The 53575-nt window shown below is 68.3% G+C and carries 58 protein-coding genes, 3 tRNA genes and 1 pseudogene (2 of these 62 cut by a window edge); 37 read left to right on the plus strand and 25 right to left on the minus strand.

The window, feature by feature from the left end; all coding sequences use genetic code 11:
- Positions 1-295: the 3' portion of an SAM hydrolase/SAM-dependent halogenase family protein gene (locus UAJ10_RS12550; RefSeq protein ID WP_322915663.1), read on the plus strand. The gene continues 569 nt to the left of window position 1, outside the view; the window shows 295 of its 864 coding nt (coding positions 570-864); its start codon lies off the left edge, out of view; it ends in the stop codon at positions 293-295.
- 132 nt (positions 296-427) lie between these two features.
- Here the strand turns inward: UAJ10_RS12550 and UAJ10_RS12555 are convergent, their stop codons facing one another.
- Positions 428-1159 (minus strand): HAD-IB family phosphatase, encoded by a 732-nt coding sequence (locus UAJ10_RS12555; protein WP_322915664.1) that lies wholly within the window; start codon positions 1157-1159, stop codon positions 428-430.
- Between the two features lie 145 nt (positions 1160-1304).
- Between UAJ10_RS12555 and UAJ10_RS12560 the strand changes: the two genes are divergently transcribed.
- Both UAJ10_RS12560 and UAJ10_RS12565 read left to right on the plus strand, forming a co-directional pair.
- On the plus strand, positions 1305-2342 hold the full coding sequence (locus tag UAJ10_RS12560; protein ID WP_322915665.1) for a nucleoside hydrolase: 1038 nt from the start codon (positions 1305-1307) through the stop codon (positions 2340-2342).
- A 265-nt stretch (positions 2343-2607) separates the two neighbouring features.
- Positions 2608-3171 carry a hypothetical protein gene (locus UAJ10_RS12565; protein ID WP_322915666.1) on the plus strand — a complete coding sequence of 188 codons (564 nt, stop codon included), beginning with the start codon at positions 2608-2610 and terminating at the stop codon, positions 3169-3171.
- 33 nt (positions 3172-3204) lie between these two features.
- On the opposite strand, the gene UAJ10_RS12570 is transcribed toward UAJ10_RS12565, so the two are convergent.
- A complete protein-coding gene (locus tag UAJ10_RS12570) occupies positions 3205-3795 on the minus strand; it encodes a helix-turn-helix transcriptional regulator (RefSeq protein ID WP_322915667.1) in 591 nt (196 codons plus the stop codon).
- Between the two features lie 84 nt (positions 3796-3879).
- The gene (locus UAJ10_RS12575; protein WP_322915668.1) at positions 3880-4293 is read right to left on the minus strand and encodes a bactofilin family protein; all 414 of its coding nucleotides are present in this window, start codon (positions 4291-4293) and stop codon (positions 3880-3882) included.
- 403 nt (positions 4294-4696) lie between these two features.
- Between UAJ10_RS12575 and UAJ10_RS12580 the strand changes: the two genes are divergently transcribed.
- The 3 genes from UAJ10_RS12580 (at position 4697) to hslO (ending at position 7883) form a co-directional block, all read left to right on the plus strand.
- Positions 4697-5869 (plus strand): aspartate aminotransferase family protein, encoded by a 1173-nt coding sequence (locus UAJ10_RS12580; protein WP_322915669.1) that lies wholly within the window; start codon positions 4697-4699, stop codon positions 5867-5869.
- Positions 5870-5883: 14 nt separating this feature from the next.
- Positions 5884-6810 carry an ornithine carbamoyltransferase gene (gene argF, locus UAJ10_RS12585; protein WP_322915670.1) on the plus strand — a complete coding sequence of 309 codons (927 nt, stop codon included), beginning with the start codon at positions 5884-5886 and terminating at the stop codon, positions 6808-6810.
- 101 nt (positions 6811-6911) lie between these two features.
- Positions 6912-7883: an Hsp33 family molecular chaperone HslO gene (gene hslO / locus UAJ10_RS12590; protein WP_322915671.1), complete on the plus strand. Its 972-nt coding sequence runs from the start codon at positions 6912-6914 to the stop codon at positions 7881-7883.
- Here the strand turns inward: hslO and UAJ10_RS12595 are convergent.
- The gene (locus UAJ10_RS12595; protein WP_322915672.1) at positions 7865-8800 is read right to left on the minus strand and encodes a DMT family transporter; all 936 of its coding nucleotides are present in this window, start codon (positions 8798-8800) and stop codon (positions 7865-7867) included. The genes hslO and UAJ10_RS12595 overlap by 19 nt on opposite strands.
- Positions 8801-8933: 133 nt before the next feature.
- Here UAJ10_RS12595 and msrA point away from each other — a divergent pair, with 133 nt between their 5' ends.
- Positions 8934-9443 carry a peptide-methionine (S)-S-oxide reductase MsrA gene (gene msrA, locus UAJ10_RS12600; protein WP_322915673.1) on the plus strand — a complete coding sequence of 170 codons (510 nt, stop codon included), beginning with the start codon at positions 8934-8936 and terminating at the stop codon, positions 9441-9443.
- A gap of 64 nt (positions 9444-9507) precedes the next feature.
- Here the strand turns inward: msrA and UAJ10_RS12605 are convergent, their stop codons facing one another.
- A complete protein-coding gene (locus tag UAJ10_RS12605) occupies positions 9508-11376 on the minus strand; it encodes a M14 family metallopeptidase (RefSeq protein WP_322915674.1) in 1869 nt (622 codons plus the stop codon).
- Between the two features lie 264 nt (positions 11377-11640).
- Here UAJ10_RS12605 and UAJ10_RS12610 point away from each other — a divergent pair, with 264 nt between their 5' ends.
- A complete protein-coding gene (locus UAJ10_RS12610) occupies positions 11641-12621 on the plus strand; it encodes a hypothetical protein (RefSeq protein ID WP_322915675.1) in 981 nt (326 codons plus the stop codon).
- Complete coding sequence (locus tag UAJ10_RS12615) at positions 12599-12769, plus strand: hypothetical protein (RefSeq protein WP_322915676.1); 171 nt, start codon at positions 12599-12601, stop codon at positions 12767-12769. The genes UAJ10_RS12610 and UAJ10_RS12615 overlap by 23 nt, the downstream gene beginning before the upstream one ends.
- Before the next feature lie 13 nt (positions 12770-12782).
- On the opposite strand, the gene UAJ10_RS12620 is transcribed toward UAJ10_RS12615, so the two are convergent.
- Complete coding sequence (locus UAJ10_RS12620) at positions 12783-15065, minus strand: S8 family peptidase (RefSeq protein WP_322915677.1); 2283 nt, start codon at positions 15063-15065, stop codon at positions 12783-12785.
- Entirely contained in the window at positions 15062-16156 is a 1095-nt protein-coding gene (locus tag UAJ10_RS12625) for an AAA family ATPase (protein WP_322915678.1), read from the minus strand. Before UAJ10_RS12625 ends, UAJ10_RS12620 begins: the two co-directional genes overlap by 4 nt.
- Before the next feature lie 592 nt (positions 16157-16748).
- Between UAJ10_RS12625 and UAJ10_RS29880 the strand changes: the two are divergent.
- A pseudogene (locus UAJ10_RS29880) lies at positions 16749-16940 on the plus strand (helix-turn-helix domain-containing protein); the annotation flags it as partial.
- Positions 16941-16963: 23 nt separating this feature from the next.
- Entirely contained in the window at positions 16964-18076 is a 1113-nt protein-coding gene (locus tag UAJ10_RS12630; RefSeq protein WP_322915679.1) for a tyrosine-type recombinase/integrase, read from the plus strand.
- Between the two features lie 56 nt (positions 18077-18132).
- Here UAJ10_RS12630 and UAJ10_RS12635 read toward each other — a convergent pair.
- The 3 genes from UAJ10_RS12635 to UAJ10_RS12645 all read right to left on the minus strand — a co-directional run bounded on the left by UAJ10_RS12635 (position 18133) and on the right by UAJ10_RS12645 (position 19112).
- Positions 18133-18208, minus strand: a tRNA-Ala gene (locus UAJ10_RS12635).
- Between the two features lie 276 nt (positions 18209-18484).
- Positions 18485-18560: transfer RNA gene (locus UAJ10_RS12640), tRNA-Ala, on the minus strand.
- A gap of 147 nt (positions 18561-18707) precedes the next feature.
- Complete coding sequence (locus UAJ10_RS12645; protein WP_322915680.1) at positions 18708-19112, minus strand: TIGR02300 family protein; 405 nt, start codon at positions 19110-19112, stop codon at positions 18708-18710.
- Between the two features lie 275 nt (positions 19113-19387).
- On the opposite strand from UAJ10_RS12645, the gene UAJ10_RS12650 reads away from it, so the two are divergent.
- The 5 genes from UAJ10_RS12650 to UAJ10_RS12670 all read left to right on the plus strand — a co-directional run bounded on the left by UAJ10_RS12650 (position 19388) and on the right by UAJ10_RS12670 (position 24583).
- Positions 19388-20707: a 3-phosphoshikimate 1-carboxyvinyltransferase gene (locus UAJ10_RS12650; protein WP_322915681.1), complete on the plus strand. Its 1320-nt coding sequence runs from the start codon at positions 19388-19390 to the stop codon at positions 20705-20707.
- Positions 20708-20807: 100 nt separating this feature from the next.
- Positions 20808-21482, plus strand: a complete 675-nt coding sequence (cmk, locus tag UAJ10_RS12655; protein ID WP_322915682.1) for a (d)CMP kinase — start codon at positions 20808-20810, stop codon at positions 21480-21482.
- Between the two features lie 147 nt (positions 21483-21629).
- Positions 21630-23354, plus strand: a complete 1725-nt coding sequence (gene rpsA / locus UAJ10_RS12660; RefSeq protein WP_004272478.1) for a 30S ribosomal protein S1 — start codon at positions 21630-21632, stop codon at positions 23352-23354.
- Positions 23355-23809: 455 nt separating this feature from the next.
- Positions 23810-24091 (plus strand): integration host factor subunit beta, encoded by a 282-nt coding sequence (gene ihfB / locus UAJ10_RS12665; protein WP_040845205.1) that lies wholly within the window; start codon positions 23810-23812, stop codon positions 24089-24091.
- Between the two features lie 117 nt (positions 24092-24208).
- On the plus strand, positions 24209-24583 hold the full coding sequence (locus UAJ10_RS12670) for a LapA family protein (protein WP_322915683.1): 375 nt from the start codon (positions 24209-24211) through the stop codon (positions 24581-24583).
- A 148-nt stretch (positions 24584-24731) separates the two neighbouring features.
- Here the strand turns inward: UAJ10_RS12670 and bla are convergent, their stop codons facing one another.
- Together bla and UAJ10_RS12680 are read right to left on the minus strand one after the other, a co-directional pair.
- Positions 24732-25655 (minus strand): subclass B3 metallo-beta-lactamase, encoded by a 924-nt coding sequence (bla, locus tag UAJ10_RS12675; protein ID WP_322915684.1) that lies wholly within the window; start codon positions 25653-25655, stop codon positions 24732-24734.
- Positions 25656-25791: 136 nt separating this feature from the next.
- A complete protein-coding gene (locus UAJ10_RS12680) occupies positions 25792-26574 on the minus strand; it encodes a tRNA-uridine aminocarboxypropyltransferase (protein ID WP_322915685.1) in 783 nt (260 codons plus the stop codon).
- Positions 26575-26820: 246 nt separating this feature from the next.
- Between UAJ10_RS12680 and UAJ10_RS12685 the strand changes: the two genes are divergently transcribed.
- Both UAJ10_RS12685 and UAJ10_RS12690 read left to right on the plus strand, forming a co-directional pair.
- Positions 26821-27240 (plus strand): metallopeptidase family protein, encoded by a 420-nt coding sequence (locus UAJ10_RS12685; RefSeq protein ID WP_145611001.1) that lies wholly within the window; start codon positions 26821-26823, stop codon positions 27238-27240.
- Between the two features lie 93 nt (positions 27241-27333).
- Positions 27334-27732, plus strand: a complete 399-nt coding sequence (locus tag UAJ10_RS12690; protein WP_322915686.1) for an MAPEG family protein — start codon at positions 27334-27336, stop codon at positions 27730-27732.
- A 32-nt stretch (positions 27733-27764) separates the two neighbouring features.
- On the opposite strand, the gene UAJ10_RS12695 is transcribed toward UAJ10_RS12690, so the two are convergent.
- From UAJ10_RS12695 to UAJ10_RS12705, 3 genes are all read right to left on the minus strand, one after another.
- Positions 27765-28295 (minus strand): DUF3299 domain-containing protein, encoded by a 531-nt coding sequence (locus UAJ10_RS12695; RefSeq protein ID WP_322915687.1) that lies wholly within the window; start codon positions 28293-28295, stop codon positions 27765-27767.
- 100 nt (positions 28296-28395) lie between these two features.
- A complete protein-coding gene (locus UAJ10_RS12700; RefSeq protein WP_322915688.1) occupies positions 28396-29634 on the minus strand; it encodes an ABC transporter permease in 1239 nt (412 codons plus the stop codon).
- Entirely contained in the window at positions 29631-30314 is a 684-nt protein-coding gene (locus tag UAJ10_RS12705; RefSeq protein WP_322915689.1) for an ABC transporter ATP-binding protein, read from the minus strand. The genes UAJ10_RS12700 and UAJ10_RS12705 overlap by 4 nt, the downstream gene beginning before the upstream one ends.
- A 220-nt stretch (positions 30315-30534) precedes the next feature.
- On the opposite strand from UAJ10_RS12705, the gene UAJ10_RS12710 reads away from it, so the two are divergent.
- Entirely contained in the window at positions 30535-31026 is a 492-nt protein-coding gene (locus UAJ10_RS12710) for a low molecular weight protein-tyrosine-phosphatase (RefSeq protein ID WP_322915690.1), read from the plus strand.
- Positions 31027-31182: 156 nt separating this feature from the next.
- Positions 31183-33837 carry a DNA mismatch repair protein MutS gene (gene mutS, locus UAJ10_RS12715; RefSeq protein ID WP_322917317.1) on the plus strand — a complete coding sequence of 885 codons (2655 nt, stop codon included), beginning with the start codon at positions 31183-31185 and terminating at the stop codon, positions 33835-33837.
- A gap of 15 nt (positions 33838-33852) precedes the next feature.
- Here mutS and UAJ10_RS12720 read toward each other — a convergent pair whose 3' ends face one another.
- The gene (locus UAJ10_RS12720) at positions 33853-34338 is read right to left on the minus strand and encodes an FxsA family protein (protein ID WP_322915691.1); all 486 of its coding nucleotides are present in this window, start codon (positions 34336-34338) and stop codon (positions 33853-33855) included.
- 337 nt (positions 34339-34675) lie between these two features.
- Between UAJ10_RS12720 and UAJ10_RS12725 the strand changes: the two genes are divergently transcribed.
- From UAJ10_RS12725 to purB, 8 genes are all read left to right on the plus strand, one after another.
- Entirely contained in the window at positions 34676-35218 is a 543-nt protein-coding gene (locus tag UAJ10_RS12725; protein ID WP_322915692.1) for a Tim44/TimA family putative adaptor protein, read from the plus strand.
- Positions 35219-35356: 138 nt separating this feature from the next.
- On the plus strand, positions 35357-36583 hold the full coding sequence (gene mltA, locus UAJ10_RS12730; protein WP_322915693.1) for a murein transglycosylase A: 1227 nt from the start codon (positions 35357-35359) through the stop codon (positions 36581-36583).
- A complete protein-coding gene (locus tag UAJ10_RS12735; protein ID WP_322915694.1) occupies positions 36580-37158 on the plus strand; it encodes a Smr/MutS family protein in 579 nt (192 codons plus the stop codon). The genes mltA and UAJ10_RS12735 overlap by 4 nt, the downstream gene beginning before the upstream one ends.
- On the plus strand, positions 37155-37508 hold the full coding sequence (locus UAJ10_RS12740; RefSeq protein ID WP_004274464.1) for a helix-turn-helix domain-containing protein: 354 nt from the start codon (positions 37155-37157) through the stop codon (positions 37506-37508). The genes UAJ10_RS12735 and UAJ10_RS12740 overlap by 4 nt, the downstream gene beginning before the upstream one ends.
- Before the next feature lie 193 nt (positions 37509-37701).
- Positions 37702-38124: a Fur family transcriptional regulator gene (locus tag UAJ10_RS12745; protein ID WP_004274465.1), complete on the plus strand. Its 423-nt coding sequence runs from the start codon at positions 37702-37704 to the stop codon at positions 38122-38124.
- Between the two features lie 11 nt (positions 38125-38135).
- The gene (locus UAJ10_RS12750; protein ID WP_145611011.1) at positions 38136-38345 is read left to right on the plus strand and encodes a hypothetical protein; all 210 of its coding nucleotides are present in this window, start codon (positions 38136-38138) and stop codon (positions 38343-38345) included.
- A 28-nt stretch (positions 38346-38373) separates the two neighbouring features.
- A complete protein-coding gene (locus UAJ10_RS12755; protein ID WP_322915695.1) occupies positions 38374-38604 on the plus strand; it encodes a DUF6434 domain-containing protein in 231 nt (76 codons plus the stop codon).
- Positions 38605-38726: 122 nt separating this feature from the next.
- A complete protein-coding gene (gene purB / locus UAJ10_RS12760) occupies positions 38727-40022 on the plus strand; it encodes an adenylosuccinate lyase (protein ID WP_322915696.1) in 1296 nt (431 codons plus the stop codon).
- Positions 40023-40148: 126 nt separating this feature from the next.
- Here purB and UAJ10_RS12765 read toward each other — a convergent pair whose 3' ends face one another.
- Positions 40149-40469, minus strand: a complete 321-nt coding sequence (locus tag UAJ10_RS12765; protein WP_145611015.1) for a DUF1476 domain-containing protein — start codon at positions 40467-40469, stop codon at positions 40149-40151.
- A 156-nt stretch (positions 40470-40625) separates the two neighbouring features.
- On the opposite strand from UAJ10_RS12765, the gene UAJ10_RS12770 reads away from it, so the two are divergent.
- From UAJ10_RS12770 to purS, 3 genes are all read left to right on the plus strand, one after another.
- Positions 40626-41426 carry an NRDE family protein gene (locus tag UAJ10_RS12770; RefSeq protein WP_322915697.1) on the plus strand — a complete coding sequence of 267 codons (801 nt, stop codon included), beginning with the start codon at positions 40626-40628 and terminating at the stop codon, positions 41424-41426.
- 155 nt (positions 41427-41581) lie between these two features.
- On the plus strand, positions 41582-42340 hold the full coding sequence (gene purC, locus UAJ10_RS12775) for a phosphoribosylaminoimidazolesuccinocarboxamide synthase (RefSeq protein WP_145611017.1): 759 nt from the start codon (positions 41582-41584) through the stop codon (positions 42338-42340).
- An 81-nt stretch (positions 42341-42421) separates the two neighbouring features.
- Complete coding sequence (purS, locus tag UAJ10_RS12780) at positions 42422-42661, plus strand: phosphoribosylformylglycinamidine synthase subunit PurS (protein WP_044564138.1); 240 nt, start codon at positions 42422-42424, stop codon at positions 42659-42661.
- Between the two features lie 39 nt (positions 42662-42700).
- Here purS and UAJ10_RS12785 read toward each other — a convergent pair whose 3' ends face one another.
- The gene (locus UAJ10_RS12785) at positions 42701-43324 is read right to left on the minus strand and encodes a TetR/AcrR family transcriptional regulator C-terminal domain-containing protein (protein WP_322915698.1); all 624 of its coding nucleotides are present in this window, start codon (positions 43322-43324) and stop codon (positions 42701-42703) included.
- Positions 43325-43408: 84 nt separating this feature from the next.
- Between UAJ10_RS12785 and UAJ10_RS12790 the strand changes: the two genes are divergently transcribed.
- Positions 43409-44647 carry a TCR/Tet family MFS transporter gene (locus UAJ10_RS12790; protein WP_322915699.1) on the plus strand — a complete coding sequence of 413 codons (1239 nt, stop codon included), beginning with the start codon at positions 43409-43411 and terminating at the stop codon, positions 44645-44647.
- A 22-nt stretch (positions 44648-44669) separates the two neighbouring features.
- Here UAJ10_RS12790 and UAJ10_RS12795 read toward each other — a convergent pair whose 3' ends face one another.
- Complete coding sequence (locus UAJ10_RS12795; protein ID WP_322915700.1) at positions 44670-45194, minus strand: MarR family winged helix-turn-helix transcriptional regulator; 525 nt, start codon at positions 45192-45194, stop codon at positions 44670-44672.
- Positions 45195-45352: 158 nt separating this feature from the next.
- Here UAJ10_RS12795 and UAJ10_RS12800 point away from each other — a divergent pair, with 158 nt between their 5' ends.
- Positions 45353-47143 carry a redoxin family protein gene (locus UAJ10_RS12800; protein WP_322915701.1) on the plus strand — a complete coding sequence of 597 codons (1791 nt, stop codon included), beginning with the start codon at positions 45353-45355 and terminating at the stop codon, positions 47141-47143.
- A gap of 80 nt (positions 47144-47223) precedes the next feature.
- On the opposite strand, the gene radC is transcribed toward UAJ10_RS12800, so the two are convergent.
- A complete protein-coding gene (gene radC, locus UAJ10_RS12805; RefSeq protein WP_246172254.1) occupies positions 47224-47967 on the minus strand; it encodes a RadC family protein in 744 nt (247 codons plus the stop codon).
- A 291-nt stretch (positions 47968-48258) separates the two neighbouring features.
- Between radC and UAJ10_RS12810 the strand changes: the two genes are divergently transcribed.
- Positions 48259-48759, plus strand: a complete 501-nt coding sequence (locus tag UAJ10_RS12810; RefSeq protein ID WP_322915702.1) for a hypothetical protein — start codon at positions 48259-48261, stop codon at positions 48757-48759.
- 84 nt (positions 48760-48843) lie between these two features.
- Here UAJ10_RS12810 and map read toward each other — a convergent pair whose 3' ends face one another.
- Positions 48844-49689: a type I methionyl aminopeptidase gene (map, locus tag UAJ10_RS12815; RefSeq protein WP_322915703.1), complete on the minus strand. Its 846-nt coding sequence runs from the start codon at positions 49687-49689 to the stop codon at positions 48844-48846.
- A gap of 245 nt (positions 49690-49934) precedes the next feature.
- Between map and UAJ10_RS12820 the strand changes: the two genes are divergently transcribed.
- Together UAJ10_RS12820 and UAJ10_RS12825 are read left to right on the plus strand one after the other, a co-directional pair.
- A complete protein-coding gene (locus tag UAJ10_RS12820; RefSeq protein WP_322915704.1) occupies positions 49935-50705 on the plus strand; it encodes a competence/damage-inducible protein A in 771 nt (256 codons plus the stop codon).
- A 94-nt stretch (positions 50706-50799) separates the two neighbouring features.
- A tRNA-Leu gene (locus UAJ10_RS12825) sits at positions 50800-50886 on the plus strand.
- Positions 50887-50913: 27 nt separating this feature from the next.
- Here UAJ10_RS12825 and UAJ10_RS12830 read toward each other — a convergent pair.
- From UAJ10_RS12830 to UAJ10_RS12840, 3 genes are all read right to left on the minus strand, one after another.
- On the minus strand, positions 50914-51159 hold the full coding sequence (locus tag UAJ10_RS12830; protein WP_416235362.1) for a helix-turn-helix domain-containing protein: 246 nt from the start codon (positions 51157-51159) through the stop codon (positions 50914-50916).
- A gap of 11 nt (positions 51160-51170) precedes the next feature.
- Entirely contained in the window at positions 51171-51440 is a 270-nt protein-coding gene (locus UAJ10_RS12835; protein ID WP_322915705.1) for a BrnT family toxin, read from the minus strand.
- Between the two features lie 82 nt (positions 51441-51522).
- Complete coding sequence (locus UAJ10_RS12840; protein WP_040849837.1) at positions 51523-51783, minus strand: hypothetical protein; 261 nt, start codon at positions 51781-51783, stop codon at positions 51523-51525.
- Positions 51784-51954: 171 nt separating this feature from the next.
- On the opposite strand from UAJ10_RS12840, the gene UAJ10_RS12845 reads away from it, so the two are divergent.
- Positions 51955-53055, plus strand: coding sequence for a patatin-like phospholipase family protein (locus UAJ10_RS12845; RefSeq protein ID WP_322915706.1), 1101 nt, complete (start codon positions 51955-51957; stop codon positions 53053-53055).
- A 150-nt stretch (positions 53056-53205) separates the two neighbouring features.
- Here UAJ10_RS12845 and UAJ10_RS12850 read toward each other — a convergent pair whose 3' ends face one another.
- Positions 53206-53575, minus strand: partial view of a YccF domain-containing protein gene (locus tag UAJ10_RS12850; protein WP_322915707.1) — the 3' portion only. It continues 92 nt past the right edge of the window; only the last 370 of its 462 coding nucleotides appear in the window; its start codon lies beyond the right edge, outside the window — the gene reads right to left on this strand; its stop codon occupies positions 53206-53208.

The following is a 53575-nucleotide window of genomic DNA, read 5'->3' on the forward strand; positions in this document are numbered from 1 at the left end:
TGGCCGCATCCTCTACATCGACAGCTACGGCAACGGCTGGACCGGCCTGCGTCCCGCCGGGGTGCTGGACGGCACCGTCGCGTCCGATGCCCGGCTGTGGGTGGGCGGCCCCGGCGGCGGCCAGGCGGTGGGGCCCGCCCGCACCTTCGGCGCCGTGCCCCGGGGCACCGCTTTCTGGTACGTGAATTCCAGTGGCCTGGTGGAGATCGCCGTGAACCAGGGCCGCGCCGACGAGGCGCTGGGCTTCACCCTCGGCTCCCCCATCGGCGTGCGCGCGCCCTACATCAAGCTGTAGGCGCCCACATGCTGAGGCCGAATATAGGACGCGACCGCGTCCGCCGGAAATTTCCGGGGAGCCGCAGGCGGACTGGAAATTGAGGACAAGCCAAGGACCGGATGGTCCGCCGGCGTTTGAGGGACATAAACCTCAGTGCGCCGTGGGCACCACCGTCGCCTCATCCATCAGCGCCAGGAAGGGCAGGTCGCTGGGCTGGTTGCCATAACCCCAGCGGCGCCCATAGGGGCCCGTCTCCTCCATCCACAGGGCCAGGCGCCGCGCCTTCTCCGCGCGCACGCAGTTGCCGGCCACCATCTCGCCCGTCAGCAGGCCGTCATCGCCCACCGCCATCTCGGTGCCCAGCAGGTCATGCACCGGCAGGTCGGCCAGCAGGGCCGGCATGTACAGGGTGAGCGCGCCGGTGGCCACCAGGATGCGGTGGCCTTGGTCGGCGTGGCGCATCAGGGTATCGCGCAGGGGAGTATGCCAGCGGACCCAGGCCCCCATCTCCGCCGCCGCTTCGCGCGCCCGCTCCAGCGGCACGCCGGCCAGGCAGCGGCGCAGCAGCCGGCGTTTGAACGCCGTCTTGAAATCATCATCCGCGTCGTTGGCATGGCCGCCCTTCACCAGGGCTTCCCGAGGGGGGAGGCGGCTGGCCAGGGGGCGAACCGGCAGCCGGCGCGACGCGGCACCGGCCACGCTGCCGGCCAGGTGGCGGCGCAGGGTCTCGCCCCCCGCCACCCGCGCCAGGAAGGGCAGCAGGCTGTCGCCCCGCGCCAGGGTGCCGTCGAAGTCGAACACCGCCAGGCCCGGCAAGTCGCTCTCCGGCGGGATATCGCCCGGGCTGGCGGCGACGGTCAGGGCGGCGGTGGATTGGGACATGGACGGCATTAGGCTCTGGGGCAGGCGGATGGGGCCAGGCGGATGGGGCGGGTAGATAGGGTGGGCGGACGGGGACGGCAACCCCCGGTTCATCCGCGCCATAAAACGGGGTGGGCGGCTTCCTCTCAAGTGGTTTTCGCGTTAAGTGTCGGCCTTTCCGCTCAAGACCGACGGCAGCCCCATGATCACCACCCCCACGGCCCCCATCACCCTAGCCGCCGCTACCCCGGACGCGGGGACCAAGCCCTATAAGATCATCATCGACACCGATCCCGGCCAGGACGACGCCGTGGCCATCCTGCTGGCCTTGGCCAGCCCGGAGGATGTGGAGGTGCTGGGCATCACCGCCGTGGCGGGGAACGCGCCCCTGCCGTGGACGGAGAAGAACGCCCGCCGGGTGTGCGAGCTGGCGGGCCGGCCGGACGTGAAGGTGTACGCCGGCTGCGACCGGCCCATGGTGCGCCTGTTGCACACGGCGCCGGAGGTGCACGGCGACACCGGCCTGGACGGTCCGGTCCTGCCCGAGCCCACCATGCCGCTGCAGGCGCAGCACGCGGTGGATTTCATCATCGAGACGGTGATGCGGGAGGAACCGGGCACCGTCACCCTGTGCCCCCTGGGCCCGCTGACCAACGTGGCCCGCGCCCTGGTGAAGGAACCGGCCATCGCCACCCGCCTGCGCCAGATCGTGCTGATGGGCGGCGCGCAGATGGAGGGGGGCAATTCCACCCCCTGCGCCGAGTTCAACATCTATGTCGACCCGCACGCCGCCGACATCGTCTTCAAGTCGGGCGTGCCCATCGTCATGTTCCCGCTGGACGTCACCCACCAGGTGCTCACGGCGCGCCGCCATATGGACCGCATCCAGGCCGTGGGCAACCGTGTGGCCCAGGCGACGTACGAGATGCTGGACTTCTATCAGCGCTATGACGAACACAAGTACGGCACCGACGGCGGCCCGCTGCACGACCCCTGCGTCATCGCCTGGCTGATCCGGCCGGGGATCTTCGAGGGCAAGACCGTGAACGTGGAGATCGAGACCGGCAGCCCGCTGACCACCGGCCAGACGGTCATCGACCGCTGGAACACCACCGGTCGGCCGCGCAACGCCACCGTCATGCTGAAGGCCGACAGCGACGCTTTCTTCGACCTGCTGGTGGAGCGGCTGCGGCGCTTTGGCTGAGGCCCAGCGCGCCTTGGCCCAGCGCGTCCTGACGACGACAGATCGGCAATAGTTGCCGATCTGTCGGAATCTTTTGCCTGGACCGCTATGGGTCAGGGGCATGCTTGGCCCGCCTTCATGCCGGGGAAACCGGCGGGCCGCCTGGGTTTTCACGGGTGAAGGCGGCGGCCCGGGCCTTGCTTGGGAACAGAGGGTCAGCCATGGCCGCCTGCGGGCGCCATGGGGATCGCGTCGTTCCACTCCCGGGGCCAAGGGACCGAAGACCATGTCGTTCCTGAACACCAGCAACCACACCCAGTCCGCGGCCAACGCCTATGGCGGTTTCGGCGCCGCGGGCAGCGGGGGCGTCAGTCCGGCCGGCTCGCAGAGCGCCCTGTCCGTCAGCCAGACCGACAGCGCCTTCGCCGACCTGCTGAAGGGTGACGACGATCCGCAAACCATGCTGAAGGACATGACCACTGGCGGCTACCAGGGGTATTGGTCCTATCAGATCAAGCAGATGAAGCAGAAGATCGCCGAGGACACGCTGCAGTCCAAGGGGCTGACCGCCCAGGACGTGTCCAACCTGCCCGCCGACCAGCGCGCCGACCTGGAACGCCAGATCATGCGCGAGGTGGAGCAGAAGGTCCGGCAGATGACCGCCTCCGGCAAGGATGGCAAGAGCGGCGTGCAGGACGCCACCCAGACGGCGGCCGATGGCGGCGGCCAGACCGGCTTCGGCAGCCAGATGGCCGCCAACAGCAACCAGACCGGCGCCCGCAGCGGCGTGCCCATCGCGGGCGGCGACACTCTGCAGGGCATCCTGGCCGCCCAGGAAATGAACGCGTAGTCATCCCTGGCGCCGGCGGCGCCTTCGCTCATCTCACGCCAGATCGACGGGCCCGCCCCAGCGCAGGGTGGTGACCAGGCGGCCGGCGGTGCCGTCCTCCAGCAGGATGCGTTCCCAGCGCATGCGGCTGCGGCGGATCAGCAGGTCGGGGCGGTGGTTGGTCTCGGTCTCCAGGTCCAGCACGCCGTCCGGCCGGTCGTACCAGCCGGCGCCGGCCAGGCCGGCTTCGGCGTCCAAAATCTGCGGCGTGGCATAGGACAGCAGGGGCCTGCCCAGCACCGTGCTGGCCGACACCGTCCATTCCGCCTCGCGCGCCGCGGACGCCGCCAGCAGGCGGTGGCTGCGATCGCAGATCAGATGCACCGGATCGCGGGAACGCCGCACCAGCCGCTTCAGGGCGGCATCCTGGCCCGGCCGGCCCGGGCTCAGCAACGCGGCGATGCGGGCGGCGTGCCGTTCATCCGGCCAGGCGAGGCCCCGTTCCCAGCGCGACACGGTGGCCTGGGTCACGCCCAGCAGCTCGGCCACGTGGCCCTGCTTCAGGCCGCGCAAGCGGCGCAGGCGGCGCAAGTCCCGGCCCACGGTGTGGCGCTCAACGGTGTGGCTGGCCGATCGTCCCTCCATGCCTGTCTCCCAAAAACGCCGCCCAAAAACGAAGGGGCGACCCGAAGGCCGCCCCATCATACCAGACCCAGGCGTCCCGGCCGCTCAGTGCGACTTTCCGCTCTGGATGGTGCCGGCGATGGAGCCACCGTCGGCGATGCTGATGCGGCCGTAACGGATGGTGCCGTCGACTTGGCCGGTTTCACCGATGGACAGGGTGCCCGTCACCTCGATGGTGCCGGTGGCGCGGCCGGAAACCTTCATGCTTTCCACCACGGCGGTGCCCTCGAAGTGGCCACCCTCGGCCACCTCCAGCACCTTCACCTCGTTCAGCGTCACATCGACCAGGCGGCCGGCGACATGCAGGGTGTGGCAGTGGGAGATCTTGGCGCCCTCGATACGGGCCTCGGGCGAGATGGTGGTGACCCCGCCGCCCAGGTCGGGCGTCGATTCCGTCTGCGGTCCGCCGTTCAGGCCCGGCCGCAAAAAGCTGCGCGGATCGAGGATGTCACTGGCCATCGGTCCCCCTCATAGTCCGGCGCGGGCCGGAACCTGGAAATATCCGGCGCGGGCCGGAGGTCGGAAAATTCCTGGTCCGGCTGGCGCGCATTCCCCACGACACGCCGCCGCCCCCGCCGAAACGGGGCGGACACTGCAAAACTCTTAAGCGTTTCTGAGGCTTTTCGCAACATCTCCCGGGTTGGGGGCACAGCGCGCGTCTCCCTGTCTCCACCGGCGCGCATGCGTCCCGTACCCCTAGTGCATGGCAGGGAGCCCGCAGGATAGGGCGGGTTGCGATTGACGGAGGGCCGGCGGCACACAATAGTCGGCGGTTCCGAACCCCCGTTGGCGGGCCGGGGGTGGCCCTGGTTTTATGATAATTCCGTGTAACGCGCCTCAAGAAATAAAGGAGTGTCTGGCCGTGATTCCTGTCGTGATGCCGACCTATTCCCGGATCGACGTTGTGTTCGAGCGGGGTGAGGGCTGCTTCCTTTACGACACCACCGGCCGACGATTCCTGGATTTCACCAGCGGCATCGCGGTGAACGCCCTCGGCCACGCCCATCCCTACCTGGTGGAGAAGCTGACCGAGCAGGCGCACAAGCTGTGGCACACCTCCAACCTGTTCCGCGTGGCGGGGCAGGAGAAGCTGGCCAGCCGCCTGCGGGAACTGACCTTCGCCGACACCATGTTCTTCACCAATTCCGGCGTCGAGGCGTGGGAATGCGGCGTGAAGCTGGTGCGCAAGTACCACTATGAAACCGGCCATCCGGAGAAGACGCGCTTCATCGTCGCCGGCGGCAACTTCCACGGCCGCACCATGACGGCCATCGCCGCCAGCGGCCAGGACAAGATGGTGAAGGGCTTCGGCCCCCTGTTGGACGCTTTCGACCGGGTCGCCTACGACAACCTGAACGAGTTGCGCGCCGCCATCACGCCGCAGACGGCCGCCATCCTGGTGGAGCCCATCCTGGGCGAGGGCGGCATGCGCCCGGCCAGCCTGGATTACCTGCGCGCCCTGCGCGCCATCTGCGACGAGTACGGCCTGCTGCTGTATTTCGACGAGATCCAGAGCGGCATGGGCCGGTCGGGCAAGCTGTTCGCCCATGAATGGGCTGGCGTCACCCCGGACGTGATGTGCATCGCAAAGGGCATCGGCGGCGGCTTCCCGCTGGGCGCGTGCCTGGCCACCGAGAAGGCGGCCCAGGGCATGGTGGCCGGCACCCATGGCAGCACCTTCGGCGGCAACCCGTTGGCCATGGCCGTCGGCAACGCCGTGCTGGACGTGATGACGCAGCCGGGCTTCCTGGACAACGTCATCGCCAAGGGCGTCCTGCTGCAGGGCAAGCTGGAAGAGCTGGTGGCGCGCCACCCCACCGTGCTGGACAGCGTGCGCGGCAAGGGCCTGATCCTGGGCGTCAAGTGCGTGACGCCGGTGGGCGACCTGGTCACCGCGTTGCGTGACAACGGCATGCTGGTGGTCTCCGCCGCCGACAACGTCGTCCGCATTCTGCCGCCGCTGATCGTTGGCGAGGCCGAGATCAACGAGGCCGTGGCCATCCTGGACCGCACCTGCGCGGCCCTGGCGGCCTGAGGGGTACCCACATCATGACCGCGACGACCAAGACGGTCCGGCATTTCCTGGACATCAGCGATTTCGATACGGCCACGCTGCGCGAAATCCTGAAGCGGGGCCGGGACCTGAAGCAGACCAACGGTACCGCCCAGCATCCCCAGCCCTTCCGGGGCCTGACGCTGGCCACCATTTTCGAAAAGCCCTCCACCCGCACCCGCGTCTCGTTCGAGGTGGGGATGCGTCAGCTGGGCGGTGAGGTGATCACCCTGACGGGGCGCGAGATCCAGCTGGGCCATGGCGAGACCATCGCCGACACGGCCCGGGTGCTGTCGCGCTTCGTCAACGTCATCATGATCCGCACGGACCATGAGACCAAGGTGCATGAGATGGCGGGGGCCGCCAGCATCCCCGTCATCAACGGCCTCACCGACACCTCCCACCCCTGCCAGATCATGGCGGACATCATGACGTTCGAGGAGAAGCGCGGGCCCATCGAGGGCCGCGTCGTCTGCTGGAGTGGCGATGCCAACAACGTCTGCCAGAGTTGGATTCATGCCGCCGCCCGCTTGGGCTTCGAAATGCGCGTGGCGGCGCCGGCCAGCCTGCAGCCCACGGCCGACACCATCGCCTGGGCGGCGCGCGAAGGCGCCCGCCTGGTGGTGACCGAGGATCCCAAGGCCGCGGCCGAGGGCGCCGACATCGTGGTGACGGACACCTGGGTGTCCATGCATCACAAGGATGCGCCTGCGCGCATGGCATTGCTGGCCCCCTTCCAGGTCAACGACGCGCTGATGAAACTGGCCTCCCCCGACGCCATATTCATGCATTGCCTGCCGGCCCATCGGGAGGAGGAAGTGACCTCCTCCGTCATCGATGGTCCGCAGTCCGTCGTCTGGGACGAGGCGGAAAACCGCCTGCACGCCCAGAAGGGCATCCTGGCCTGGTGCCTGAACGCCTGATCGTTCCGGTACCGGACCCAGTGTGTCCGGCCTTGAGGTATTCCATAAGGCCCCGATCGGTTGACCCCGGTCGGGCGCCTTTGTTTTTGGGGTAAGCGACCATGACCACCGCCGCCGTTTCCACCTCCTCCCTGGTTTCCCGGGACATCGACGTGGTGCAGCCCTTCCAGCTGGACCGGTCCAACCTGCGCGGCCGCATGGTGCGCCTGGGACCCGTGCTGGACGAGATCCTGGGCCGCCACGCCTATCCGGGCCCCGTCGCCCAGATGCTGGCGGAAACGATCACGTTGGCGACGACGCTGGCGGCGGCGCTGAAGTATGAGGGCGTTTTCACCCTGCAGACCAAGGGTGATGGCCCCATCAACCTGATGGTGGCCGATGTCACCAGCGCCGGCGCCGTGCGTGGCTACGCCCAGTTCGACGAGGACAAGCTTACAGCCGCCCTTGAGGCCGCCGGCGGGGCGTCGCGCCCGTGGGCCCCGGTGCCCACCTTGCTGGGCAAGGGCTACCTGGCGTTCACCGTCGATCAGGGCGAGCACACCCAGCGTTACCAGGGCATTGTCGGCCTGGAGGGTGATCGCATGGATGATTGCGTGCGCCACTACTTCACCCAGTCGGAACAGCTGGCCACGGGCATCGTCGTCCACGCTGGCCTGTCTGATGGGGGCGACTGGGGCGGCGGCGCCATCATGCTGCAGGCCCTGCCGGATGAGGATGCCGGCAGCGTGGCGTCGGATGCCAAGCCCAGCGATCTGGAGGACGACTGGCGCCGGGCCATGGCCCTGCTGTCCACCGTCACCCCGGCCGAGGTGCTGGACCCGGCGCTGCCGGTGAACGACGTGCTGTTCCGCCTGTTCCATGAGGAAGAGGTGCGCGCCTACGACCCGCATGGTCTGGCGGCGCAGTGCCGCTGCTCGCGGGAACGGGTGGTGACGGTGCTGAAGTCCCTGCCGCGGGACGAGGTGGCGGAGCTGAAGGTGGATGGGGCCGTGGACGTCGCTTGCGAGTTCTGCAGCACCCACTACCGCTTCGACGACGCCGAGCTTGAGACCGTTTACGGCTCGGCTTCCTGAGGATGCGCCGTCGCTGGCCGGTTTCGCCCGGGCATGACGCCCACGGCGATGCCGGCCAGCACACCCGCCAGTCCCAGGGCGTGGGCCAGGGTCGGCCGCTCCCCCAGCAGGAACAGCGACGGCACCAGCACGGTGACGGGCAGCAGGCCGGTGAACAGGCCGCTGCGGCTGGCCGGGATGCGGGCCGCCCCGCGCAGCCAGAACACCACCGCCACCAGGCCGTTGCCCAGCGAGGCCCCGGCGTACAGCGCCCAGGCGCCCGGCGACAGGGCGCCCCACAGCGACTCCGGCGTCAATCCTCGCGCCGTCAGCAGGGCGAAAGGCAGGGCCAGCACCGCCGCCATCAGGTTGGCGAGGAAGGTCACGGCCAGGGGCGATACGCCCGCCAGCCGCCGGGCATAGACGTTGTACAGCCCCTCCGACACCACGGCGCCCAGGACCAGGGCGTTGCCGCGCAGGGTATCGCCGTCGCCGGCGTTCCCGCTGTGGCTCCCGTGGCTGGCCAGGTTGAGGGCGGCGATGCCGGCCATGGCCAGGGCGATGGCCGCGCCGTTCCGCAGGGTCAGCCGCTCGCGCAGGATGGCGGCGGCGCACAGGGCGGTCACGGCGGGGATGGTGCTGGTCAGGATGCCGGCGGTGGTGGCGCTGGTACCGCGCAGGCCGTACATCAGGAAGATGTTGAACAGCACCATGCCGAACAGCGACAGCAGGGCCAGGCTGGCCCAGTCGCCGCCCGTGGCCGGAAGGGCGCGGCGTCCATGGCGGATGGCCCAGGGGCTGAGCGCCAGGGCCACCAGGGCGAAACGCACGTCGGCGGCCACCAGGGGCGGCACGGCGGCCACGGCCATCTTGCTGATGGGCACGGACAGGCCGACCAGGATCATGGCGGCGGTGAGGGAGAGATAGGCGGAGCGCATGGGGGCCACTATGGGGGACAGTGTGGCCGCTCGCCACCCGCGCCGACATCCCCGGCAACATCGCTGTTGAAGCGGGGCCCGCCAGCGCTTACTTGCAGTGCCTGACTGTTTGCCTTTCCCAAGGATGACGACAATGACGACCGAAACCGCGACGCTGGCTGGTGGCTGCTTCTGGGGTATGGAAGATTTGATCCGCAAGGTGCCGGGCGTGGTGGATACCCGCGTGGGCTACATCGGCGGTGAGCTGCGGAACCCGACCTACAAGGACGTGAAGACCGGCACCACCGGCCATGCCGAAGCCATCGAGATCACCTTCGACCCGGCCAAGCTGACCTACCGCCGCCTGATCGAGTTCTTCTTCCAAATTCACGACCCGACGACCACCAACCGCCAGGGCAACGACATCGGCAGCCAGTACCGCAGCGCCATCTTCTACGCCACGCCCGAGCAGAAGGCGGCGGCTGAGGAGGTGACGGCCGAGGTTGACGCGTCGGGCCGCTGGCCCGGCAAGGTCGTCACTCAGATCGTTCCCGCCGGCACCTTCTGGGAGGCCGAGGACTATCACCAGGACTATCTGGAAAAGAACATCGGCGGCTACACCTGCCACTGGGTCCGCCCGGACTGGGTGCTGACCGGCAAGTAAGCCCGCGCCCATGTGCTGAACCGAAGAAGGGCCGTCTCCAGTCCCGGGGGCGGCCTTTTTGGCGTCAGCGCCCCATCTCCCGCCCCACGGGATAGCGCAGGTAGGCGGCGTCGCTATAGGGCGTGCGGTCGTAGAACCAGGCCAGGCGCTGGTCGGGGCTGGCGGCGAAAGCGGGGTCGGCCTTCAGCTTGGCCTCGAAGGCGGCTTTCAGGGCCGGGTCCGCGGCCAGCATGCGCTCGGCCAGCGGGGCGATGGCGTAGGGCTCGATATATTCCGTGCGCTGCAGGATTTCGGGGAAGAAGCCCCAGGCCAGGAACGACTCGGTGCTCTCCGCCTCCAGCAGTTGGCCGGCCAGGTCGCCCAGGGGCTGGTCGGTGGGCACGCGCACACTGCCCTTGGTGTAGAGCACCGTGCGGGTCTCATGCACGTACCCGGCCGTGTCCAGCATGACGTGGCCCTCGTTGCTCTCGGTGGCCAGCTTGGGCTCCGTCAGGCGCACGGTGTCCACCGTGACCTCGCGTGGCCGGTCCTGCGTTTCCATCGCCACGCCGTGCAGCCGTAGCCGCGTGATGATCTCCGGCTTGGTCGCCGGCACCCAATAGGCCTCCGGCCGCGCGACGGTGACGCTGGGGTGGTCCAGGTAGACCGGCATGCGCACCGTGGCGCCAGGCCGGCCCAACCAGCGCACCTCCACCCCGCCCGAGGCGGGGGAGATATAGTTCTCGTGCCGCATGGTCCGGAACTCCACGCTGGCGCTGGGCGTCTTCTCCGTCTCGAACGCCATGGGCAGGGTGGCGGGGCGGCGGGCGCGGTCGGACGCCACGGCCTGGCGCAGGCCGGCGCCCTGTTCCGCCAACAGGGTCAGCGACCGCTCGATCAGCACATAGGTGCCCAGCACCCGCTGGCGGTAGGGCTTCAGCGAATGGTTCTCCACCAGCACGGTGGGGATGTGCGCCAGGTTGCCGTAGCCGATGGAATAGCGCAGCGGCGTGGTGCCGCCGGCGATGCCGCCCTCCGGCTTGCGGCCGTCGGCCTCCGTCACCAGGGGGCCGGGGATGTGGCCGGCCTTGGCCAGGGCCTGGCTCACCGCCGTCTTGAAGGGGCCGGCCAGCCAGCGGTCGATGGCGGGGGAGAACAGGTCGCCGGCGGCACCCTCGTCATTGCCGAAGGTGATGTCGTAGGCATAGTCCATGCCGTCGGTGACATGGATGTCCAGGTACAGGTCGGGCTGATAGCGGTGGATCAGGCCGATCATGGCCCGCATCTCGGGCGTGTCCAGCTTGCCGTAGTCGCGGTTGAGGTTCAGGTTTTGCGCCGTGGTGCGCCAGCCCTGGTTCATGGGACCGCGCTGGTTGGGGCGGTTGTAGGCGCCGGCGCGCTCATGACCATCGACGTTGAAGACGGGCACGAACAGCAGGTTCGCCCGGTCCAGCAGGCCGTCCTTGCCCCGCTGGGTGATGTCGCGCAACAGCATCAGCCCGGCGTCCTTGCCGTCGATCTCGCCCGCATGGATGCCGGCCTGCACCAGCAGCAGGGGTTTGGTCGGATCGGGCTTGCCATCGATCAGCCCCTTGGCCGCCAGCACCGCCACCATCTCGCGTCCCTCGGGCGAGGTGCCGAAGACCTCCTGCCGCAGCAGGGGGGAGGCGGCGACCAGGCGATCGACGAAGGCGCGGGTCTCGTCATAGCTGGGCGTGGCGGTCAGACCCGTCAGCTCCGCCGGGGTGGCCCAGGGGTCCCCCGCCGGCACCACCAGCTTTTCCGAGGCGCCATGCCAGGGCGGCAGCGGCGGCAGGAAATCCGTGTCCCACGGCTCGGTCTGCTGGGGACGGTTCTCAGGACCGTTCTGGGGACCGGGCGCGGCCGCCAAAGCGGGGGCGGCGACGGACAGCATCAGGATGGCGCAGAGCGCCAGGCGATGGGAACGGGGCATGGGCGGGACTCGGGGAAGGGGCGAAGGGATGAGGTTCGACCATCACCCGGCGGGCGGGCCGCTTTCAAGAATGCTTTTGCCAGAACCCCGAAAGCGCGAAAGCCCGGCTGGACAGGCCAGCCGGGCTTTCGGATTTGGTGGAGCTAAGCGGGATCGAACCGCTGACCTCTACAATGCCATTGCATGCAACTTCCAACGAAATCAAAGGCTTGATCCGGCCAGCAAGAGCAAACGCACGCAACGTCATCAAAGGCTTAGCAGGCTATGCGTGTCACTTGCGTTCGAGACCAAAGCGCTCCAACCCCGTTCTCCTGGGCCGGCCCCAACCCTACCGCCGGTCTCTCCCCTGTCAATAGGCTACGCTGGCTGGAGCAGGTCCAGGACGCCGACCTGGGCGGAATCGTCGTCGCCGTCGCGGCGGCCCTGATTCGCTTCCACAACTCCCAAACCGGCCTGACCTGCCCCAGCCTGGAAAGCATCGTCCGCGTCGCCGGCTTCTGCGAGCGGTCGGTGCGCAAGGCCATCACCGCGCTGGTGGAAGGCGGCTTCCTGCGGGTAACCCGGCGGCAGGCCCGGTCCTCCCACTACGGCCTGGCGCTCAAACCGGCACCAGGTGCCGGTCAGGAACCGGCGGAGGCGGCAGGGGATACCCCATCCTGGAGCGCTGACCGGCAGGAGGCGCCGGCCTTACCGGCACCAGGTGCCGCCAAACAGGGGAAAGAAACCTCCTGTGCCGGCCGGGGGATTACGCCAGGGGCAACGGACCTGGAGGTGGAGCGCCTGGCCCGTCGCATCCAGCAGGCGAGCGCCACGCCCTGGCAATTGGACAACGCCCGGCGCGACGTGCTGGACGCCGTGGGGCGTGTGGGCGCCGATCTGGTCCGGGGCTTGGCGGAGCGTCTGGCGGGCCAGGGGCTGCAAGCCTGGGAAGTGAGGCGGGAGCTTGAGGGGCTGGCGGTCGCTCGCCAACGCTGCGAGGAATCGGCCGGTACGATGGCCATCGCGCGTCCCCTCGAACCCGTCGCCGCCTACGCGGTTCAGACGATGGAGGGGCTTGATGCCTCATGCCGGCTCCGATGGCATGCTCGTGCCCGGCGTGCCGGTGCGCAGGCGCCGATGTTCGAGCTGCGGGAATGGGTGCCGGCTATCGCCGACGAGTTTTTGGCCACGGAGCAACCGCGCGTTTGGGCACGGTTTCAGGGTGAGGGGAATCTGAATGAAGATGAGCGGTTTCGAGTTGAGTGATTTCAAGCCTTTCGAGGAAAGCGACTTTCTAACCGACGATCAGATGATCGCGACTTACTTGGAGCTTTGTGCGCAAGACGCGGATCTGAAGGTACTTCGGTTGGCGGTGGCCGAGGTGGTGAAGGTGCTTAGGCTGCGGCAAGCGTAGGCTACCGGCCCCCCTAACTAACACGGAGACGCAGCGGGACTTGGACGCCAACGCGGGGCCGCATCGGCTGTAGCCGATTGGCCGAACTTACGATCACCCGATCATAAAGATCGCGTGCTGACTTATTGCGCAACGTCAACACCAACGCGAACTTCATGTTGGAGGGGCGACCGCCAATGTGGCCGTTTTCGCGCGCGATATAGCTGACGTCGAAGGCGGGTTGGACTAGTGAGGACGCACGCTTGGTCTTTGTGCGGGTCAGTGTCGTTTCCCATTTCTGCGCATCGTCCCGTTGCATATGCTCAGTGGCATAAAAGTTCTTGGCGGAGAAGAAGCTTTCCGAGGCGGGTACAGTCGGCGTAATCAGCTTGCCATCCTTCTCGTATGGCGGCGGAATGCGCGTTGTATCTGGGCGGAATTGGATGTCGAGGCCGCCGCGCGTGTAGTTGATCGCGTCCTCGGGATCAACGTCGCAGTAGAAACTAAAGGTCGCTTTGATTTCTACGTTGCCAGTCAGACCGGGAGGAATGGGAAGATATAGCCGTACAGCACCAGTTGTGGGCATTTGCCGCTGGTAGACGATATGCGCCTCGTAATCGTCGCAGAGAACGAGGTCCCCCAGGCCGTGGGATAACAAACCCCATCCGATCTCGGGGCGCTTGGCGAGATCTCCAGCTGCGTGGTGGACGAGCAGTGCTTTGATGGCTGGCGCCCAGAGACCGTCAGTGAACTGGGCGCGGATACCTGTGCCGCTCCGCATGGCGATAGGTGCAGCGAAGCTGGTGCCCATTGTTCCTTGAGCGCGGGGCGGTGAGACTTCGCTAAGGGCGAGGAACGGTTGACCGTGGCATCCGCCGAATGAAACGAAGTCGGGCTTGACGTAACCCGGGCTGCGGCCGGGTCCCCAAGCGCTGTAGGGCGCGCGCTGCCAGCCCGCCATGAAGCCATCGCTAGCGCCGACGCCGAGCACATTTACGCCGTCAGATGGGGGCTGGATTCGATGCAGGCCAGTCGCTTGGTCAGCCGCGCCGTTGTTGCCGCATGCGATCGTTGCGACGGTATCACCGCCGGCGAGCAACTGGTCAAGTCGGGCGGTCCATGGGCTCACATCGTCATCGTCGATTGCATAGGATGGGCCCAGACTGATGTTGATGAAGTCGTAGCGCCGCGAAGTCAGCACGTCTTCGATTCGGTCGAGCATGGCGAAAGCTTCAAAATCATTATCGTCGCCTTCGCCATAGACGCGCCAGTGGTCAACGTTGGCGTAGGGAAGGGGTGTGGGTTGGCCTTGGGTCAACGGGCCGAACAGGAAGGCTGAGGTAACTGCAAGGCCGTGGCGTTGGCCGTCGGCTGTTGGTGCGCCGACACCGGGCGCGTCGTGCAAGGTTACCCATCGATCAAGTCCATGGTTGGCCGGCAGGCCACCATCGAAGATCGCGACGGAGAGATCAGCGGTCGCGGCATTGTCGGCGGGAAGTGGCACCGTGAAAGCGCTACCGATCGAGCGCATCATCGGATCGAAAGGGAGGATGCGCGGCGCCTCCCTGAGCGCACGCAAAAAGGTGAAGGCAAGGATGGCATCGAGCTGTTCGCGTGGTGCTCGTAGAGGCAGGAACGCGAGGCCTCCGGCGTGCCTGGCCCGTCCGATGTCACAGGAGATGCCTAGCGATTCTAGAAACTCTTGGAAAGCTAGGACGACGTAATGGTTTTTACCCGGAACATCAGGGCTATGTAATACCACCTCCATAGGAATTTCGTCGCGATCGGCAAAGCGTTCTGATAAAGTCTTCAGTCGGCTGTTACTTGGCGTGGCAATGGATTCAATTTTGCGAAAATCATCTTGCACACGCTCATCGTCTGGCATCCACTCATCGATTTGATCACCAAAGGCGATTAGCCGATCAATTTCTCCACCGAGATACAGCACGGGCGCGGGCTGTGCTTGGCCACTTTCAAGCGCTCGCGACGAGACGACGCTATCGGGCACGACATGCACGGCGCGCGAGCCTAGATGGAATAGGCCGAGTTCGCGCAGCAGATGGCCGGGATAGTAGCTCTTTGCGAGATAACTGGGGTGCAGCGTCAGCTCAATAGCTGCTTCACCTCCAGGACAAGCGAGACTGGGCAAGCCACGGAGGGTATCGCTCGCACGTCGCCACTGGGGGGCAAGGCGGCGTTGCGCATACGGAAAAGCATAAGGATGGGCCTTATCGCCCATGCCGCGCGGCGGTCGCGCGATTTCCTCGGAGAGCTTTTCACCCTGCCCAATCAGGTAGCGTGTTGCCGCCATGTTCATCCTCTCCCCTTGCGAATAGTGTCGCGCGAGATGCCGACCAATTCACTGATCCGCCGGTCGCTGTAGCCGGCCTCGCTAAGAATCTTCGCCGCCTGCTTGCGCGTTTCAGCGGTGCTGAGCCGTAGTTCACCACCAATCTGGTCCAGCAGAACCTCGACCACGTCGATTCCCATAGTTGTGGCGCGGCGTCGGGCCCATTGAACACTGCGCGTCAAATCGCTGAAGGAGCGATCCGCCCAGAGGTCGGTCAGAATAGGTAGCCACGCGTCGATTCGCTGCGCGCTGTCGCCGAACAGATCTCGTAAAGTCCTTTCGCGCAGATCTGCCGAGGGCAGGTGAAATTCTAGAACATCATCGAAGCGGCGCCAGATTGCAGGATCGAGAAGCTCGCCATGATTGGTAGCGGCGATTAACAGGCTGGTTGAGGGCCAGTCATCGATTTCCTGCAAGATCACCGTAACCAAGCGCTTTAACTCTCCAACATCGCCTTCATCATCGCGACGTTTTGCAATGGCATCGAACTCATCTAGCAAGAGAACTGACTCGACGCTCTTGGCGTACTCGAGTACGGAACGAATATTAGAGCCTGTCTTTCCCAGGTAACTGCTCATAACAGTTGCTAGATCAAGTGTAATTAATGGACGATCGAGTAAACTTGCCAGCCAGCGTGCGCTAAATGTCTTTCCAACGCCGGGTGGTCCAACAAATAATAAAGACCGTGTGGGGCCAAGGCCCTGGGCTTCGAGGGCAGTCAGGTGCGATCTCTCTTGTACGACTTGATCTATTTTAATGCGCAGCATCTCCTCAAGGATTGGCGCGTTTGGCACGAGCACCGGATATTCATTTTTAGCCAAAGCCAACCGTGAGTCTGCATCAACGGGTACGATGGCGCTTCCAAAGTCACGCAACGGTGACAAAGCGCTCGGGGCCTTTGCCAGAAGCTCTGACAGTTGCTGCGCGAGCGCCGGCTCAGCCTTTCCAAGGCGCCGGATGATCTGGCGCAGATAGGCCTGTACGTCCTGCGAGCGGCCTGCCAGCCCTAGTCGGGCCAGCTGGACTAGATTTTCATATACATTCAGCGACAAGTCCATGATTGGACAATTCCCTATATCTGCCTGCCATATCGTTATGGACTAGATATTAAGGTACGTTCGCAATCTAGTCCATAGCGGCGTGGCGGATTTTGATAGGATGCCGCCGATATGGGACCGGCCCGGCAGTAGGACGCGGCCATGCGCCAGTCTGCGCCTTTCAGGTTTTGCCGGCGGAAGATCATCGAAATTCAAGCAAACTCACGAAAAGTATAGGGAATTAAAGCCAGATAAAGGCTGATGGCAGGGCAGGATAGGTGGTGTGGGTCCACACCACCGGCTCTTACTCGCGTTGCTCGACGGCCGCCTGCTCTACGAGGTTTAGCCGGCATCCGCCGGCGGTGGTTCGATGCTTGAGTCCGTTTCCATACCAAGTTCTCAAGCTGATGCATTTTAGCCGCTAAAATCCAAACGCCAAGAACAGGTGGCGGTCGAATAAGTCGTCTCCGGTTTAGCTAAACTATAGATGTAATATCGTTGTAGATTTGGCGTTGATATTTAGTGAAATATGGAGCAATAGTGAGGTGGCGTCGGCGTGGCGGTGCCTAGTATTGGCTATTGCGAGCTAATAAGTCTTCCGGTTGCAGGCGCTATGACGCGAACTTTTGGTAAGCAGGTGGCAATCTTGATTGAGGAAATACCAAAGCTCCTTTCTGAGAAGGAAGCCGCGCAAGTTTTGGGGATTTCGGTTTGGACGTTGCGCCGTCAAAGAGTTGATGGGCGGATTGGCTATATCGAGATCGGCGGGCGGTTCAGATACACGCATCAGCATTTGGTGGACTACATTTCTCGCAGGAGCTTTACCCCATGCCCCGAAAGCGTGCCGGTCACCTCGGGCAGATCGGCGATTACTGGCTCTCCCAGCGTCCCAACAGCGATGCCTGGTGCCGCACCTGGTACGATCCCGGCACCCACCAGACGCGTCGCGCATCGCTCGGCACAGATGATCTTCAGCAAGCCCAGCTCGCCCTCGCGCAATGGGTGACGGTCAACCGCGTCATGCGGCAGGAGCCGGCGGCGGAGGTCCTGCTGGAGGACTGTCTGGTCCGGTATTGGGAGCAGGAGGGGCGGGACCTGCGCAGCGCCGACCAGACGCGAATCGCCCTGAAGAAATGGTCGGACTTCTTCGCCGGCGCCACCATCTCCGAGATCACCCACCAGCGGGTCCGGGCCTTCGTTCAGGCGCTGCGGGAAAAGGGGCTGAGCAGCGGTTATATACGCCGCGTGCTGGCCAATGGCGCGCGCGCCCTTAACCGGGCGGCACAGCATGGGGAAATCGCCTGGGCGCCGCGAATCGACCTGTCGCTGGCGCCGGAGGGGGCGCCGCGCGAGCGGGTGTTGGCCGTGGACGAGATGGCCGCGCTGTTCGCCCAGGTGGAGCATGACCACCTCGGCATGTTCCTCATGCTGGCCGTGGGCACCGCGGCGCGTCCCAACGCCCTGCTGCGCCTCACGGGCGACCAGGTGGACCTCCACCGCCGCCTGGTCCGGCTGCACCCTCCCGGGGCGCGGCAGACGAAGAAGCGCAATCCCACCCTGCCGTTGTGCGACACCCTGGCCACGCGGCTGCTGGGCCTGCCGGCGGGGCCGGTGATCAGCTATGGCGGCCGGCACGTCCGGGACATCGGGCGGGCCTTTAACCGCGCGCGTGATCGGGCGGGGCTGGGGGCGGAGGTATCGCCCTATACCTTGCGGCACACCATGGCCACGGAGCTGCGCATCCGGGGCGTTCCCGTTTGGGAGGTTGCCGGTTGGCTAGGACATAGCAGCGGGTATAGAACGACGGAGCGTTACGCAAAAGGAAACCCGGAGGCGCTGGCGGGCGCACTCCGGGCTACCGAGGCGTACTTCGTGGACTTGGCGACGCGGGTGGAACTGCCTTCGCCTTGTCCTGTCATCAACCACGGTGCGTGCGACTAGCGTGCTACCGGGTCAGCCAAAAGGGGCTGCGTTTGCGCGCAACCCCTTGAGGAAGTTGGTGGAGCTAAGCGGGATCGAACCGCTGACCTCTACAATGCCATTGTAGCGCTCTCCCAGCTGAGCTATAGCCCCGAACCTTTGAATTCGGTCCCCGCCTCTGGGGCCCATGACCTGGGCGGCGGCGGTGAGGCCGGGAATATGCGCAGATGCGGGGCGGAGATCAAGCGCGCAATTTCATCCGCGACCCTGGCATGTCTTTCAGTCATGTGACAGGGGCCGCCGCCCCAGGTGCCCCAAGTCGGTTAATGATGACGCCGGCATCGGGGAAGAAAAAGCAGGTGGCAGGGCCAGTCAATCAGGCCAAAAAACACGAAAGGCCGGCTGAGTCGTCAGCCGGCCTTTCGGATTTGGTGGAGCTAAGCGGGATCGAACCGCTGACCTCTACAATGCCATTGTAGCGCTCTCCCAGCTGAGCTATAGCCCCAAACCATTTTTAACTCGGTCCGCGCCGCCTGGGGGCTGGCGTGGTGTGGGCGGGAATATGCTCAGATGCGCCGGCCGGATCAAGAGAAAAATTCTGGATTCCAAAACTTTTTTCCGAAACGGCCAACGCCCTGAAATTCCTCAGACTTTAGCGGTCCTCGTCGCCACCTTCGACGTCGACCACTTCGCCCATGTCATCCTCGTCGCCCAGTTCCTCGGCGTCCTCCAGCAGGACGTCCTCGTCATCGTCGCCGGGCACGTCGTCGGCGGTCTCGGCTTCCTCCAGGTCATCGACCTCCAGGTCGACCTCGGCCTCTTCCAAGACCTCTTCCTTCTCCTCGTCCTCTACCTCGACGCCGGTGTCCTCGTCATCCAAGACCGGCTTCTTGGTGTCGTCGGCCAGGATGGGGCGGGCGCGGCGGGACTTCAGCAGGGCCTCAGGATCGAACACGGTCGAGCACGAGGGGCAGGTCGGCGGATTCTTCCGCATGTCGTAATAGCGGGTGCCGCAGTTCGGGCAGATCCGCTTGGTGCCCCATTCCGGTTTCGCCACGGCAATCCTCCGTCAAAAACACGCGTGACGACGGCCCGGGCCGGCCATGTCCACGCTCCATATAAAAAGGTACAGGAGCGGGCGTTTGCCATGAAGCCCGCCCCCTGTCAAACGTGAATCCATGAAGACACCCACGAAGACACCCACAAGGGGGGCTTTCATCTCATGGGGCGGTACCCGCCGGGCCTCCCCAGGCCCCAACGCCTTGCGCGGCGGCGGGGGTGGGGCCATCCTGGACGCTGTTCCGCCCCGTCACTCCAGGGACTCCAATTCCCATGTCCGCGCCCGCCTTATCCACCTGGATCTCATCCCCGGTTCCTCCGCTGGGCGGTGCCGCGGTGGTGCCGGGCGACGCCGCCATCGCGGCGCGCGCGCTGGTGCTGGCGGCGCTGGCCGTGGGGGAAAGCCGGGTGACGGGCGCGCCCGCCGGATTGGAAACACTGGCGCAGGCCCTGCGCGCGCTGGGGGCCCACCTTGAACGGATGGGCGAGGGCGCCTGGCGGATCCACGGCGTGGGCGTGGGCGGCCTGCGCCAGGCCCCGGGCCTGCTGGACGTCGGCCCCGACGGCGTGGCCTTCGCCTTGCTGGCCGGCCTCTTGTCCACGCAAGAGGGGGAAACCTTCCTCACCACCAGCCATCCCGCCGCCGCCGCTTTCCTGAAGGCGGCACTGCCGCCCCTGTCCCGCATGGGGGCGGCCTTCACCCCGGCGGGTGATGGGCTGGGGGCCGCCCACCCACCGCTGCTGGTGCGGGGCACGGCCCGGCCGGTGCCGGTGGATCACCGCCCACTGGCCCCGGTGGCGTGCGAGGTGAAGTCCGCGCTGTTGCTGGCCGCGCTCAATACCGCCGGCCGCACCACGGTGGTGGAGGATTCGCCCACCGCCGACCATACCGAACGCCTGCTGCGCCAGTTCGGCGCCGCCGTCACCGCCCGCCACCAGCCGGACGGCGCCTGGGCCGTCAGCGTCGATGGCCAGCGTGAACTGCGACCGGCCCGGGTGGCCGTGCCGGGCGACGCCTCCCTGGTGGGTGCGGCCCTGGTGGCCGCCGCCTTGCGCTCCGGCCCCGGCGTCGCGCTGTCCCACGTCGGCGTCAACGAACATCGCATCGCTCTGTTTGCCGTGCTGCGTGACATGGGGGCCGACCTGACGGCACAGGACCAGCCCGTCGGCGAGGGCGAACCCGTGGCCGACCTGCGGCTGCAGCCGCAGGCGCGGCCCTTGCGCGGGGTGGAGGTCGCGGCCGCGTCCCTCAGCGCCGCGGAACTGGCGCTGGTGGCGGTGGCGGCGTCCTGCGCCGGGGGCACGACGGTACTGCGGGAGCTGACGCCCCGCCTGGCCCGGACGGTGCCGCCCCTGGTGGCGGCCCTGGGCGCCTGCGGCGTCACGGCGTCGGCGGCGACGGATGTCCTGACCATCACCGGCGGCGGCGGGCCGCCCCGGGGCGGGGCGACGGTGGGTGTCGATGCCGATCTGGCGCCGGCCTTCCTGGCGCTGGGCACCGCCGCCGCGCATCCCGTCGCCGTGCGGGCCGACCTGGACCCGGCGGCCGCCCGGCTGCTGAACGCCCTTGGCGCCGCCATCACGCGGGGCTGAAGGGGGGCGGGGCCGGCTTGCCAGGCGGGGCGGGCGGTGTTAGGCCACCGGCCAACCCTTCTTTCCTGTTCCTTCCTGCTTGGCGAAGGCGCCCGATCCCATGACCTCTTCCTTCATCGTCGCCATCGATGGCCCCGCCGCCAGCGGCAAGGGCACGCTGGCCCGCCGCCTGGCCGCCACCCTGGGCTTCGCCCACCTGGACACGGGTGCGCTGTACCGCGCGGTGGGGTTGACGCTGTTGCGGGCCGGCCATGCGCCGGATGACGCCGCCGCCGCCATCGCGGCCGCCCAGGGCCTGGACGCCGCCACCGTGCTGCCCCTGATGAACGACCCGGCGCTGCGGCAGGACGCGGTTGCGGTCGCCGCCTCCAAGGTCTCGGTGGTACCCGAGGTGCGGGCCGCCCTGTTGGATTTCCAGCGGGATTTCGCCAACCACCCGCCTGGCGGGGCCAAAGGCGCGGTGTTGGATGGCCGTGACGTCGGCACCGTGGTCTGCCCCGACGCGCCCGCCAAGCTCTACGTGACCGCCGACGTTGCGGTCCGCGCCCAGCGCCGTTTGTCGGAGTTGCGGAATACTGGCGCTGAGGCTATATACGAGGCCGTCCTGGAGGACATGAAAGTTCGTGATGCGCGTGACAGTCAACGGGCGGTGGCACCGCTGAAGCCCGCTGTCGACGCGTTTTTGCTTGATACGTCCATGATGGATGCCGAACAGGCATTCGTCGCCGCCACGGACTTCATCCGCTCCAGACCCGCGTTTCCCGGCTTCCTTTAAAACGGACGGTTAGGCCGCGCGGCCCCCAACTCAACCCAAGTCGCCGGGCATGGTGTCCGACGCCATGGGCCAAGTTAACCTCCTGTCGGCCGGGCGTCTGCCGGGGGGTTGGAACGGGCCTGTGCTGGATCCACTCAAGGAGTTTAAATGGCCCAGGTTTCCGCCGCCAAGTCCCAAGACCGTGGGATGAAGGAAAGTTTCGCCGCCCTTCTGGAAGAGTCGCTCGGCACGAGCGAGAGCCTCGAAGGCACGGTGGTTAAGGGCACCGTTCTCAACATCGAGAACGACATGGTGCTCATCGACGTTGGTCTGAAGTCCGAAGGCCGGGTCGCGCTGAAGGAATTCGCCGTCCCCGGTCAGCCGGTTGAGCTGAAGATCGGCGACACGGTCGAGGTTTACCTCGAGCGCATGGAAGACAAGCACGGCGAAGCCATGCTGTCGCGCGAGAAGGCCAAGCGCGAAGAGGCCTGGACCCAGCTGGAGCGCGCGTTCACCGAACAGCAGCGCGTCACCGGCATCATCTTCGGCCGCGTCAAGGGCGGTTTCACGGTCGACCTGTCGGGCGCCGTGGCCTTCCTGCCGGGCAGCCAGGTGGACATCCGCCCGGTGCGCGACATCTCCCCGCTGATGGGCACCCCGCAGCCCTTCCAGATCCTGAAGATGGACCGCTCGCGCGGCAACATCGTCGTGTCGCGTCGCGCCGTTCTGGAAGAGAGCCGCGCCGAGGCCCGGTCGGAGCTGGTGGCCAACCTCAAGGAAGGCCAGGTTCTGCAGGGTGTGGTCAAGAACATCACCGACTACGGCGCGTTCGTGGATCTGGGTGGTGTCGACGGCCTGCTGCACGTCACCGACATCGCCTGGCGCCGCATCAACCACCCGTCGGAAGCCCTGCAGATCGGCCAGACCGTCACGGTCCAGGTCGTCCGCTTCAACTCCGAAACCCAGCGCATCAGCCTGGGCATGAAGCAGCTTGAGGCTGATCCGTGGGAAGGCGTGGAAGCCAAGTACCCGGTCGGCGCCAAGTTCAAGGGGCGCGTCACCAACATCACCGACTACGGCGCCTTCGTGGAGCTGGAGCCCGGCATCGAGGGTCTGGTGCACGTCTCCGAGATGTCCTGGACCAAGAAGAACGTCCACCCCGGCAAGATCGTCTCCACCTCCCAGGAGGTCGAGGTCATGGTGCTGGACGTGGATCCGCAGAAGCGCCGCATCTCCCTGGGCCTCAAGCAGTGCCTGGACAACCCATGGGAGACGTTCGTCGACAAGTTCCCGGCCGGCACCGAGCTGGAAGGCGAGGTCAAGAACATCACCGAGTTCGGTCTGTTCGTTGGTCTGCCGGGCGACATCGACGGCATGGTCCACATGTCCGACCTCGACTGGAACAAGTCGGGTGAAGAGGCCATCCAGGACTACAAGAAGGGCGATCACGTCCGCGTGAAGGTCCTGGACGTCGACGTGGAAAAGGAACGCATCAGCCTGGGCATCAAGCAGCTGGCCAGCGATCCGTTCGAAGCCACCGTCGCCGGCGTCAAGAAGAACGACGTCGTCACCTGCACCGTCACCGCCATCACCGAGGGCGGCATCGAGGTGTCGGTCGTCGACGGCTTCACCGGCTTCATCCGCAAGTCCGACCTGTCGCGTGAGCGTTCCGAGCAGCGCCCGGACCGTTTCGCCGTCGGCGAGAAGGTCGACGCCAAGGTCACGCAGATCGATCGCGCCAGCCGCAAGATCGGCCTGTCGATCAAGGCGAAGGAAGTCGAGGAAGAGAAGCAGGCGATGGCCGAGTTCGGTTCGTCCGACTCGGGCGCCTCGCTGGGCGACATCCTGGGCGCCGCGCTGAAGCGCGCCCAGAAGGACAAGGACGAGGCCTGAGATTTGGTCCGTCAGGACTGAGTCTCGGGACCCAGCCGGGTCTTGAATGAGAAAGGGCCGTTCCCGGGCAACCGGGGGCGGCCTTTTTCTTTGGGGGCCATTCCGCCGGATGGCTCGACCGGATGGGGGACATGCCTCCGAAAGGCTGAGCCCGTTCGGTGGGGGAAAAGAGCGGCTTGACCAGCGATAATGCAAGAGTATGAAGACCTTACCCTTGCCAGGACGGGTCCGCTCCGGCACAGTTGCGATAGGACGGGCGGCGACGGAGGCCGTGACCCCGACCCCAGCGGATCTCGGCCGAGGCCGGTCACCAGGGGAAGCGGGACGCGGTATCGGAACCCGCTAGGCATGGGTGGATGTACACCCAGGCCGCCGGCCTGCCGGGAGGCACCAACGACACGATAAAGATAGCGGTCCCGCGAGACCGGGACCGATTGCCCAAGGGGGAATTGCCGATGACCAAGTCGGAACTCATCATGCGGCTGGCGGAACTCAATCCGCACCTCTACCAGCGCGATGTGGAAAAGATCGTCACCACCATTTTCGACGAGATCACCGAGGCCCTGGCCCGGGGTGACCGGGTGGAGCTGCGCGGCTTCGGCGCCTTCTCCGTGAAGCGGCGTGACGCCCGCACCGGCCGCAACCCCCGCACGGGCCAGGCGGTGGACGTGGATGAGAAGTTCATTCCCTTCTTCAAGACGGGCAAGCAGCTGCGTGAGCAGTTGAACACCGACTGATAGCCCCCATCTGAGGGACCCGGCCCCGGCGGTTCCGTCGGGGCCTTCTCAGCGCCGCCCCCAGGGGCCGCCCCATCCGGGGGTGGTCCGAGGCGGCCGTTGCCAGTGGAGCGGCCAGTGCTGCGTTACCTTTCCTGGATCGTGTCCATACCGCTGGCCCTCGTCGCCATCGACTTCGCCATCGTGAATGAGGAGTTGGTGCGCCTGACGCTGTGGCCGCTGGACGGCGCGGTGGTGGCGCCTTCCTTCGCGGTGGTGTTCGTGTCCCTGCTGGTGGGCTTCCTCGCCGGCGGTCTGATCTCCTGGCTGTCGGCCGGCAAGCACCGCCGGGCCCTGCGCAAGGAGCGGGCGCGGGGCGACCAGCTGCAGCGCGACCTGGACGCGGCCCGGCTGCACGCCGCCGATTTGGAAAAGCGCATCGCCGCCGCCGACCGGGCCGCGGGCGCGGCGGCCGCCCCGCCGTCCGATATGCGGGTGATGTCGCTGCGCTAGTTCGGCTTGCCCTCATGCGCCGGGCGCGGCCATCCGGCCGCTTGGCTTCCTCCTTTTCCAGTCCGCTGTCGCTTCCCGGAAAACTGCGGCGGATGCGGTCGCATCCTACAGCGGCATGTCATACCGCCAGTTCCACGCATGGCGGTCCTTAGCGGACCGCCTTTTGCTTTTCCGCCGCCGCCTTCTCATCCGTCAGGCGCTTGTCTAGGCGGGCCGTCACCGCCTCGCCATAGCGACGGCAGGCGGTTTCATCCACCAGGGGCAGGGTGGCGTTGGGGCCCAGGCGCTTCCACATCTGCGAGGCGTCGGGATGGGGTGTCAGCAGGATGTCGCAGGGCAGGGCCGCCATGGTGGCGATGGCCTGGCGGAAGCTGGCCAGCACGCCGGGGTGCGCCGCCTCGTCCGAATAGCGGTAAACGTCGTCGGTGTAGGCGCTGAGGCTGTCGGCGTAGACCATATGATGGCAGCGCCCATCCTGGCAGCTGTCCCAGGTCCAGGTGGTGGCGCCCGGCGTGTGGCCCGGCGTGGCGTGGGCCGTCAGGCGGATGGGCCCCAGGGTCACCTCCTCCCCATCCTTCAGGCGCTTCACATGCGGGATGGCGGGGAAGGCCTCGATGCTCAGGTACTGCGGGTCGCCCCGGTCGCCCTTGCCATGCTCCAGCGCGCCGGCCGCGGCCGACAGGGCCATGACCGTGGCGCCCGAGTCCCGCCGCAGCTGGGCGATGCCGCCGGCGTGGTCCAGATGCTCATGGCTGTTCAGGATGATGCGCACATCCTCCACCTTGAAACCCAGGGCGCGGATGTTGGCCTCGATCAGCGGCGCCGCCTTCTCCGTGGCGCCGTCGATCAGCACATGCCCTTGGGGCGAGGTGATGAGGATGGAGGACAGGCCGCAGGTGCCGACATACCAGGTGTCGGCATAGATGCGCAGCGGCGCCGCCGGCATGTTCCAGTCCGCCCCTTCCGGGCAGGCCGCCGCCGGCCGCTGGGCCGGCGCGGGGTCGGTGGCGGCAAGCGCGGGGGCGGCGACGCCGCACAGCAGAAGGGCGGCGAGGGCGAAAAACCGGGGCATGGGGGCGGTCCGCAGGCTGGAGGGGAAACTTCCGCGTGTGTGATCGCCAATTCTGGCCAAAAAAGGGCCGCAGGGCCATGGGCGCCGCACCGGATGGTGGCGTTCGCCGCAACCGAGGCGGATGTCGGCGGAACCGTTACCGGGGCCGGCGCTTGCGACCGCGCCAATCGGGCTTGCGGGCACCTTCGGCGGACGGCCGGTTGGCGGCGGCCTTGGGCGGGCGGTTGCCGCGCACGGCGCGGTAGCGGGCCACCAGGGCGATGAAGGGCGCGCGCAACCGTTCCACCAGCGTGTCATCCCCCTCCAGCTTGGCCAGGGCGAAGGCGCCGGCCTCCAGCGTCGACACGCTTTCCCGCCGCGGCTCGCGGCGCAGGTTGCCGTAGGCGGAGACGAAATCGGGATGGATGATCAGGCGGCGCAGCTTCAACAGCCAGGCGTTGCGCCACCACAGGGCCTTGGCCTGGGACCACGACCCGTCCAGCAGGATGATGCCCTCCAGGTCGGCCAGCGCGGTGGGGTCATCCACCGTCTGGCCCTTCTTGTCCACCAGGCGCAGGGTGCCGGGCGGGGTGGCGACGGCGTCGTCGCCCGAGCCCATGTACAGCACGGCCCAGCGGCGCGGATCGGCCTCACGGCCCCCCTTCTCCGTGCCCAGCGCCTTGGCCAGGTTGGGCCAGGACAGGCCCACCTTCAGCCGGCCGCGCGCCAGGCCCAGGGTCAACAGCCGGGCGCTGCCCAGCTCCACGTCCTGTTCCTGGGGATGCTGCAGCACCAGCACCTCCAGCCGGGTCTCGATGGGCGTGATGCCCTCGCAAACGCAAAGATCCAGGGGCTTGGCGCAGCGGGGGCAGGCGGCCGCGCCTTCGGCGGGGGCCTGGGGGGCGGCGTCTTCCGCCGGCGGCACGGTGTCGTCGGTCATCTCAACCAGCACTCTCTTCCATGAAACGGGCCATGCGCAGGGGCGTCGGGTTCCGCGCCATGGTGTCTTCCTTTCCGCAGCCGCCTTCCGGCCTAGGGACTATCATCGCGGCGATGATGGGGTTAAGTCGCCTGCGACGATGGCGCCGCAGCGCCGGGGCTTGACGGTGGGGCCGACAAGCGTTGACGTGGACCCGGCGGGGCCTTCCCGTCAAGATTCTAGCACAGCCTACCCCGGTAAAGAGCCATGGCCACCGTCACCGTCCTGCCCCGCCGCTTCACCTCCCCGCCCACGCTGGAGGAGATCGAACGCCTGGCCACCGACGCCATCGCGTCCATTCCGCCCGAACTGCGGGTGCACATGGGCAATCTGGTGGTCCATGTGGCGGAATTCCCGGATGAGGAGACGGAGCGGGAGATGGGGCTGGAAACCCCGTTCGACATCCTGGGTCTCTACCGTGGTGTCTCCCTGCCCCAGCGTGGCGCCAACGACGCCAGCCACGGGCCGGACATGATCTTCCTCTACCGCCGGCCGCTGCTGGACTATTGGTGCGAGACGGGGGAGGATCTGGGCGATCTGGTGCTGAACGTGATGATCCATGAGATCGGCCACCATTTCGGCTTCACCGACGACGACATGTACGGCATCGAGGCCAACGATCCCTGAGTTCGGGGGACCGGGACGGGGGGGTGGCACCGATATAAGAAACGAGGGGCCGGCGACCTGGGCGCCGCCGGCCGAAAGATGGGAGATGGGGTTATGGCGACCTTCGTGTGGACCGGCCTGGTCACGCTTTTGGCGTTGTTCGTCTATTTCTGGACCATCGGCCAGGTCAGCCGGGCGCGCACCCGGCATGGGGTGGAGGCGCCGTCGGTGGACGGCCCGCCGGCTTTCCAGCGGGTGCTGCGCGTGCAGGTGAACACGCTGGAACAGATCGTGCTGTTCCTGCCCGGCCTGTGGCTGTTCGCCAACATCTGGGGCGACCACCAGGCGGCGGTGATCGGCCTGGCCTGGCCCATCGGCCGCGTGCTGTACGCCGTGACCTACTACGCCGATGCCAAGAAGCGCGCGGCCGGCTTCGGCCTGGCCCTCTTCGGGACATCGGTGCTGCTGGTCGGCAGCCTCATCGGCCTGGTGCGCTACCTGCTGGGGATTTGAGCCCGGCGCCCGGCGTCTGAGGGCACCTAAAACTAGCTCCCCGCCTGCAGGGTGGCGTCGCCCAAGCGGTAGTACAGGCCGTTGTCGTCATCGCCCACCATGTGCAGCGTGCCCGTCAGGGTGATGGGCTCGTTGGTCATGGCGATGGGGGCGCTGGTCTTCACCTCCATCAGGTCGGCGGGGCCGGGCGGCGGACAGAAGGGGCAGCTGGGCGCCATGGCGCTCAGCAGGAAATGACCGGACTTCTCCTTCTGCTCCAGCGGGATGATGAAGCCGGCGATGGTCAGGGGCTTGCCCTCCAGCGCCTGGACCTCCGGCCCGAAGGCGGCGCGCACGCGCAGCAGGCCGTTGTCCATGCTGTGCACTTCCTTGACGTCGGCCAGCTTGTCCCAGCCCAGGGTGGCCTTGGGGATGTTGGCCTGCACGGATGCCGCCGTGCCCGGCGCCGGCGCCGTGGGCGCGGCCGATGCCACCTTCTTGTCCGCCGCCAGGGCGGGGGCCCCGGTGACGATGACCGCCATCATCAGGGCGGCGGCGATCCAGCGCTTGTCCTGAACCGTCATGGCGAAATCCTTTCCTCGCAACAACTGCCTTTTGTCTTCCTGGGCCCCAATCATGGCCGATCGAAGGCCTTTGCCATCCGCGCCCACTCCAGGCCCGGCATCACCCGCGGGACAGCACCGCCGACACGTCCGTGCGATAGGCCTGGATGGCCGGGACCAGGGCGGCCAGCACCGACAGGCCGGCCGCCAGAAGCAGAAGATAGGGCTCCGTGGCCGGAAACTGGAGTCCCGTGATGCCCATGTCCCGCGCCTGGGGCACCAGGCGGCCCGCCAGCTCCACCGCGCCGTGGCCCAAGGCCAGGCCCAGCATTGTGCCGGCGGCCCCCATGGCCAGCGCCTCGGTCAGCAGCAGGCAGGAGATCCGGGCGCGGGTGGCGCCCAGGGCGCGCATGACCGCCAGGTCGTACCGCCGCGCCTGGGTGGCGTTGTAGAGTGCCACGAAGATGCTGAGCGCGGAGGAGGCGACCAGCAGCAGGCCGAAGCCGCGCACCGTGTCCGTGCCGACGCCCACCAGGGACAGCAGCCGCGTCATCTCGGCCGCCGGCGAGGCCGCCTGCAGGACGCTGCCGGTGTTGATGCGCCGGGGCAGCAGGGCGGCCGCGATGGGGGACCGGTAGCGCAGCAGGACGGAGGTCACCTCGCGCTCGGGTGCTTGCCGGGCCGGCTGGGCACCCTCCGCCAAATGGTCATGCGCCTCATGCGCGTCGTCGGGATGATGGTGGTGGGCATCGTGCACCGCCCACACGCTGTCGATGGGGGTCAGCACCAGGCGGTCGACCACGCCGCCGGTGGGGGCCAGGATGCCCACCACGGTGTAGGGCATGCCCTCATGCGCCGCCCCGCCGGCCGACAGTCCGTGGTTGCCGTTGAACTGGGCGCCCACCTTCAGGCCGGCGGCCCGGGCCACCTGGGCGCCCACCGTCGCCTCCATGGGCGCCTGCCACAGCCGGCCCGTCGCCACCTGGGCATGGCGCAGGGCGACGAAGGCCGGCTCGGTGCCGACGATGCGGTATCCCCGGAAACTGTCGCCCAGGGCCAGGGGGACGGCCTGGGCCACCAGCGGGTCGGCCGCCAGCGCCTGCGCCTGCGACAGCGGGATGTTCCCGGTGGGGATGTCGATCTGGTACAGCGCCGACAGGATCAACTGCAGCGGGCTGCCCTTGGCGCCCACCACCAGGTCGACACCGGCGGCATCCTTGGCCAGGCGGTCCTGCACCTGCGTGCCCACCAGGATCAGCACGACGATGGTGCCGGTGCCCAGCGCCAGCAGCGCCACGTTGAGCGCGGTGGTGAGGGCCGAGCGCTTCAGATACGCCCAGGCCAAGCCAAGGGTGTTCATGCGGCGTGACCTTCCACGGGAGCCCGCCCGCCCGGGACGCTCAATTTCGGCAGTTCCAGCCGGCCGGGTATCCGGGCGCGGGTGCGCTCGTCATGGGTCGCCACCAGCAGGGTGGCGCCGCAGATCTCCGCCTGTTCCAGCAGCAGGTCCAGGACCAGCCCGCAATTCTCGTCATCCAGGGCGGAGGTCGGCTCATCCGCCAGGATCAGCTTCGGCCCCGTCACGACGGCGCGGGCGATGGCCACGCGCTGCTTCTCCCCCTGGCTCAGGTGTTCCGGCTTGGCGGCCAGGCGCTTGCTCAGGCCCACGCGGTCCAGCGCCCGGGCCACGGCCCCGGCGTCGCGCGGCAGGCCGGCCAGCCAGCGCGCCAGATGCAGGTTCTGGCCCACATCCAACGCCGCCACCAGGTGCAGGGTCTGGAAGACGATGCCGATCAGGCGTCCGCGCAGATGGTCGCGGGCGGCGGCGTCCAAGTCCCACACCGCCTGGCCATCCAGCAGGATACGCCCCTGGTCCGGCCGCTTCAGCCCGGCCAGGGCATGGATCAGGGTGGTTTTGCCGCTGCCGCTGGGGCCCAGCAGCAGGCAGTGCCCGCCGGGCCCGACCGACCAGTGCGGAATGTCCAACACCGGCCTGCCCGCGATGGCGTGACGCAGGCCGGTGACGTCGATAAGGGGCATGGGACCGTATCCTGCCGCGTTGCCGTACCCCGGCGGCTGCCACCGGCGGGACGGGCGCATCTTGGGCGGCGCCGCGCCGCCCGGCAAGCGGGAAGGGGTGGTCCGGATGTCGCGGCCCTACCTTCTTGGAGAGGGGGATCGGGTGAGCATTTGATTCCCGGGTCCGACGTTGCTACAGTCGCCCCAGATGTCTTTGCACTCCCGGAATAAGGGTAAGGCATTGGAAAATAATCGGAAAATCTCGATCCTGTTCGTTTGCACGGGCAACATCTGCCGCTCCCCCACGGCGGAGGGCGTGATGCGCCGCCGCCTGGCCATGGATGGCCTGGCCGACGATGTGACGGTGTCCAGCGCCGGCACCCACGGCTATCACGTGGGGGAGGCTCCGGACATCCGGGCGGTGGAGGCGGCGCGCTATCGCGGCGTCGACCTGTCGGCGTTGCGCGCCCGCCGCGTGGACGCGGATGATTTCGAGCGGTACGACATGGTGCTGGCCATGGACCGCGATCATCTGGATTTCCTGCGCCGCCTGGCCCCGCCCAAGCATCGCGACCGGGTGCAGCTGTTCCTGGACTATGCCCCCGACCACAAGGGCCACGACGTGCCCGACCCCTATTACGGGTCGGAGGACCAGTTCGACACGGTGCTGGACCTGATCGAGGCCGCCGCCGACGGCCTGCTGGACGAGGTTCACCGTCGGCTGGGCCGGTAAATGTCATGACGCCGGCTGGGCCGGTAAACGGACTCGGCTTGGCGGACGGCCGGCGCTATACCTAAGGGCCCTGTCCTTCCCGCCCTACCGGATTTAGTAGCCGTGCCCGACACCACCGACATCGCCTCGCCAGCCGCCAGCCAGGGCGTCACGCCCATGATGGCGCAGTACCTGGAGATCAAGGCCCAGCACCCGGGTGCCCTGCTGTTCTATCGGATGGGCGATTTCTACGAGATGTTCTTCGACGACGCGGTGGCCGCCGCCCGGGCGCTGGACATCACGCTGACCAAGCGCGGCCTGCATTTGGGGGAGGAGATCCCCATGTGCGGCGTGCCGGTGCACTCGCACGAGAATTATCTGTCCCGCCTCATCCGCCTGGGCTTCCGCGTCGCCATCTGCGAGCAGACCGAGGACCCGGCGGAGGCGCGCAAGCGCGGCGGCAAGGCGGTGGTGCGGCGCGAGGTGGTGCGCGTCGTCACCCCCGGCACCATCACCGAGGACGGCCTGCTGGACGCCCGGTCCAACAACTATCTGGCCGCCTTGGCCGAGGTGGGCGGAGCCCTGGGCCTGGCCTGGCTGGACCTGTCGACGGGGGAGCTGACCCTGCAGCCGGTGGAGCGCGCAGCCCTGCCGGCGGCCTTGGCCCGGCTGGCGCCGGGTGAGCTGCTGGTGTCCGAACGCCTGACCCAGCAGCCGGAGCTGTTCGAGCTGTGGGCCGAATGGCGCGACCAGCTGACGGTGCAGCCCAACGCCCAATTCGACAGCGAGAACGGCCGCCAGCGCCTGCTGGACCTCTATGGCGTGGGCACGCTGGACGCCTTCGGCAGCTTCAGCCGGGGGGAGGTGGCGGCCGCCGGCTCGCTGGTCGACTATGTGGAACTGACGCAGAAGGGCCGGGTGCCGCGCCTGGACCGGCCGCGCCGCCTGGCGCTGGGCGCGGTCATGGAGATCGACCCCGCCTCCCGCCGCAACCTGGAACTCAGCCGCACCCTGACGGGCGAGAAACGCGGCAGCCTCTTGGGCGCCATCGACCGCACGGTCACCGGCGCCGGCGCCCGCCTGCTGGCGGCCCACCTGGCGTCCCCCCTCACCGACCCGGCCACCATCGGCCGGCGCCTGGACACGGTGGCCTATTTCGTGGAGCAGGGCGGCCTGCGCGCCGACATCCGCGCGCACCTCGGCCGGGCGCCGGACATTGAGCGCGCGCTGTCCCGCCTCAGCCTGGGCCGGGGCAGCCCGCGCGACCTGGCGGGGGTGCGCGACGGCCTGGGCCGCGCCCGCGACATCTGCGACACCTTCCCGGCCGAGGCGCTGCGCGGCGCCTTGGAACCGCCGCTGCCCCCGGGCCTGCTGGACGCCCTGCATGGCGTGAAGGTGCCGGCCGACCTGGTGGCCATGCTGGCGGCGGCCCTGGGCCCGGACCTGCCGCTGAACGCCCGCGACGGCGGCTTCATCGCCCAGGGCTATTCCGCCCCCCTGGATGAGCTGAAGGAACTGCGCGACGACTCGCGCCGCCTGATCGCCAACCTCCAGGCCCGCTACGCCGGGGACACGGGCATCAACACCCTGAAGATCCGGCACAACAACGTGCTGGGCTATTACATCGAGGTCACCGCCCAGCACGGTGACAAGCTGATGGCGGCGGAACAGCGCGGCACCTACATCCACCGCCAGACCCTGGCCAACGCCATGCGCTTCACCACGGTGGAGCTGTCGGACCTGGAACGCCGCGTGGCGGAGGCGGGGGACAAGGCGCTGGCCCTGGAACTGGCCCTGTTCGAGGAACTGACCCAGGCGGTGCTGGCCAAGGCGGACGACATCGCCTCGACCGCCCAGGCGCTGGCGTCGCTGGACGTGGCGACCTCGCTGGCCGACATCGCCGTGGAATGCCGCTGGTGCCGCCCGGTGGTGGACGACAGCCGCGAATTCCGCATCGTGCGCGGCCGCCACCCGGTGGTGGAGGCGGCACTGGTGGCCGCCGCCAGCGGACCCTTCGTCGCCAACGACTGCGACCTTTCGGACGCCAACCGCCTGTGGCTGCTTACCGGCCCCAACATGGCCGGTAAATCGACCTTCCTGCGCCAGAACGCCCTGGTGGCCGTGCTGGCCCAGATGGGCAGCTTCGTGCCCGCCGACGCCGCCCACATCGGCGCCGTCGACCGGTTGTTCAGCCGCGTGGGGGCGGCGGACGACCTTGCGCGCGGCCGGTCCACCTTCATGGTTGAGATGGTGGAGACGGCGGCCATCCTGAACCAGGCCACCGGGCGCAGCCTGGTCATCCTGGATGAGATCGGGCGCGGCACCGCCACCTTCGACGGCCTGTCCATCGCCTGGGCGGCGGTGGAGCATCTGCACGAGGTCACGCGCTGCCGCGCGCTGTTCGCCACGCACTACCATGAGCTGACGACCCTGTCGTCCAAGCTGCCGTCGCTGGCCTGCCACACCATGCGCATCAAGGAATGGCAGGGCGACGTGGTCTTTCTGCATGAGGTGGCCGCTGGCGCCGCCGACCGCAGCTACGGCATCCATGTGGCCCGCCTGGCCGGGCTGCCGGCCACGGTCATCACCCGGGCGGAGGAGGTGCTGGCCATCCTGGAGGCGGGCGACCAGGGCAGCGCCGTGACGCGTCTGGCCGACGACCTGCCGCTGTTCAGCGCGCCCGTGCGCCGGGCGCCCGAGCCGGCCGCCGCGCCGCCGCCGGAATCGCCGGCGCTGGCGGCGCTGAAGTCCGTCAGCCCGGACGAGCTGACGCCGCGCCAGGCGCTGGAGGAGCTGTACCGGCTGAAGGGACTGCTGCAGGGCGCGCCCTGACGCCCGGCGGACGCTTCATTCGTTGGGCAGCGTGGGGCCCTGGTCCGGCTTGGTCACGTCCACGAAGTCGCCGTCGATGACGGTGGAGGGGCGTGCCGGGGCGCCGTAGCCGCCCCCGCCCGTGGTGCGCCCGCCGCCCGTGGCGTGCACGGTGAAGCGGGTGCCCGACAGCCGCTGGGCCTGGCCCAGCAGGGCGCGGCGCACCGGCGGGACCAGCAGGGCGACGCCGGCCAGGTCGCTGAGGAAGCCCGGCACGGCGAACAGCACACCGGCCGTGGCCAGGCACAGGCCGTCCCACGCCACCACCGGCGCCTCGCCGGGGGTCGCCCCCGCCACCTTGCGCAGGGCGTCCAGCCCCTGGCGCTGCACCAGCCACAGGCCGACGACGGTGGACAGCACCACCAGGGCCACGGTGCCCAGCACCCCCACCCTCTCCCCCACCCAGGCGAAGGCGGCGATTTCCGCCAGAAGATAAGCGATGAGAAGAAGGGGAAGGCGCATAAGCTTGCTCTTTCTTCGGACGCCGCCTATCTACAGCGAGAGGGCCGCCCGTAATGACAACCGGGTGTTCGGTCTTAACATGGTGGGGCGAGGGGCCCGTATCCAGGTGCCGATTGGGCCTGGAACGCGGATTGATTTCAAGCGCCGGAGGTTCGAAGTCTGCAATGGGTGACAACTCCTACTTCTTCGAAATCGTCATCTTCGCGATGATCGCCGTGTTCCTGGCTTATCAGCTGCACAAGGCGCTGGGCCGCAAGACGGGGGAGGAGCGTGAACGCCCCAACCCCTTCACCGCCGTCCCCCCGCGCAGGGGCCCACCACCCAGGGGCAGCAGGGCGTGCGCCCGCCGCCCTTCCAGGCGGTGCAGCCCAAGGTGATCGAGGGCACGGCGCGCGACGTCACCCCGCCCGACTATGATGGCCCGCTGTCGCTGGAGGCCGGCCTCGCCCGCATCCATCAGGCCGATCCCAGCTTTGACGAGCGGCATTTCCTGAAGGGTGCCGAAAGCGCCTTCGGCATCATCGTCGACGCCTTCGCCCGGGGCGACACCGGCGCCCTGCGTCCGCTGCTGGCCGACGCCGTCTACAACGATTTCGCCAAGGCCATCGAGGCCCGCGCCCAGGCGGGCGAGACGCTGGAGGCCCACATCCAGGCCTTCGACACCGTGGATCTGGTGCAGGCCCGCCTGCTGGAAGGCCAGGCCCTGTGCACGGTGAAGTTCATCACCCACCAGACCAACGTCACCCGTGACGCCCAGGGGCGGGTGGTGGACGGCGACGCCGAGCATCCGGCCGAGGTGGTGGACATCTGGACCTTCGCCCGCGACACCAGGTCGTCCGACCCCAACTGGCGCCTGGTCGAAACCCGCGTTCCCCACTAAGGGGCCAATGGCTTAAGTGGGCGAATGGCGGCGCAAATCGCGACGCCCCCCGCATCCGGGTGTTTCCTTCCGGCGGCGATCCGTTTTAAGGTCCGGCTCGACCTGACGACCCAGCCGCCTCGCGAGGAACCATTGCCCATGCCGTGCCGGCCTGTTTTCGCCCGCGCGGCGCGCGGCGTGGCGGGCGCCCTGCTGCTGCTGACCACCGCCTGTTCGCTGTTCACCTCCGAAGAGCCGCCGCCCCCGGCCCCGGCCCCGGCGCCGGGTGCCAAGCTGGTGCTGCAGCCGGCCGCTTATGCCGACCTGCCCGGGTGGCAGGCGGACAAGGTGGCGGAGGCCGTCCCCGCCATCCTGCGCTCTTGTGAGAAGATGCTGCGCCAGACCTCCGGCGTCGCGGGCAAGCCCCAGGACTGGAACGCCCCCTGCTCGGCCCTGAAGAACCTGCCGCCGGGGAACGAGGCCATGGCCCGCGCTGCCCTGGAACGCTGGTTCCAGCCCTGGCGCGCCACCGACAACGGCAATCCCGAGGGCCTGTTCACCGGATACTATGAGGCGGACCTGCGCGGCAGCCGCACACGCCACGGCCGGTACACGGTGCCCCTCTATCGCCGCCCGCCCGATCTGGTGATGGTCGACCTGGGGGAGTTCCGCGACAGCCTGAAGGGCCAGCGCATCGCCGGCCGGGTGACGGACGGCAAGCTGAAGCCCTATGAGGACCGCCGCCGCATCGATGCCGGCGCCCTGACCGGCAAGGGTTTGGAACTGGTGTGGCTGGACGATGCCGTCGACGCCTTCTTCCTGCACATCCAGGGCTCCGGCCGGGTAGTGCTGGAGGAGGGGGGCGAGATGCGCGTGGCCTATGACGGGCAGAACGGCTGGCCCTATGTCGCCATCGGCCGCCAGATGGCGGCGGACGGCAAGCTGGACCGCGACGCCGTCACCATGCAGTCCATCCGCGCCTGGCTGGCCACCAACCCGGCGCAGGCCCAGGCCACCATGGAAGGCAACCCGTCCTACGTCTTTTTCAAGCCGCTGGAGGGCGACGGCCCCCTGGGCGCCCAGGGCGTGGCGCTGATCCCCGGCCGCTCGCTGGCGGTGGACCACACGTACGTGCCCTATGGCCTGCCCGTCTGGCTGGACGTCACCGACCCGGAGGACGAGGACAAGCGCCTGTCCCGCCTGATGGTGGCGCAGGACACCGGCGGCGCCATCCAGGGGCCCGTGCGCGGCGACGTGTTCTGGGGCCACGGCGCCCAGGCGGAGCACCGGGCGGGCCTGATGAAAAGCCGGGGCGGCTATTGGCTGCTGCTGCCGCGCACGGTGACGCCGGCCAACATCGCCGCCGGGCCCGGGCCGTCTTCATGAGCCGCCAGCGCCGCAGTCCGACGTCGGAGGAAATCCGCCTATGGCGTGAGGTCATGCGCGACGCCGCCCCCCTGCGCCGGGGCGGCCCCTTGCCGCCTCCGCCGCCCGCGCCGGTGGAGGCCGCCCCCGCCGTGCCCGCCGTCCCGCCGCTGGCGCCGGCGCCAGCGGCCAAGCCGGTTCCCGCCGCCCCCCTGGTCCATCCCCCGCTGGTCTTCGGCGCCCGCGCCGGCCTGGACCGCCGCACCGACGACCGCTTGCGCCGGGGACAGCTGGTCATCGACGGCCGGCTGGATCTGCACGGCATGACCCAGGCCGAGGCGCACGGCGCCCTGAACGCCTTCGTCGCCCGCGCCCACCGCGAGGGCCGGCGCACCCTGCTGGTCATCACCGGCAAGGGCTCCGGCGGCGGCCTCCACATGGGCACCGACCGGGAGAAGGGCATCCTGCGCGTGGCCGTGCCCCGCTGGTTGGGGGAGGCGCCCTTGCGCCCCCTGGTGCTGGCCATCCGCCAGGCCCAACCGCAGCATGGCGGCGGCGGGGCGCTCTACGTCCTGCTGAAGCGGCAGCGTCCATGACCCCTTTCGGCCAGCGGATGCGCGAGCTGCGCGAACAGCATGGCCTGGCCCTGAAGGACATGGCCGCAGCGCTGCACATCTCCTCCGCCTACCTTTCCGCGCTGGAGCACGGCCGCAAGGGCACGCCCTCGCCCATGCTGGTGCGCCAGATCTGCGGCTATTTCGGCATCATCTGGGACGAGGCGGAGGAGATGGAGCGCCTGGCCCAGATGTCCGACCCCCGGGTGGTGGTGGACACCAGCGGTCTGCATCCCAAGGCCACCCTGGCCGCCAACCGCCTGGCCCAGCGCATCGGCAAGATGGATGAGGCGACGCTGGACCGGCTGCTGGCGCTGATCGGGCCCGCCTGACCGGATGCCCTCTTTCCCGCCGCCGCCGTTTCATGCGACGGAACAGTCGGCGCGGCGAAACGGGTGCGGCGAAACGGGGCAGCCCTGCGGTCGATTCCACTCGAACCGGGCGGGGCGCTCGGTTTAGAATGTTTACAGTTTCCCGTCCTCACCGGCGGCCGGTTCACCATTTCCGTCTTTTGGGAGCGTCCCCATGCCATCGCGTCTTGAACAGCTTTGCATCCAGAAGGGCCTCAAGATGACCGAGCAGCGGCGGGTGATCAGCCGCGTGCTGTCCGAGGCCATGGACCATCCGGATGTGGAGCAGGTGTACCGCCGCGCGGTGGAGATCGATCCCAACATCTCCATCGCCACGGTCTACCGCACCATGCGGCTGTTCGAGGAGGCCAACGTCATCGAGCGGCTGGACTTCGGCGATGGCCGCGCCCGGTATGAGGAAATCCGGGACGAGCACCACCACCACCTGATCGACCTGCAGTCGGGCGAGGTGATCGAGTTCCGCAATGAGGAGCTGGAGCGCCTGAAGGAAAAGGTGGCGGCTGAGCTGGGTTATGAGCTGATCGGCCACCGCCTGGAACTGTACGGCGTGCCGCTGAACCGCGCCAAGCGCTCCTGAGGTCCCGTCCCATGGCTTGCCGCGAGGATGCCACGTCCGACTGTTGCCGCCCCGCCGTCGTGCGGGCGTATCAGGAAATGCGCGGCAAGGGCCAGCCGGAGAAGTTCTGCCTGGAGGCGGCGATCACCGTCTACCGTTGGCACCACCCCAGCCCGGACGACCTGCCGCCCGAGGTCATGGCCATGGTGACCGGCTGGGTGCACGACGGCCTGCGGCACTGATGCGGGTTTTCGCGCGGAGGGAGGCGGCGTGACATTCGACTGGCACGCCGACCTGATCACCCGCGACACCCCCATCACCCCGACATATCGCGGCACCCAGAACGTCCGGCGCTTCTTCCGCCGGGAATGCGGCGACCATTTCAAATTCGGCCGGCCCTTCATGGCCTGGATGAAGGCGGCGGCCCACCAGGCGGGAGGGGGCTGGACCATGGGGGACGCCGCCGACGAATGGCGCCGCCGCGACGTGGCCGGCGGATAACGGCCGTCATCCCTCGGCACCACCCTTAGCACCCTGCCCCTGCGCCCCTTGCACTGGTCAAGGCGTGCGGCCGCCCGTATGGTCCGGCGCCATCAGCAGCCCCCCAGCAGAGGCGACGCCCCATGATTCCGCGCTACAGCCGCCCCCAGATGGTCAAGATTTGGGAACCGGAGAACCGGTTCCGGATCTGGTTCGAGATCGAGGCCCACGCCTGCGACGCGCAGGCCGAGCTGGGCGTCATCCCCAAGGAGGCGGCGGCGGCCGTGTGGGAGCGCGCCAAGTGGGACGTGGCCCGCATTGATGAGATCGAGCGCGAGACCAAGCACGACGTCATCGCCTTCCTGACCAACCTGGCGGAGCATGTCGGCCCCGAGGCCCGCTTCGTCCACCAGGGCATGACCTCCAGCGACGTGCTGGACACCTGCCTGGCGGTGCAGCTGAAGGAGGCGACCGACCTGCTGCTGGCGGACATGGACGCCCTGCTGGCGGCCCTGGCGCGCCGGGCGCAGGAACACAAGTACACGCCCAGCATCGGCCGCAGCCACGGCATCCATGCCGAGCCGGTGACCTTCGGCCTGAAGCTGGCCGGCCACTACGCCGCCTTCAAGCGCGGCCGCGACCGCCTGGCCGCCGCCCGGGATGAGATCGCCACCTGCGCCATCTCCGGCGCCGTGGGCACCTTCGCCAACATCGACCCCCGGGTCGAGGAGCATGTGGCCGCCAAGCTGGGCCTGTCGGTGGAGCCCATGTCCACCCAGGTCATCCCGCGCGACCGCCATGCGATGTACTTCGCCGTGCTGGCCGTCATCGCCGCCAGCATCGACAACCTGGCCACGGAAGTCCGCCACCTGCAGCGCAGCGAGGTGCGCGAGGCCGAGGAGTATTTCAGCCCGGGCCAGAAAGGCTCGTCCGCCATGCCGCACAAGCGCAACCCGGTGCTGTCGGAAAACCTGTCGGGCCTGTCCCGCCTGATCCGCAGCCACGTGGTCCCGGCGCTGGAGAACGTGACCCTGTGGCATGAGCGCGACATCAGCCATTCCTCGGTGGAACGCGTCATCGCCCCCGATGCCACCATCGCCCTGGACTTCGCCCTGTCGCGCCTGACCGGCATGATCGACAAGCTGGTGGTCTATCCGGAGAACATGCGGCGCAACCTGGACATGCTGGGCGGCCTGCACAACAGCCAGCGCGTCCTGCTGGCCCTGACCCAGGCCGGCATGAGCCGCGAGGACGCCTACCGCGCCGTGCAGCGCAACGCCATGCCGGTGTGGCTGGAGGGCAAGGACTTCCGCACCCTGCTGAAGGCCGACGCCGACGTGGCCAAGCACCTGACGGCCGGCCAGATCGACGGCGCCTTCGACCTGGACTACCACACCAAGCATGTCGACACGGTCTTCAAGCGCGTGTTTGGGGAATAGTTTTTGTTGTTCCCTCAGGCGGCGGGCGCGCTCGTGTCCAACAGCGGCATTCCACGCCGCTGACCGAACAAAAAAGGGCGGACCCGCGGGGCCGCCCTTTTCCTTTCCGATGATCCTCTTGGCGGATCAGGCGGTCATCATCTGTTCGCGGGCCACTTCCAGCGTGTGCTCCATCTCCTTCTCCACGCGGTGGGCGGAGATGTCGACGCCCTTGGCGGTGAAGTCGGCCATGATGCGGGCCAGCACGTCCTGGTGGCCGGGCTCGCGCAGGTCTTCCGACACCATTTCCTTGGCGTAGGCGGCGGCCTCGTCGCCCGTCAGGCCCAGGTGCTGGGCGGCCCACTCGCCCATCAGGCGGGCGCGGCGGACGTAGATGCGGAACAGCAGTTCCTCGTCATGCTTGAACTTGGCCTCGAAAGCCTGTTCGCGTTCGTCAAAGGTCGTCATCGCTATTCCTCGAAGCACAGCTCTGGGTGGTTTCGATTTCCCCCGGCAGCCTTATATATCGGGTGGTCGCTTGCGGTCTACAGCCCCCGGGGCGATACGCCGCTCCCGGGGCCTTTCCCGAAGCGCCGCCAATACTCTGTCAGGTGCCTTCATCCCATGTGCAGCGTCATCCTCCTCCGCCGTCCCGGCCATGCCTGGCCCCTGATCGTCGCCGCCAACCGGGACGAGATGAACGACCGCCCCTGGCTGCCCCCCGGCCGCCACTGGCCCGACCGGCCCGAGGTGGTGGCCGGCAAGGATGAGCTGGCGGACGGCAGCTGGTGCGGCCTGAACGACACCGGCGTCCTGGCCGCCGTGCTGAACCGCGAGGGTACGCTGGGTCCGGCGGCCGGCAAGCGCTCACGCGGGGAACTGGTGCTGGAGGCGCTGGACCACGCGGACGCCCCGGTGGAGGCGCTGTCCGACCTGGACACCCGCGCCTACCGTCCCTTCAACCTGCTGCTGGCCGACAACCGCGACGCCTGGCTGCTGGAACATGCCGGTGAGGCGGGGCGTACCCGCGTGCGGGTGACGCCCATTCCCGAGGGTATCTCCATGATCACGGCCCGGGGCCTGAACGCCCCCGACTGCCCCCGCACCCGGCGCTACCGCCCCCTGTTCGCCACCGCCCCGACGCCCGATCCTGACAGGGACAGCTGGGCGGAGTGGGAAATGCTGCTGGCCAGCCGGGTCAGCGGCGCTGGTGACGACCCGCGTGAGGCGATGTGCATCGCCACCCCGTCCATGGGCGGCAAGGCGGCCTTTGAGACCACCAGCAGCTCCCTCATCGCGCTGCCGGCCATGGACCGCGCCGGGGTCCCGCCGCGCTGGCGTTTCGCCGCCGGCCGGCCGGACCAGGCGCCCTTCCTGGACGTGGATCTGGGAGCGGGATCTGGCCCCGTGAGCGTGCCCGTATAGGCGCCCGGCGTGGGGCGAGGGGCGCCTGACATTGTACAGGACCCCATTGCTTGCTATATCCTCGCCATCAGGGCCGGCCCTCGGGCGCGGGCGTTCCGCTATGCGCACGTCCGCCCGATGCCGCCCGCATCCGTTCGTTCGAAAGAAGTGATCCCATGTCTCGACGCCGGCGGATCTACGAAGGCAAGGCCAAAGACCTGTTTGAAGGGCCTGAGCCCGGCACGCTGGTTCAGTACTTCAAGGATGATACGTCCCATGAGCACAAGAAGGGCGTCATCACCGGCAAGGGCGTGCTGAACAACCGCATCTCCGAATACCTGATGACCCGCCTGGGCGAGATGGGGGTGCCCACCCACTTCGTCCGCCGCCTGAACATGCGCGAGCAGCTGGTGCGCGAGGTGGAGATCATCCCGGTCGAGGTGGTGGTGCGCAACGTCGCCGCGGGCTCCCTCAGCAAGCGCTTCGGCATTCCCGAAGGCACGCAGCTGCCCCGCTCCATCATCGAGTTCTATTACAAGTCCGACGAGCTGGGCTGCCCCATGGTGTCGGAGGAGCACATCACCGCCTTCGGCTGGGCGGGGCCCCAGGACCTGGACGACATGCTGTCGCTCAGCCTGCGCATCAACGACTACCTGTCCGGCCTGTTCCTGGGCACGGGCCTGAAGCTGGTGGACTTCAAGGTGGAGTTCGGCCGGCTGTGGGACAATGACGAGATGCGCATCGTCCTGGCCGATGAGATCAGCCCGGACAACTGCCGCCTGTGGGACATCAAGACCAACGAGAAGCTGGACAAGGACCGCTTCCGCCAGGACCTGGGCAAGGTCGAGGAGGCCTACCAGGAAGTGGCCCGCCGCCTGGGCATCCTGCCGGAGGGCGGCCCCGGCGACGTCAAGGCGCCCAAGCTGATGCAGTGAGTTCCGGTCCCGGGGGCGATTTCGCCCCCGGGCCTTTTCATATCCCTCGTTTTGCGTAGAACCAACCAGGAAGCATCGATCATGAAGGCCAAGGTTACCGTCACGCTGAAGCACGGCGTCCTCGATCCCCAGGGCAAGGCCATCGGCCATGCCCTGCAGACCCTGGGCTTCGACGGCGTGGGCGAAGTCCGTCAGGGCAAGCTGATCGAGCTGGAACTGGAAGAGACTGACCCCGCCAAGGCCAAGGCGGCGGTGGAGGCCATGTGCCAGCGCCTGCTGGCCAACACGGTCATCGAGAACTACGCCATCGAACTGGTGTGAGTCCCGGTCCGGGGCGGCACCCGGCCGCCCCGGTATCCCTTATTCCGCCGGTTTCAGGCCGGCGATGAAATAGCCCAGCGCCCGATCGAACGCGGCGTCCGGGCTGTCCTCCAGGACGCCGGCCACCGCCACCGCCATCAGCGGCGCCTCGGGCCCCATCTCCGGCAGGGTCTGTCCGGCGCGGTCGGGCGCATCCATGGCCCGGGCCTGTTCCTCCAGCACCCACCCCACGACGAAGCGCGACAGCGCGATCAGGATGGACAGCGCGTCCGCCGGCGCGAAGCCGTGCCGGCACAGCAGGCGCAGCTGCGCCTCCGCCAGCGGCATCTGTTCCGCCACCGGACCGGTGCCGGCGTGCACGCGGGCGCCGTCGCGATAGGCCAGCAAGGCGTGGCGGAAACTGCGGACGTTGAGCGTCAGCCACGCCCGCCAGTCCGTCTCCCCCTCGGGCGGCCACACGTGCTTGTGCTGCGCCAGCATGGCCACGGCCATGGCGTCCAACAGGGCGCGCTTGTTACGGAAATGCCAGTACAGGGTGGGTGACTGCACGCCCAGGCGCGCCGCCAGCAGGCGGGTGCTGAGCCCGTCCATCCCCACCTCGTTCAGCAGATCCAAGGCCGCGCGCACCACCGTGTCGCGGGTCAGTTTGCCCTCTGGCCGCATGCCGTCCTCCATTCGCGCTTGACTCTCTATCATCGATAGGGAAAATGCAACTCTATCAGTGATAGGGATCGAAGGCGTGGCGTCATGAACAAGGCGTTGTATGTGGTTTTCCTGGCCATGGCGCTGGATGCGGTGGGCATCGGCATCATCATGCCCATCTTGCCGGGGCTGTTGCGTGAACTGACCGGCACGGACGACGTGGCGCCGCTCTACGGCCTGCTGTTGGCGGCTTTCGCGCTGATGCAGTTCTTCTGCGCCCCGGTGCTGGGCGCGCTCAGCGACCGCTATGGCCGCCGGCCCATCCTGCTGCTGTCGCTGATCGGCGGGGCGCTGGACTATCTGGCCCTGGCCTGGTCCCCCAACATCTGGGTGGTGGCGGGTGGCCGCATCCTGGCCGGCATCACCTCCGCCAACATGGCGGTCATCACCGCCTACATCACCGACACGACGGAGGAGGCGGGGCGGGCCAAGCAATTCGGGCGCATGAGTGCGGCCTTCGGCATCGGCTTCATCGTCGGCCCGGCCCTGGGCGGCCTGCTGGGCATGGTTTCGCTGCGGGCACCCTTCCTGCTGGCGGCCGGCTTGAACGGCCTGAACTTCCTGCTGGCGCTGCTGGTGCTGCCGGAGTCGCGGCCGGCGGCGGCGGAGCGCACGCCCATCAAGCTGGGCGCCCTGAACGCCTTCGGCTCCCTGCGCTGGGCCGCCAGCGTGCCGGTGCTGGCGCGGCTGCTGGTGGTCTATGTCCTGGCGGAGGGGGCGGGCCAGCTGGCGGCCTCCCTCTGGGTGCTGAACGGCCAGGACCGGTTCGCCTGGGACGCGTCGGTGGTGGGCTGGTCGCTGGCGGGCTTCGGTTTCCTGCACGCCATCGCCCAGACCTTCGTGACGGAACCGGTGACCCGCCGCCTGGGTGAGCGCGGGGCCTTCATCCTGGCGGCGGTGGCGGATGGCGTGGCCTACGCCGTCATGGCTTTCGCCACCCATGGCCTGGCCGTCTTCCTCATCATGCCGCTGCTGTCCCTGGGCGGCATCGTCGGGCCGGCCCTGCAGGCGTTGATGTCCTTCCGCGTCAGCCAGGACCGGCAGGGGGAACTGCAGGGCACGCTGGCGGCGCTGGGCAGCCTGGTGGGCATCGGCGGCCCCCTGCTCTTCACCGCGGTCTATGGCGCCACCCGGGCCAGCATGCCGGGTGCCGTCTGGCTGCTGGGCGTGGCGGCCTACGCCATCGCCGTCCCGCTGCTGCCCAGCCGCCGGGCCCTGGCGCCCACTGGCGCACCCACTGGGGCACCCGCTGGGGCACCCACTGGGGCGCCGGTGGGGGAGTGAGGGCGGCCGCGCCGCCCGCGCGTCAGCCCGGCTTCGCCCCCGTCATTTCCATCTGGTCCCGGTCCGCCTGGCTGGCGCCGGCGTGGACCAGCAGGTTGTCGCGCAGGCGGCTGACCGTCTTCTGGATCACCTTGAACTCATCCGGCGTCAGGCCGCTGGCCTTCACCAGATTGCGCTGTCCGCCCTTTTCCCGCAGCTGCCGACCGGCCGGGGTCAGGCTGACCCGCACCTGGCGTTCGTCGGCCGGGTCACGGCGGCGCCGCAGATAGCCCAGCGACTCCAGCTTCTTCAGGATGGGGGTCAGGGTGTTCGATTCCAGGAACAGCTTCTCACCCAGGCTGCTGACCGTCTGGTCGTCCTGTTCCCACAGGGCGACGATCGCGATCCACTGGGTATAAGTCACGCCCAGTTCATCCAAGATCGCCTTGTAGGCGCGGCCGTAAGCTAGGTTCGCGGAATAGACGGCGAAGCACAGGAAATCCGCCAGCTTCGGCTGGGGGGCGGATGGGGCGGTGCCATCCGGGACCGGGGCATCGGGGGGTGTCATCGGTGTTCCTTCCGATAGGGGTGTCGCGGGGGCCTTCCGGCCTGTCGCGCCTTATATAACACGGATGCGATTAAATCGTGAATTGACGGTCTGCCGGATCGGGTTTATTAAGAACGCACACGATCTAAACGGGCACGATTGAAATAGGAACCACCCTCATGGCCTCGATCCTTTTGGCGTATCTGGCGGGCGTGTTGACCATCGCCGCCCCCTGCATCCTGCCGCTGCTGCCCATCGTGCTGGCTCCGGCCCTGGCGGATGGCGCCGGCTTCCGCCGCCGGGGGCTGCCCCTGCTGCTGGGCCTGGCGGCGGCCTTCGCCGTGACGGCCAGCCTTGCGGCGGCGGGCGGCTGGGCGGTGGCGGCCAACCAATATGGCCGTGCGGTGGGCCTGGCCTTCGTGGCCCTGTTCGGCCTGGCCATGATGTGGCCGGCGCTGGCCGCCCGGCTGGCGGCGCCGCTGGTGGCGGTGGGCTCGCGCCTGGTTGAACGGTTCAGCCCCAGTGCTGCGGCTTCCGGGGCCGATAGGACCGTCGCCTATTCGCTGGCCCTGGGCCTGGCCACCGGCCTGATGTGGGCGCCCTGCGCGGGCCCCATCCTGGGCCTGATCCTCAGCGGCGCCGCTTTGCATGGGCCGGGCCCCGACACCACGCTGGCGCTGTTCTTTTACGCCCTGGGCGCCGCCACGCCGCTGGCCGTCGTCATGGTTTGGGGCGGCCGCCTGGTGCGCGCCCTGCCGCGAGGGGCCTTGCGCTGGGCCGAGGGCATGCGCCGGGTGGTGGGTGGTGCCGTGGTCGCCACGGCGGTCATCAGCGCCGCCGGCCTGGACACCCGCCTGTTCCTGGGCGTGCCGGCCCTGCCCACCGACCGGGTGGAACGCGCCCTGGTGAAGGTGTTGAGCGCCCATGAGTCCGGCGTGGCCCATGCCGCCACCCTGCCTGTCACCCAGCCGCCGCTGACCGGTCCCCTGGCCGATGTGCTGAAGGCCAAGGCCTGGGTCAACACCCCCGGCCTGTCTGCCGGCGACCTGCGCGGCCATGTGGTGTTGGTGAACTTCTGGACCTATTCCTGCATCAACTGCCTGCGCACGCTGCCCCATGTCCGCCAGTGGGCGGCGCAGTACAAGGACCGGGGCCTGGTGGTGGTGGGCGTCCACACCCCGGAATTCGCGTTCGAGCGGGATGTGGGCAACATCACCAAGGCCGCCGCCACGCTGGACGTGACCTACCCGGTGGCGGTGGACAACGACTATCGCATCTGGCGCGCCTTCGATAACCAGGCCTGGCCCGCCCTGTACGTGCTCAACGCCGACGGCCGCGTCATCCACCAGGCCTTCGGCGAGGGCGATTACGACAAGACGGAACGCGTCATCCGCAAGGCGCTGGCGGATGCCCAGGCCACCCCGACCGCCCAAGGCCCCACTGGCCAAACCACCCCGGGCCAAGGCCCCGTCGCCGCGGTCAAGGTTGAGGGTACGCAGGCCGCCGCCGACCTCAACGACCTGGGCTCCCCCGAAACCTACGTGGGGTATGGCGAGGGCCAGCGCTATTCCGGCGACGACGACATCGTGGCGGATGCGCCCGCCCGCTACCGCCCGGCCGGCAGCCTGCGCCTGAACCGCTGGACCTTGGGCGGCGACTGGACGGTGGGCCGGGAGTTCGCCACCGCCGGCCAGGCCGGGGCCCGCATCGCCTACCGCTTCCACGCCCGCGACCTGCACCTGGTTCTGGCGCCGGGCGCCGATGGCCAGCCCGTCCGCTTCCGGGTGCGCATCGACGGCGCCGCCCCCGGCGCCGACCATGGCACCGACGTGGACGCCGACGGCGTGGGCACCGTGCGCGCCGCCAAACTGTACCAGCTGATCCGCCAGGCCGGCCCCGTGGCTGACCACACCTTCGAGATCGAGTTCCTGGACCCCGGCGCCCACGCCTACGCCTTCACCTTCGGCTGATCCGCCCCGAACCCCGTCCGTCCCCGGTGCCGGTGCTGGAGGTCGTCAGGCTCTGGCACCGCGAGCGAGGTTTCAGGGGATCAAACCAGGCCCTGGGCGCGGAAGCTGAAGTGCCGGCCCCGGCCGATGACCAGATGGTCGTGCACCGCTATCTCCAGGGCCTTGGCGGCGTCGGCGATGGCCTTGGTCATCTGGATGTCGGCCCGGCTGGGGCTGGGATCGCCGCTGGGATGGTTGTGGACCAGGATGATGCCGCTGGCGCCCAGTTCCAGCGCGCGCTTCAGCACCTCGCGCGGGTAGGCCGCCGTCTGGTTGACCGTGCCGCGCTGCTGCACCTCGTCCCGCAGCAGCGCGTGCCGGCCGTCCAGGAACAGCACGCGGAACTGTTCCACCGGCTCATGCGCCAGGGCGCCCTGGCAGTAATCCAACAGCTTTTGCCAGGACGACAGCACGGGCCGGTCCAGCAGCTCCCGCCGCGCCATGCGCAGGGCGGCGGCGGCCACCACCTTGATGGCGCCGATGGCGGCGTCGCTCAGCTTGAACTCGTCGCGCAAGGTGGCCACCGGCGCCGACACCAGCCCCCAGAAGGAGCCGAACCGGTCCAGCAGCTGCTTGGCCAGGGGCTTCACGTCGCGCCGGGGGATGGCCTGGAACAGCAGCAGCTCCACCAGCTCATAATCCTGCAGGGCTTCCGGCCCTTGGTTCAGGAAACGCTCGCGCAGGCGGTCGCGGTGGCCGTGGTAATGGGGCGGCGGTTCCTTTTCGGCGGCCGGCGTGGGCAGATCCAGTTCCAGTACGGCGTTCTTGTCGTGCTCGCGGCCCATGCCCATCCCCCCTTACCCGCGCAGGCAGTATAGGCGGGGCGCCATGCACCCGCCAGGGGTGCCGCCGATCGTGGGGCCGAGGGTGGGGCCGAGGGTGGGGCCAAGGGGGAGATGGGGAGAATCATCCCGGCAAAACCTGCCCCTCGCAAACCGGATTGAAGGGGCTTGCCGGGTGGGCCCGTCCGTGTGTTGGCCGCGACTCGCGGGAATTCCTGGTCCATCCGCCCAGCCGTTGCCTGGCATATCTATTGCTTTGGGGTTACTTCGCCTGACCAAAGGAGTCCAGCCGCGATGCCCCATCTCATTCCCCTGTCCGCCGCCAAGACGGCCCGTGCCGACAAGTCCCCGGCCGACAAGTCCTTGACTGACAAGTCCTATGGGTCGGGAGACGAGCGCGGCCTTGAACCCTTGCCCGGCATTCCCGTGGTGGAGGAGGAACGCCTGCGCCGCTACGCCTTGTCACTGGGGGACGGGGCGCTGGCCGATATTTTGACGCTCTACGCGGAATGCCTGGTGGATGCCGGCGGCGCCCTGGAGCTGGCGCTGCAGCGCGGCGCCGTCGACGGCGTGCGCCACTACGCCTATCTGCTGACCGGCACGGCGGCGGAGATGGGAACGCCCCGCCTGGCCCACATCAGCCGCTTCCTGGCGCGCCGCGCCGGGCAAGGCGTGGCGGAGGCCGGCGCCTTGGCCTCACTGCGCCAGGTGCTGGCCCAGACCCAGGCGGCGGTGGGCGATGTGCTGGAGCACCACCTCCAGGTGGTGCGGGGGCCGCACGTCGCCCGCGCGTGATCCCGCCGCCGATATGAAAAAACCCCGCCCGGGGCGACCTGGGCGGGGTTTTCTTTGAATGACAGGCTGGGTGCCGGGCCCGGATCAGGCCTTGGCGGCGTAGGGCGGTCGGTGGAAGCCGGCCGGGGACTGGGTGAAAATCTCACAGCCGTCCTTGGTCACGCCCACGGTGTGCTCGAACTGCGCCGACAGGCTCTTGTCCTTGGTCACGGCGGTCCAGCCGTCGGACAGGATCTTCACGTCATAGCGGCCGATGTTGATCATCGGCTCGATGGTGAAGATCATGCCCTCTTTCAGTTCCGTGCCCTGGCCGGGCTTGCCGAAGTGCAGGACGGACGGGGCGGTGTGGAACACCTTGCCCACGCCGTGGCCGCAGAAGTCGCGCACGACGGAGAAGCGGTTGCCCTCGGCGAAGGTCTGGATGGCATGGCCGATGTCGCCCAAGGTGGCGCCGGGACGCACCGCCTGGATGCCGCGCATCATGGCCTCATACGTCACGTCCACCAGCTTGCGCGCCTTCAGCGGGACGTCGTCGCCCACGAAGAACATGCGGCTGGTGTCGCCGTACCAGCCGTCGACGATGACGGTGACGTCGATGTTGGCGATATCGCCCTTCTGCAGGCGCTTGTCGCTGGGGATGCCGTGGCAGACCACATGGTTGACCGAGATGCAGCAGGACTTGGGGTAGCCGCGATAGCCCAGGGTGGCGGACTTGGCGCCATGGGCCTGCGTCCATTCCTCGCACAACCGGTCGATCTCCTCCGTCGCCACGCCGGGCACGACGAAGGGGGTCAGGTAGTCCAGCAGGGCCGCGGCCGTCTGGCCGGCCTTGCGCATGGCGGCGAAGCCTTCCTCTCCGTGGATGACGATGCCGCGGTCTTCCAGTTCGTACTCTTCATCCGCGGCGGCGGCCGCTTCGCCTCTGTTCATGCTCTCAAATCCATCTGTCGGGCGGCCCAGGGGCCGGCCCAGCCAAACACCAGCCTCCGGCAACCCACGGGATGGTGAACAGGTGCCGGAACACACGGTTCCGAACTTAGGCGCGCCACCGCCCCACGGCAAGGCAATCCGGGGGCAGGGCAGGGCCCCGAATCCGTGTCAGGGGCGGTTGGCGGCGGGCCATTTCCCCCTATAATCGCGCGGCATATCCCGTCCCGCGACGAAAGCCCGCCTCGATGACCGCCCCCACCGCCGCGCCCACTGCCTGCCTCATCATCATCGGCAATGAGATCCTGTCCGGCCGCACGCAGGACGTGAACCTGAACCACCTGGCCAAGGTGCTGGGCGGCATGGGCGTGCGCCTGCGGGAGGCGCGGGTGGTGGCGGACGACGAGGCGGCTATCATCGAGGCGGTGAACCAGACCCGCGCCCGCTACACCTATGTCTTCACCACCGGCGGCATAGGCCCCACGCACGACGACATCACGGCCGCCTGCGTCGCCAAGGCCTTCGGTGTGCCGCTGCTGCGCGATCCCGAGGCCGTGCGCCGGCTGGAGGCGCACTATCAGGGCACGGGGCGGGACCTGAACGAGGCGCGGCTGCGCATGGCCAACGTGCCGCAGGGCGGCATCCTGATCGACAACCCGGTGTCGGCCGCCCCCGGCTTCCAGATCGGCAACGTCTTCGTCATGGCGGGGGTGCCGGCTATCATGCAGGCCATGCTGGCCGGCCTGACCAACCGCCTGGTGGGCGGTCCGGTGGTGTTGGCCCGCACCGTGCGCTGCCTGGTGGGGGAGGGGGAGCTGGCCGGCGGCCTCAGCGCCATCCAGGACCGCTATGCCGACGTGGACATCGGCAGCTACCCCACCTATCGCGAGGGGCGCTTCGCCACCAGCCTGGTGCTGCGCAGCCCCGACGCCACCCGCCTGGCCGCGGCCACGGACGAGGTCGCGGCCCTGGTGCGCGGCATGGGGGCGGAGCCGGAGGTGGTGGAGGGCGCCGCCTGACGGGAAGACCGCAAGAGGCGGTCCCACACGCGTTACTGGTCTTGCCCTGCCGGCCCCACCTCCGCTAGGGTCCCTCCCGGCCTCGACCCTGGATGCCCGCTTGGCGGAATTGGTAGACGCAAGGGACTTAAAATCCCTCGCCCTCACGGGCGTGCCGGTTCGATCCCGGCAGCGGGCACCACGGGTGGGGCCTCATTCAGGGCAGGCGCTATTCCGCCGCCAGGGCCCTGGCCGCCACCAATGGCTCTTTCTCGATAACCGTGAGGTACGCCAAAACTGTGGCATCCGGTTCGCGGCGACCCTGTTCCCATTCCTGCAAGGTACGCAGAGGAATGTGGTAACGCGCGGAAAAGTCTTCTTGGGAAAGCCCCAAGGCGCGACGAATGCGTTTGGCCACCGCCTGCGGGCGCATCTTGGCCAACTGCCGGTCGGTAAAGGGGATGTCATCGGTCATGCCATTTACCTTCAACGGCTGAAATAGCGGGCCTGTTCTCTTTTGTCGGCCACACGAACGGAGATGATGCGGATCGCATCTTCCCGTTCTGTGTAGACCATGGCGTAGACAATACCGGCGACCAATCCCAAAGCTAGGAACCGGTCCTCGCCATAGTCCAGGGTGTCATCCAAGAACTCGAGTAAGTCGGGATCGAGCAGTACCTGTTCGCCGAAAGAGAGGTCGAGTCCGTGCTTATGGCGGTTGGCCGTATCCTTGGCTGGGTCGAACTCGATCTTCATGGGGCATACTACGTCATTGACGGATCTCTTTCCATGGTCAAGTCGATGGTGTCGACCCCGACCACGGGAAGCTAAGCAGGGCTCACTGCTCCCGGTCTTCCGCCATGTCCTCGGCCAGTTCGCTGGCCAGGTCGACGAACAGGCCGGGGTCGACGGTCAGGCCCTGGGCCTCGTTGATGCGCACGAAGATGCGCCAGGCGTGCAGGATGGCCACGTCCAGGATGGTGTCGTCGGCCTCTTCCGAATGCTTGTCGGTGATGCCCCGCTCCTCCAGGGCCGCCTTGATATCCAGATCGGCGGCTTCCAGCACAGCTTCCATGGCGCGCTTGTGGGGGGTGGACATGATGGCAACTCCTTGAATAACAATCAGATGCTTGGGACATGACATCCGCCGACGGCACCCGTGCCGGCGAGGGGGTCGGAAACCATCATAGCGGATGGCGCGGACGCGAAGCCATGCGCGGGTTTAAGCGGTGTTTCAAGCCGAAACTTGAGCGGTTTTAGGGGGAAGGACGTGGCGCCTGCCTTGCGTTTCCTGGCCGGGCCCGAGGCCCTGGCCCGCCTGCGTCGCGACGGCGTGTCGGATGAGATGTTCGGCACGGTGGCGGGCGCGTCCGGCGGGCCGAAATGGCTGGCGCTGACCCGCCTGGACCGGGCCATCCTGTCGCGCTGGTTCCAGGGACGCACCCAGCCCCTGGCCATGGTGGGCAGCTCCATCGGCAGCTGGCGCTTCGCCGCCATGGCGCGCCGGGATCCGGCCGCCGTGCTGCGCCGGTTCGAGGAGGCCTACCTGGCCTATGTCCCGTCCGATGCCACCATGCCCACCCTGACGCGGGAAAGCCGCGCCTTCCTCGACATCATCCTGGGCTCGCCGTCCGGCGCCAACGAGGGCGACCGCAAGGGCGCGCGGGAGATCCTGTCCCACCCCGCCATGCGCCTATCCGTCCTGGCGGTCCGGGGGCGGGGGCCGCTCAGCGCGCGCCATCCGGCCTGGGTGGGCGCGGGCATCGGGGCGGCCGGCCTGGCCAACCTGGTCAGCCGCCGCAGCCTGCCCTTGTTCTTCCAGCGCACGCTGTTCGCCGACCCGCGCGCGGCCGACCCCTTCGACCTCGCCGCCGGCTTCCCTACGCGGCGGGTGGCCCTGACCCCGGCCAACCTGGGCGACGCCCTGATGGCTTCCGGCGCCATCCCTTTCTTGTTCGAACTGGTGCGCGACATCGGCGGGGCCCGCCCCGGCGCCTACATGGATGGCGGCATCATGGACTACCACCTGGACATTCCGTTCGTGGCGGAGACGCCGGGCAGCGACCTGGTGCTGTTCCCCCACTTCGGGCCCAAGGTGGTGCCGGGCTGGTTCGACAAGGCCCTGGCCTGGCGCCGCCCGGCGGCGGCCTCGCTGGCCCGCACCCTGCTGCTGTGCCCGTCCGATGAATTCCTGGCGTCGCTGCCGCACGGCAAAATTCCCGACCGCCGCGATTTCAAGGCGCTGCCGCCCGCCGAGCGCCAGCGCTACTGGCGCCAAGCCGTGGCCGAGACCGACCGTCTGGCCGACGAATTCCTGGACGCCGTCGACCGCGACCGCATCCCCGACCTGCTGGAGCCGCTGCAGGGCTGAACGGCGGCCCCACCTTTTCTTCCTAGGCCCCGACCGGGGCCGCCGGACCTTATTCGGGGAGCGCCAGCGGACTGAAAAGGGAGGACAAGCCAAAGGCGCGGATGCGCCTGCCGGCGCATGAGGAAAACCAGAACTCCGGCGCCTGAGGAACTAGTAACGCGGCATTCCCATGGTCTCCACCGGCACGATGGCCTTGCCGATGGGGGCCAGCGCCAGCATGGCGAACTTGAAGTGCTGGATGCCGAAGGGGATGCCGATGATGGTGACGAACCAGAACACGCCGGCGAAGACGTGGTAGAGGGCCAGCCACCAGCCGGCGAACAGGAACCAGATGACGTTGCCCAGGAAGCCCAGGGGGCTGGTGCCCAGGTCTTCCCGGCCGGTCAGGACGCGGCGGTCGACCGCCATCTGGCCGAAGGGCCACAGCACGAACAGGCCCATGTTGAAGGCCGCCCGGGCCCAGGGGATGCCGACGACGCTGACCACCATCAGGATCGCGGCCATGAACCAGGCCAGCGCC

Source organism: Nitrospirillum guaranorum, from assembly GCF_034653275.1.
Taxonomy (GTDB): domain Bacteria; phylum Pseudomonadota; class Alphaproteobacteria; order Azospirillales; family Azospirillaceae; genus Nitrospirillum.

Bases quoted from the DNA above. Each gene is read 5' to 3' on its own strand.
- UAJ10_RS12555 (WP_322915664.1), bottom strand. From the start codon at position 1,159: ATGTCCCAATCCACCGCCGCCCTGACCGTCGCCGCCAGCCCGGGCGAT.
- UAJ10_RS12565 (WP_322915666.1), top strand. From the start codon at position 2,608: ATGTCGTTCCTGAACACCAGCAACCACACCCAGTCCGCGGCCAACGCC.
- UAJ10_RS12570 (WP_322915667.1), bottom strand. From the start codon at position 3,795: ATGGAGGGACGATCGGCCAGCCACACCGTTGAGCGCCACACCGTGGGC.
- UAJ10_RS12575 (WP_322915668.1), bottom strand. From the start codon at position 4,293: ATGGCCAGTGACATCCTCGATCCGCGCAGCTTTTTGCGGCCGGGCCTG.
- argF (WP_322915670.1), top strand. From the start codon at position 5,884: ATGACCGCGACGACCAAGACGGTCCGGCATTTCCTGGACATCAGCGAT.
- hslO (WP_322915671.1), top strand. From the start codon at position 6,912: ATGACCACCGCCGCCGTTTCCACCTCCTCCCTGGTTTCCCGGGACATC.
- UAJ10_RS12595 (WP_322915672.1), bottom strand. From the start codon at position 8,800: ATGCGCTCCGCCTATCTCTCCCTCACCGCCGCCATGATCCTGGTCGGC.
- msrA (WP_322915673.1), top strand. From the start codon at position 8,934: ATGACGACCGAAACCGCGACGCTGGCTGGTGGCTGCTTCTGGGGTATG.
- UAJ10_RS12605 (WP_322915674.1), bottom strand. From the start codon at position 11,376: ATGCCCCGTTCCCATCGCCTGGCGCTCTGCGCCATCCTGATGCTGTCC.
- UAJ10_RS12610 (WP_322915675.1), top strand. From the start codon at position 11,641: ATGCGTGTCACTTGCGTTCGAGACCAAAGCGCTCCAACCCCGTTCTCC.
- UAJ10_RS12615 (WP_322915676.1), top strand. From the start codon at position 12,599: ATGAGCGGTTTCGAGTTGAGTGATTTCAAGCCTTTCGAGGAAAGCGAC.
- UAJ10_RS12620 (WP_322915677.1), bottom strand. From the start codon at position 15,065: ATGAACATGGCGGCAACACGCTACCTGATTGGGCAGGGTGAAAAGCTC.
- UAJ10_RS12625 (WP_322915678.1), bottom strand. From the start codon at position 16,156: ATGGACTTGTCGCTGAATGTATATGAAAATCTAGTCCAGCTGGCCCGA.
- UAJ10_RS12630 (WP_322915679.1), top strand. From the start codon at position 16,964: ATGCCCCGAAAGCGTGCCGGTCACCTCGGGCAGATCGGCGATTACTGG.
- UAJ10_RS12650 (WP_322915681.1), top strand. From the start codon at position 19,388: ATGTCCGCGCCCGCCTTATCCACCTGGATCTCATCCCCGGTTCCTCCG.
- cmk (WP_322915682.1), top strand. From the start codon at position 20,808: ATGACCTCTTCCTTCATCGTCGCCATCGATGGCCCCGCCGCCAGCGGC.
- rpsA (WP_004272478.1), top strand. From the start codon at position 21,630: ATGGCCCAGGTTTCCGCCGCCAAGTCCCAAGACCGTGGGATGAAGGAA.
- ihfB (WP_040845205.1), top strand. From the start codon at position 23,810: ATGACCAAGTCGGAACTCATCATGCGGCTGGCGGAACTCAATCCGCAC.
- bla (WP_322915684.1), bottom strand. From the start codon at position 25,655: ATGCCCCGGTTTTTCGCCCTCGCCGCCCTTCTGCTGTGCGGCGTCGCC.
- UAJ10_RS12680 (WP_322915685.1), bottom strand. From the start codon at position 26,574: ATGACCGACGACACCGTGCCGCCGGCGGAAGACGCCGCCCCCCAGGCC.
- UAJ10_RS12685 (WP_145611001.1), top strand. From the start codon at position 26,821: ATGGCCACCGTCACCGTCCTGCCCCGCCGCTTCACCTCCCCGCCCACG.
- UAJ10_RS12690 (WP_322915686.1), top strand. From the start codon at position 27,334: ATGGCGACCTTCGTGTGGACCGGCCTGGTCACGCTTTTGGCGTTGTTC.
- UAJ10_RS12695 (WP_322915687.1), bottom strand. From the start codon at position 28,295: ATGACGGTTCAGGACAAGCGCTGGATCGCCGCCGCCCTGATGATGGCG.
- UAJ10_RS12700 (WP_322915688.1), bottom strand. From the start codon at position 29,634: ATGAACACCCTTGGCTTGGCCTGGGCGTATCTGAAGCGCTCGGCCCTC.
- UAJ10_RS12705 (WP_322915689.1), bottom strand. From the start codon at position 30,314: ATGCCCCTTATCGACGTCACCGGCCTGCGTCACGCCATCGCGGGCAGG.
- mutS (WP_322917317.1), top strand. From the start codon at position 31,183: ATGATGGCGCAGTACCTGGAGATCAAGGCCCAGCACCCGGGTGCCCTG.
- UAJ10_RS12720 (WP_322915691.1), bottom strand. From the start codon at position 34,338: ATGCGCCTTCCCCTTCTTCTCATCGCTTATCTTCTGGCGGAAATCGCC.
- mltA (WP_322915693.1), top strand. From the start codon at position 35,357: ATGCCGTGCCGGCCTGTTTTCGCCCGCGCGGCGCGCGGCGTGGCGGGC.
- UAJ10_RS12735 (WP_322915694.1), top strand. From the start codon at position 36,580: ATGAGCCGCCAGCGCCGCAGTCCGACGTCGGAGGAAATCCGCCTATGG.
- UAJ10_RS12740 (WP_004274464.1), top strand. From the start codon at position 37,155: ATGACCCCTTTCGGCCAGCGGATGCGCGAGCTGCGCGAACAGCATGGC.
- UAJ10_RS12745 (WP_004274465.1), top strand. From the start codon at position 37,702: ATGCCATCGCGTCTTGAACAGCTTTGCATCCAGAAGGGCCTCAAGATG.
- UAJ10_RS12750 (WP_145611011.1), top strand. From the start codon at position 38,136: ATGGCTTGCCGCGAGGATGCCACGTCCGACTGTTGCCGCCCCGCCGTC.
- purB (WP_322915696.1), top strand. From the start codon at position 38,727: ATGATTCCGCGCTACAGCCGCCCCCAGATGGTCAAGATTTGGGAACCG.
- UAJ10_RS12765 (WP_145611015.1), bottom strand. From the start codon at position 40,469: ATGACGACCTTTGACGAACGCGAACAGGCTTTCGAGGCCAAGTTCAAG.
- UAJ10_RS12770 (WP_322915697.1), top strand. From the start codon at position 40,626: ATGTGCAGCGTCATCCTCCTCCGCCGTCCCGGCCATGCCTGGCCCCTG.
- purC (WP_145611017.1), top strand. From the start codon at position 41,582: ATGTCTCGACGCCGGCGGATCTACGAAGGCAAGGCCAAAGACCTGTTT.
- purS (WP_044564138.1), top strand. From the start codon at position 42,422: ATGAAGGCCAAGGTTACCGTCACGCTGAAGCACGGCGTCCTCGATCCC.
- UAJ10_RS12785 (WP_322915698.1), bottom strand. From the start codon at position 43,324: ATGCGGCCAGAGGGCAAACTGACCCGCGACACGGTGGTGCGCGCGGCC.
- UAJ10_RS12790 (WP_322915699.1), top strand. From the start codon at position 43,409: ATGAACAAGGCGTTGTATGTGGTTTTCCTGGCCATGGCGCTGGATGCG.
- UAJ10_RS12795 (WP_322915700.1), bottom strand. From the start codon at position 45,194: ATGACACCCCCCGATGCCCCGGTCCCGGATGGCACCGCCCCATCCGCC.
- UAJ10_RS12800 (WP_322915701.1), top strand. From the start codon at position 45,353: ATGGCCTCGATCCTTTTGGCGTATCTGGCGGGCGTGTTGACCATCGCC.
- radC (WP_246172254.1), bottom strand. From the start codon at position 47,967: ATGGGCCGCGAGCACGACAAGAACGCCGTACTGGAACTGGATCTGCCC.
- UAJ10_RS12810 (WP_322915702.1), top strand. From the start codon at position 48,259: ATGCCCCATCTCATTCCCCTGTCCGCCGCCAAGACGGCCCGTGCCGAC.
- map (WP_322915703.1), bottom strand. From the start codon at position 49,689: ATGAACAGAGGCGAAGCGGCCGCCGCCGCGGATGAAGAGTACGAACTG.
- UAJ10_RS12820 (WP_322915704.1), top strand. From the start codon at position 49,935: ATGACCGCCCCCACCGCCGCGCCCACTGCCTGCCTCATCATCATCGGC.
- UAJ10_RS12830 (WP_416235362.1), bottom strand. From the start codon at position 51,159: ATGACCGATGACATCCCCTTTACCGACCGGCAGTTGGCCAAGATGCGC.
- UAJ10_RS12835 (WP_322915705.1), bottom strand. From the start codon at position 51,440: ATGAAGATCGAGTTCGACCCAGCCAAGGATACGGCCAACCGCCATAAG.
- UAJ10_RS12840 (WP_040849837.1), bottom strand. From the start codon at position 51,783: ATGTCCACCCCCCACAAGCGCGCCATGGAAGCTGTGCTGGAAGCCGCC.